Annotated in this window: 68 protein-coding genes, 1 tRNA gene and 6 pseudogenes (1 of these 75 cut by a window edge); 37 read left to right on the top strand and 38 right to left on the bottom strand. The window is 62.8% G+C overall.

Annotation, left to right across the window (positions count from 1 at the left end; all coding sequences use genetic code 11):
- From GNX96_RS28930 to GNX96_RS28870, 13 genes are all read left to right on the top strand, one after another.
- Positions 1-120, top strand: partial view of a hypothetical protein gene (locus GNX96_RS28930; protein WP_163571034.1) — the end only. It extends 399 nt beyond the left edge of the window; 120 of the gene's 519 nt are visible here — the last part of the coding sequence; its start codon lies beyond the left edge, outside the window; the stop codon is at positions 118-120.
- A 175-nt stretch (positions 121-295) separates the two neighbouring features.
- Positions 296-1,312 (top strand): phage tail tube protein, encoded by a 1,017-nt coding sequence (locus tag GNX96_RS28925; protein WP_279581747.1) that lies wholly within the window; start codon positions 296-298, stop codon positions 1,310-1,312.
- 49 nt (positions 1,313-1,361) lie between these two features.
- Positions 1,362-1,757 (top strand): hypothetical protein, encoded by a 396-nt coding sequence (locus GNX96_RS28920; RefSeq protein ID WP_163571030.1) that lies wholly within the window; start codon positions 1,362-1,364, stop codon positions 1,755-1,757.
- Positions 1,758-1,773: 16 nt separating this feature from the next.
- A complete protein-coding gene (locus tag GNX96_RS28915; protein WP_163571028.1) occupies positions 1,774-2,208 on the top strand; it encodes a hypothetical protein in 435 nt (144 codons plus the stop codon).
- A gap of 173 nt (positions 2,209-2,381) precedes the next feature.
- A complete protein-coding gene (locus GNX96_RS28910) occupies positions 2,382-4,598 on the top strand; it encodes a phage tail protein (protein ID WP_163571026.1) in 2,217 nt (738 codons plus the stop codon).
- Complete coding sequence (locus GNX96_RS28905) at positions 4,595-6,613, top strand: LamG domain-containing protein (protein WP_163571024.1); 2,019 nt, start codon at positions 4,595-4,597, stop codon at positions 6,611-6,613. The genes GNX96_RS28910 and GNX96_RS28905 overlap by 4 nt, the downstream gene beginning before the upstream one ends.
- A 136-nt stretch (positions 6,614-6,749) precedes the next feature.
- Positions 6,750-7,286 carry a hypothetical protein gene (locus GNX96_RS28900; protein WP_163571022.1) on the top strand — a complete coding sequence of 179 codons (537 nt, stop codon included), beginning with the start codon at positions 6,750-6,752 and terminating at the stop codon, positions 7,284-7,286.
- A 161-nt stretch (positions 7,287-7,447) separates the two neighbouring features.
- Complete coding sequence (locus GNX96_RS55950) at positions 7,448-7,882, top strand: hypothetical protein (RefSeq protein ID WP_279581746.1); 435 nt, start codon at positions 7,448-7,450, stop codon at positions 7,880-7,882.
- A complete protein-coding gene (locus tag GNX96_RS28890; RefSeq protein ID WP_279581745.1) occupies positions 7,882-8,451 on the top strand; it encodes a hypothetical protein in 570 nt (189 codons plus the stop codon). The genes GNX96_RS55950 and GNX96_RS28890 overlap by 1 nt, the downstream gene beginning before the upstream one ends.
- A gap of 128 nt (positions 8,452-8,579) precedes the next feature.
- Complete coding sequence (locus GNX96_RS28885; protein ID WP_163571017.1) at positions 8,580-9,524, top strand: glycoside hydrolase family 25 protein; 945 nt, start codon at positions 8,580-8,582, stop codon at positions 9,522-9,524.
- A 668-nt stretch (positions 9,525-10,192) separates the two neighbouring features.
- Positions 10,193-10,762: a deoxynucleotide monophosphate kinase family protein gene (locus tag GNX96_RS28880; protein WP_163571015.1), complete on the top strand. Its 570-nt coding sequence runs from the start codon at positions 10,193-10,195 to the stop codon at positions 10,760-10,762.
- Complete coding sequence (locus GNX96_RS28875) at positions 10,762-11,037, top strand: hypothetical protein (protein WP_163571013.1); 276 nt, start codon at positions 10,762-10,764, stop codon at positions 11,035-11,037. The genes GNX96_RS28880 and GNX96_RS28875 overlap by 1 nt, the downstream gene beginning before the upstream one ends.
- Positions 11,034-11,534 (top strand): hypothetical protein, encoded by a 501-nt coding sequence (locus tag GNX96_RS28870; RefSeq protein WP_163571012.1) that lies wholly within the window; start codon positions 11,034-11,036, stop codon positions 11,532-11,534. Before GNX96_RS28875 ends, GNX96_RS28870 begins: the two co-directional genes overlap by 4 nt.
- Before the next feature lie 49 nt (positions 11,535-11,583).
- Here GNX96_RS28870 and GNX96_RS28865 read toward each other — a convergent pair whose 3' ends face one another.
- Complete coding sequence (locus GNX96_RS28865; protein ID WP_163571010.1) at positions 11,584-11,790, bottom strand: hypothetical protein; 207 nt, start codon at positions 11,788-11,790, stop codon at positions 11,584-11,586.
- Between the two features lie 26 nt (positions 11,791-11,816).
- Positions 11,817-11,999 (bottom strand): hypothetical protein, encoded by a 183-nt coding sequence (locus tag GNX96_RS28860; RefSeq protein WP_163571009.1) that lies wholly within the window; start codon positions 11,997-11,999, stop codon positions 11,817-11,819.
- Positions 12,000-12,118: 119 nt separating this feature from the next.
- On the opposite strand from GNX96_RS28860, the gene GNX96_RS28855 reads away from it, so the two are divergent.
- Positions 12,119-12,304, top strand: coding sequence for a helix-turn-helix domain-containing protein (locus GNX96_RS28855; RefSeq protein WP_163571008.1), 186 nt, complete (start codon positions 12,119-12,121; stop codon positions 12,302-12,304).
- Between the two features lie 1,179 nt (positions 12,305-13,483).
- Here the strand turns inward: GNX96_RS28855 and GNX96_RS28850 are convergent.
- Positions 13,484-13,621, bottom strand: coding sequence for a hypothetical protein (locus GNX96_RS28850; protein WP_163571007.1), 138 nt, complete (start codon positions 13,619-13,621; stop codon positions 13,484-13,486).
- 174 nt (positions 13,622-13,795) lie between these two features.
- On the opposite strand from GNX96_RS28850, the gene GNX96_RS28845 reads away from it, so the two are divergent.
- From GNX96_RS28845 to GNX96_RS28835, 3 genes are all read left to right on the top strand, one after another.
- Positions 13,796-14,086 carry a DUF6197 family protein gene (locus GNX96_RS28845; RefSeq protein ID WP_163571006.1) on the top strand — a complete coding sequence of 97 codons (291 nt, stop codon included), beginning with the start codon at positions 13,796-13,798 and terminating at the stop codon, positions 14,084-14,086.
- Between the two features lie 593 nt (positions 14,087-14,679).
- Entirely contained in the window at positions 14,680-14,925 is a 246-nt protein-coding gene (locus GNX96_RS28840; RefSeq protein ID WP_163571005.1) for a hypothetical protein, read from the top strand.
- A complete protein-coding gene (locus GNX96_RS28835) occupies positions 14,925-16,139 on the top strand; it encodes a hypothetical protein (protein ID WP_163571004.1) in 1,215 nt (404 codons plus the stop codon). Before GNX96_RS28840 ends, GNX96_RS28835 begins: the two co-directional genes overlap by 1 nt.
- 50 nt (positions 16,140-16,189) lie before the next feature.
- On the opposite strand, the gene GNX96_RS28830 is transcribed toward GNX96_RS28835, so the two are convergent.
- From GNX96_RS28830 to GNX96_RS28815, 4 genes and pseudogenes are all read right to left on the bottom strand, one after another.
- Positions 16,190-16,390: a hypothetical protein gene (locus GNX96_RS28830; protein ID WP_279581744.1), complete on the bottom strand. Its 201-nt coding sequence runs from the start codon at positions 16,388-16,390 to the stop codon at positions 16,190-16,192.
- A gap of 303 nt (positions 16,391-16,693) precedes the next feature.
- Positions 16,694-16,906 carry a hypothetical protein gene (locus tag GNX96_RS28825; RefSeq protein ID WP_163571002.1) on the bottom strand — a complete coding sequence of 71 codons (213 nt, stop codon included), beginning with the start codon at positions 16,904-16,906 and terminating at the stop codon, positions 16,694-16,696.
- Positions 16,907-17,000: 94 nt separating this feature from the next.
- Positions 17,001-17,942, bottom strand: a complete 942-nt coding sequence (locus GNX96_RS28820; RefSeq protein WP_163571000.1) for a tyrosine-type recombinase/integrase — start codon at positions 17,940-17,942, stop codon at positions 17,001-17,003.
- A gap of 457 nt (positions 17,943-18,399) precedes the next feature.
- Positions 18,400-19,936, bottom strand: a pseudogene (locus GNX96_RS28815) (ATP-dependent DNA ligase).
- A 171-nt stretch (positions 19,937-20,107) separates the two neighbouring features.
- On the opposite strand from GNX96_RS28815, the gene GNX96_RS55945 reads away from it, so the two are divergent.
- From GNX96_RS55945 to GNX96_RS28800, 4 genes are all read left to right on the top strand, one after another.
- Entirely contained in the window at positions 20,108-20,584 is a 477-nt protein-coding gene (locus GNX96_RS55945; protein WP_390624169.1) for an alcohol dehydrogenase catalytic domain-containing protein, read from the top strand.
- Positions 20,585-20,600: 16 nt separating this feature from the next.
- Complete coding sequence (locus tag GNX96_RS55940; RefSeq protein ID WP_279581770.1) at positions 20,601-21,032, top strand: zinc-binding dehydrogenase; 432 nt, start codon at positions 20,601-20,603, stop codon at positions 21,030-21,032.
- A gap of 193 nt (positions 21,033-21,225) precedes the next feature.
- A complete protein-coding gene (locus tag GNX96_RS28805) occupies positions 21,226-21,456 on the top strand; it encodes a type II toxin-antitoxin system Phd/YefM family antitoxin (protein WP_163570998.1) in 231 nt (76 codons plus the stop codon).
- 118 nt (positions 21,457-21,574) lie between these two features.
- On the top strand, positions 21,575-21,853 hold the full coding sequence (locus tag GNX96_RS28800; protein ID WP_163571147.1) for a type II toxin-antitoxin system VapC family toxin: 279 nt from the start codon (positions 21,575-21,577) through the stop codon (positions 21,851-21,853).
- Between the two features lie 4 nt (positions 21,854-21,857).
- On the opposite strand, the pseudogene GNX96_RS28795 reads toward GNX96_RS28800, so the two are convergent.
- The 3 genes and pseudogenes from GNX96_RS28795 to GNX96_RS28785 all read right to left on the bottom strand — a co-directional run bounded on the left by GNX96_RS28795 (position 21,858) and on the right by GNX96_RS28785 (position 24,006).
- A pseudogene (locus GNX96_RS28795) lies at positions 21,858-23,193 on the bottom strand (M20/M25/M40 family metallo-hydrolase).
- Positions 23,194-23,269: 76 nt separating this feature from the next.
- Complete coding sequence (gene ssb / locus GNX96_RS28790; protein ID WP_163570996.1) at positions 23,270-23,707, bottom strand: single-stranded DNA-binding protein; 438 nt, start codon at positions 23,705-23,707, stop codon at positions 23,270-23,272.
- A gap of 11 nt (positions 23,708-23,718) precedes the next feature.
- Positions 23,719-24,006, bottom strand: coding sequence for a hypothetical protein (locus tag GNX96_RS28785; protein WP_163570994.1), 288 nt, complete (start codon positions 24,004-24,006; stop codon positions 23,719-23,721).
- 4 nt (positions 24,007-24,010) lie between these two features.
- On the opposite strand from GNX96_RS28785, the gene GNX96_RS28780 reads away from it, so the two are divergent.
- The 6 genes and pseudogenes from GNX96_RS28780 to GNX96_RS28760 all read left to right on the top strand — a co-directional run bounded on the left by GNX96_RS28780 (position 24,011) and on the right by GNX96_RS28760 (position 26,319).
- Positions 24,011-24,331, top strand: coding sequence for a DUF3592 domain-containing protein (locus tag GNX96_RS28780; protein ID WP_163570993.1), 321 nt, complete (start codon positions 24,011-24,013; stop codon positions 24,329-24,331).
- A 67-nt stretch (positions 24,332-24,398) separates the two neighbouring features.
- Complete coding sequence (locus GNX96_RS28775) at positions 24,399-24,854, top strand: hypothetical protein (RefSeq protein ID WP_279581742.1); 456 nt, start codon at positions 24,399-24,401, stop codon at positions 24,852-24,854.
- A 29-nt stretch (positions 24,855-24,883) separates the two neighbouring features.
- A complete protein-coding gene (locus GNX96_RS28770) occupies positions 24,884-25,030 on the top strand; it encodes a hypothetical protein (RefSeq protein ID WP_163570991.1) in 147 nt (48 codons plus the stop codon).
- Between the two features lie 16 nt (positions 25,031-25,046).
- Positions 25,047-25,142, top strand: a pseudogene (locus tag GNX96_RS55935) (hypothetical protein); the annotation flags it as partial.
- Between the two features lie 417 nt (positions 25,143-25,559).
- Positions 25,560-26,165, top strand: a complete 606-nt coding sequence (locus tag GNX96_RS55930) for a response regulator transcription factor (RefSeq protein ID WP_279581769.1) — start codon at positions 25,560-25,562, stop codon at positions 26,163-26,165.
- A 78-nt stretch (positions 26,166-26,243) separates the two neighbouring features.
- Positions 26,244-26,319: transfer RNA gene (locus GNX96_RS28760), tRNA-Arg, on the top strand.
- 212 nt (positions 26,320-26,531) lie between these two features.
- Here the strand turns inward: GNX96_RS28760 and GNX96_RS55925 are convergent.
- From GNX96_RS55925 to GNX96_RS28715, 12 genes and pseudogenes are all read right to left on the bottom strand, one after another.
- Complete coding sequence (locus GNX96_RS55925) at positions 26,532-26,900, bottom strand: DUF6444 domain-containing protein (protein WP_390624168.1); 369 nt, start codon at positions 26,898-26,900, stop codon at positions 26,532-26,534.
- A gap of 185 nt (positions 26,901-27,085) precedes the next feature.
- Positions 27,086-27,517, bottom strand: a complete 432-nt coding sequence (locus tag GNX96_RS28755) for a hypothetical protein (protein WP_163570988.1) — start codon at positions 27,515-27,517, stop codon at positions 27,086-27,088.
- 261 nt (positions 27,518-27,778) lie between these two features.
- Complete coding sequence (locus tag GNX96_RS28750) at positions 27,779-28,240, bottom strand: group II intron maturase-specific domain-containing protein (RefSeq protein WP_279581741.1); 462 nt, start codon at positions 28,238-28,240, stop codon at positions 27,779-27,781.
- Between the two features lie 46 nt (positions 28,241-28,286).
- Complete coding sequence (locus GNX96_RS55920; protein WP_279581768.1) at positions 28,287-29,519, bottom strand: IS256 family transposase; 1,233 nt, start codon at positions 29,517-29,519, stop codon at positions 28,287-28,289.
- Positions 29,520-29,651: 132 nt separating this feature from the next.
- A pseudogene (gene ltrA / locus GNX96_RS55915) lies at positions 29,652-30,524 on the bottom strand (group II intron reverse transcriptase/maturase); the annotation flags it as partial.
- A 699-nt stretch (positions 30,525-31,223) separates the two neighbouring features.
- The gene (locus GNX96_RS28740) at positions 31,224-31,709 is read right to left on the bottom strand and encodes a hypothetical protein (protein WP_279581740.1); all 486 of its coding nucleotides are present in this window, start codon (positions 31,707-31,709) and stop codon (positions 31,224-31,226) included.
- A gap of 67 nt (positions 31,710-31,776) precedes the next feature.
- A complete protein-coding gene (locus tag GNX96_RS28735; protein WP_279581739.1) occupies positions 31,777-32,010 on the bottom strand; it encodes a DUF397 domain-containing protein in 234 nt (77 codons plus the stop codon).
- Positions 32,000-32,203, bottom strand: coding sequence for a Scr1 family TA system antitoxin-like transcriptional regulator (locus GNX96_RS65075; RefSeq protein ID WP_390624167.1), 204 nt, complete (start codon positions 32,201-32,203; stop codon positions 32,000-32,002). The genes GNX96_RS28735 and GNX96_RS65075 overlap by 11 nt, the downstream gene beginning before the upstream one ends.
- A 43-nt stretch (positions 32,204-32,246) precedes the next feature.
- A complete protein-coding gene (locus GNX96_RS28730) occupies positions 32,247-32,855 on the bottom strand; it encodes a response regulator (protein ID WP_163570981.1) in 609 nt (202 codons plus the stop codon).
- Complete coding sequence (locus GNX96_RS28725; protein ID WP_163570978.1) at positions 32,852-33,136, bottom strand: sensor histidine kinase; 285 nt, start codon at positions 33,134-33,136, stop codon at positions 32,852-32,854. Before GNX96_RS28725 ends, GNX96_RS28730 begins: the two co-directional genes overlap by 4 nt.
- The gene (locus GNX96_RS28720; protein ID WP_279581738.1) at positions 33,133-33,759 is read right to left on the bottom strand and encodes a histidine kinase; all 627 of its coding nucleotides are present in this window, start codon (positions 33,757-33,759) and stop codon (positions 33,133-33,135) included. Before GNX96_RS28720 ends, GNX96_RS28725 begins: the two co-directional genes overlap by 4 nt.
- A gap of 418 nt (positions 33,760-34,177) precedes the next feature.
- Positions 34,178-34,810, bottom strand: coding sequence for a hypothetical protein (locus GNX96_RS28715; RefSeq protein WP_163570973.1), 633 nt, complete (start codon positions 34,808-34,810; stop codon positions 34,178-34,180).
- Positions 34,811-35,042: 232 nt separating this feature from the next.
- On the opposite strand from GNX96_RS28715, the gene GNX96_RS28710 reads away from it, so the two are divergent.
- The 4 genes from GNX96_RS28710 to GNX96_RS28695 all read left to right on the top strand — a co-directional run bounded on the left by GNX96_RS28710 (position 35,043) and on the right by GNX96_RS28695 (position 37,002).
- Positions 35,043-35,438, top strand: a complete 396-nt coding sequence (locus GNX96_RS28710) for a DoxX family protein (RefSeq protein ID WP_163571144.1) — start codon at positions 35,043-35,045, stop codon at positions 35,436-35,438.
- A 53-nt stretch (positions 35,439-35,491) separates the two neighbouring features.
- Positions 35,492-36,106: a dihydrofolate reductase family protein gene (locus tag GNX96_RS28705; RefSeq protein ID WP_163570970.1), complete on the top strand. Its 615-nt coding sequence runs from the start codon at positions 35,492-35,494 to the stop codon at positions 36,104-36,106.
- The gene (locus GNX96_RS28700) at positions 36,103-36,471 is read left to right on the top strand and encodes a pyridoxamine 5'-phosphate oxidase family protein (protein ID WP_279581737.1); all 369 of its coding nucleotides are present in this window, start codon (positions 36,103-36,105) and stop codon (positions 36,469-36,471) included. The genes GNX96_RS28705 and GNX96_RS28700 overlap by 4 nt, the downstream gene beginning before the upstream one ends.
- A 150-nt stretch (positions 36,472-36,621) precedes the next feature.
- Positions 36,622-37,002 carry a hypothetical protein gene (locus GNX96_RS28695; RefSeq protein WP_163570967.1) on the top strand — a complete coding sequence of 127 codons (381 nt, stop codon included), beginning with the start codon at positions 36,622-36,624 and terminating at the stop codon, positions 37,000-37,002.
- Between the two features lie 82 nt (positions 37,003-37,084).
- Here GNX96_RS28695 and GNX96_RS55910 read toward each other — a convergent pair whose 3' ends face one another.
- Entirely contained in the window at positions 37,085-37,222 is a 138-nt protein-coding gene (locus tag GNX96_RS55910; protein WP_279581736.1) for a hypothetical protein, read from the bottom strand.
- A gap of 803 nt (positions 37,223-38,025) precedes the next feature.
- Between GNX96_RS55910 and GNX96_RS55905 the strand changes: the two genes are divergently transcribed.
- Complete coding sequence (locus GNX96_RS55905) at positions 38,026-38,187, top strand: hypothetical protein (RefSeq protein WP_279581735.1); 162 nt, start codon at positions 38,026-38,028, stop codon at positions 38,185-38,187.
- Between the two features lie 4 nt (positions 38,188-38,191).
- On the opposite strand, the gene GNX96_RS28690 is transcribed toward GNX96_RS55905, so the two are convergent.
- Positions 38,192-38,761, bottom strand: a complete 570-nt coding sequence (locus GNX96_RS28690) for a CGNR zinc finger domain-containing protein (protein ID WP_163570965.1) — start codon at positions 38,759-38,761, stop codon at positions 38,192-38,194.
- Between the two features lie 103 nt (positions 38,762-38,864).
- On the opposite strand from GNX96_RS28690, the gene GNX96_RS28685 reads away from it, so the two are divergent.
- On the top strand, positions 38,865-40,037 hold the full coding sequence (locus GNX96_RS28685; protein ID WP_163570962.1) for an epoxide hydrolase family protein: 1,173 nt from the start codon (positions 38,865-38,867) through the stop codon (positions 40,035-40,037).
- A 42-nt stretch (positions 40,038-40,079) separates the two neighbouring features.
- Here GNX96_RS28685 and GNX96_RS28680 read toward each other — a convergent pair whose 3' ends face one another.
- Positions 40,080-40,277 carry a Rossmann-fold NAD(P)-binding domain-containing protein gene (locus GNX96_RS28680; RefSeq protein ID WP_163570959.1) on the bottom strand — a complete coding sequence of 66 codons (198 nt, stop codon included), beginning with the start codon at positions 40,275-40,277 and terminating at the stop codon, positions 40,080-40,082.
- A gap of 78 nt (positions 40,278-40,355) precedes the next feature.
- The gene (locus tag GNX96_RS28675) at positions 40,356-41,657 is read right to left on the bottom strand and encodes a carboxymuconolactone decarboxylase family protein (protein ID WP_163570957.1); all 1,302 of its coding nucleotides are present in this window, start codon (positions 41,655-41,657) and stop codon (positions 40,356-40,358) included.
- A 118-nt stretch (positions 41,658-41,775) separates the two neighbouring features.
- On the opposite strand from GNX96_RS28675, the gene GNX96_RS28670 reads away from it, so the two are divergent.
- On the top strand, positions 41,776-42,753 hold the full coding sequence (locus GNX96_RS28670) for a helix-turn-helix domain-containing protein (protein ID WP_163570954.1): 978 nt from the start codon (positions 41,776-41,778) through the stop codon (positions 42,751-42,753).
- A 112-nt stretch (positions 42,754-42,865) separates the two neighbouring features.
- Here the strand turns inward: GNX96_RS28670 and GNX96_RS28665 are convergent, their stop codons facing one another.
- Both GNX96_RS28665 and GNX96_RS28660 read right to left on the bottom strand, forming a co-directional pair.
- On the bottom strand, positions 42,866-43,282 hold the full coding sequence (locus GNX96_RS28665) for a nitroreductase/quinone reductase family protein (RefSeq protein ID WP_279581734.1): 417 nt from the start codon (positions 43,280-43,282) through the stop codon (positions 42,866-42,868).
- Positions 43,283-43,669: 387 nt separating this feature from the next.
- Positions 43,670-44,600, bottom strand: a pseudogene (locus GNX96_RS28660) (SAM-dependent methyltransferase).
- Here GNX96_RS28660 and GNX96_RS28655 point away from each other — a divergent pair.
- Positions 44,530-45,192, top strand: coding sequence for a transposase (locus tag GNX96_RS28655; RefSeq protein ID WP_279581733.1), 663 nt, complete (start codon positions 44,530-44,532; stop codon positions 45,190-45,192). The pseudogene GNX96_RS28660 and the gene GNX96_RS28655 sit on opposite strands and share 71 nt — an antisense overlap.
- 515 nt (positions 45,193-45,707) lie before the next feature.
- Here the strand turns inward: GNX96_RS28655 and GNX96_RS28650 are convergent.
- The 4 genes and pseudogenes from GNX96_RS28650 to GNX96_RS28640 form a co-directional block, all read right to left on the bottom strand.
- Positions 45,708-47,048, bottom strand: coding sequence for a serine hydrolase domain-containing protein (locus GNX96_RS28650; RefSeq protein ID WP_279581767.1), 1,341 nt, complete (start codon positions 47,046-47,048; stop codon positions 45,708-45,710).
- 335 nt (positions 47,049-47,383) lie between these two features.
- The gene (locus GNX96_RS55900) at positions 47,384-48,052 is read right to left on the bottom strand and encodes an amidohydrolase family protein (protein WP_279581775.1); all 669 of its coding nucleotides are present in this window, start codon (positions 48,050-48,052) and stop codon (positions 47,384-47,386) included.
- Between the two features lie 47 nt (positions 48,053-48,099).
- A pseudogene (locus GNX96_RS55895) lies at positions 48,100-48,561 on the bottom strand (amidohydrolase family protein); the annotation flags it as partial.
- A 105-nt stretch (positions 48,562-48,666) separates the two neighbouring features.
- Entirely contained in the window at positions 48,667-48,879 is a 213-nt protein-coding gene (locus GNX96_RS28640; protein ID WP_163570945.1) for a hypothetical protein, read from the bottom strand.
- A gap of 164 nt (positions 48,880-49,043) precedes the next feature.
- Between GNX96_RS28640 and GNX96_RS28635 the strand changes: the two genes are divergently transcribed.
- Positions 49,044-49,580, top strand: coding sequence for a TetR/AcrR family transcriptional regulator (locus tag GNX96_RS28635; protein ID WP_163571140.1), 537 nt, complete (start codon positions 49,044-49,046; stop codon positions 49,578-49,580).
- 233 nt (positions 49,581-49,813) lie between these two features.
- Here the strand turns inward: GNX96_RS28635 and GNX96_RS28630 are convergent, their stop codons facing one another.
- From GNX96_RS28630 to GNX96_RS28605, 6 genes are read right to left on the bottom strand one after another with little or no spacing between them, the layout of a single operon-like run.
- Positions 49,814-50,011, bottom strand: coding sequence for a hypothetical protein (locus tag GNX96_RS28630; protein WP_163570944.1), 198 nt, complete (start codon positions 50,009-50,011; stop codon positions 49,814-49,816).
- A complete protein-coding gene (locus GNX96_RS28625) occupies positions 50,011-50,640 on the bottom strand; it encodes a Gfo/Idh/MocA family protein (RefSeq protein WP_163570942.1) in 630 nt (209 codons plus the stop codon). The genes GNX96_RS28630 and GNX96_RS28625 overlap by 1 nt, the downstream gene beginning before the upstream one ends.
- A complete protein-coding gene (locus tag GNX96_RS28620; RefSeq protein ID WP_279581732.1) occupies positions 50,641-51,447 on the bottom strand; it encodes a carbohydrate ABC transporter permease in 807 nt (268 codons plus the stop codon).
- On the bottom strand, positions 51,444-52,379 hold the full coding sequence (locus tag GNX96_RS28615) for a carbohydrate ABC transporter permease (protein ID WP_163570940.1): 936 nt from the start codon (positions 52,377-52,379) through the stop codon (positions 51,444-51,446). The genes GNX96_RS28620 and GNX96_RS28615 overlap by 4 nt, the downstream gene beginning before the upstream one ends.
- 4 nt (positions 52,380-52,383) lie before the next feature.
- Positions 52,384-52,533, bottom strand: coding sequence for a hypothetical protein (locus tag GNX96_RS28610; protein ID WP_163570938.1), 150 nt, complete (start codon positions 52,531-52,533; stop codon positions 52,384-52,386).
- Entirely contained in the window at positions 52,533-53,651 is a 1,119-nt protein-coding gene (locus tag GNX96_RS28605; protein ID WP_163570936.1) for an ABC transporter substrate-binding protein, read from the bottom strand. The genes GNX96_RS28610 and GNX96_RS28605 overlap by 1 nt, the downstream gene beginning before the upstream one ends.
- Positions 53,652-53,911: 260 nt before the next feature.
- Here GNX96_RS28605 and GNX96_RS28600 point away from each other — a divergent pair, with 260 nt between their 5' ends.
- A complete protein-coding gene (locus GNX96_RS28600) occupies positions 53,912-54,454 on the top strand; it encodes an NAD-dependent epimerase/dehydratase family protein (RefSeq protein WP_279581731.1) in 543 nt (180 codons plus the stop codon).
- Positions 54,455-54,553: the final 99 nt, after the last annotated feature.

Below are 54,553 nucleotides of genomic sequence, written 5' to 3'. Positions count from 1 at the left end.
GACGTAGTTGTCTGGCAGCAGCAAAGCAACCAGGGCACGTCACACTTTTCCATCACTTCACTATCAAAGTCCGGGCTCGCGCGTAAGGGAACAAATGCGATTCATCAACCATACCGGTAACGAGCTCGTCTTTCCGTCTCTGCGTCTACGAGTCGATCCCGGAGCCGAATTCGAAGTGACCGACGAGAACGCCGCGGCGTCTCTCGCAGACCAGGGCTTTCCGGTTGCCGGCGAGCAGTCCACTAGCTCGGAAAGCGAGTAACTATGCCGATCGGTTCTGGGCTAAGCGCTCAAATTGGCGTCGCACAAGAAGTCACCCCCGGCACGCCAACCACCTCAGGTATGCGTTTTTTTCGAGTTCAACTCAGAGACGCACGAGCTGAAAAAGACCGTGGTCGAGGGCAAAGGCCTTCACGCGGGTGGCCAGTATGATCGGGCGGCACGACGCGCATACGTTAAGCGCGACGTGAATGGCGGCTTCGACCTTAACGTGGCTAACAAGGGGTTCGGGCTGCTCCTGCAAAACATGCTGGGGTCCTTCTCGGCTACGGCCGTCCAGATCGGCGTAACCGGCGCGTACAAGCAAGTGCACGCCCCGGGCTCGCTACAGGGCAAAACGATGACGGTCCAAAAGGGTGTCCCCCAGACCAACGGAACCGTCATCCCCATCACATACACGGGAGTCAAGTTCTCCGACTGGGAGATTTCGTGTAAAGAAGGGGAGATCGCCACCCTCAAGCTGACCGTGGACGCGTGGGACGAGCTCAATCCCAACACGTCGCCGGCTGGTCCGGCGCTGGCAACCGCGTCGTACCCGGTGGCTAGCGAGTTCCATTTTGCGCAAGCAAACCTACTGCTCGGCGGCACCGCCACCACCACGTCGGGAGTCACGTCCGTCGCCAGCGGCGTGAACATCGCCAGTGTCACCAACTGCAGCATCAAGCAGAGTAACCCGTTCAAGGCAGACCGCTATTTCTACGGCTCGAACGGGCGCAAGGCCGAGCAGATCGAAAACGCCACTCACGCGCTGACTGGCCAGCTGGATGTCGAGTTTGTTACGCAGGCTGCGGTATACGACCTGTTCACGTCCGACGCTGCCGTGGCCCTCGAAGTGTCATTCGTCGGTCCGTCGATCGGCGCCAGCAACTACACGTTGGACATCATCATCCCGAACATCCACTTCGATGGCGAAACCCCGAAGATCGGTGGTCCGGACGTTCTCAGCAGCATGACGATGCCGTTCACGGGTCTGGACGACCAGGTCAACAACCCGATCCAGATCACGTATATCTCCACCGACACCGCGGTCTAATATGGCGGCTCCGCGAACTGTCATCCACGGCTCGCTGTCCGCTCAGGTCGTGGATCTGCGCAACTTAGCCAGGGACCTTAAAACGGCTGTCGGCTCGTCTCCAAAGGAACTAGCTAAAGGTCTTCGCAGCGCCGGTCAGATCGTGGCCGCCGCCGCGGCATCTAACGCGTCTTGGTCGACTCGAATTCCCCAGTCGATAAAGGTCAGCGGAGGTGCGCAGTCCGTCACCGTCCGGGCCGGGGGCGACGCTGCCCCACACGCGGCCGCCTTCGAGGGCACCAAAGGCGCCGTGTTCAGGCACCCGGTGTACGGACAATCTGAGGTCTGGGTTGACCAAGCGGCGAAACCATATCTGGCCAAAGCCGCTAACGACAATGCGGATGCGGTTGCTGAAGAAGTCGCCAAAGTCATCGACGCAGTCATGCGCAACGCAGGATTCAAGTAGATCAAGGGAGAGCGCTTTGCCGCAATACAAGGTTGACTGGGAAGGCAAAACGTACGACTTCGACCCGGAAGATATTGACGTCAAGCAGGGCATCGCGATTCAGTACGGCACGGGGATGACCTTGAAGGCGTTCAACGACGGTATTCAAGAGGTCGACGTGCACGCGTGGCAAGCACTCATGTGGCTGATGAAGAATCAGAACGGCGAGCAATGCAACATTCAAGACCTCAACTTCAAAGTAAACGCGTTCAGTAACGCTATCAACGCCGCGGAACGTCAATATACGGCGGAGCTTATCGAACGCTGCCGACTGTGCGACGACGACGGCCTGATTGGCGATGCGGCGTGTTCCCATGACCCAAAAGGCCAACCCGACCTGAACGCTTCATCGTCCACAAGCGCGCGGACAAAAGCCTCCGAGACCTCCGAGCCGAGTACTTCTTCGGACTAACGCACGTCTGTCACGTACAGCCTGATGCGGTCGACAAGTTGCGGATTATCGATTTCTTTCACCTTCTAGACGGCATAGACGCATACGTCGAAGCGAATAAGCCCATAAGCTAGGGAGCTTGCGTTATGCCTTCTGTTCTGTCGCGAACTGTGCAGGTTAAAGTCGTTGGCGACATGTCCAACGGCACCAAGGCCGTGGAGGGGCTAGGTACATCATCCTCCAACACCGCCGGCAAAATCGGCAAGGCGTTTAGCGGCTTAAGCAAAACGCTAGGCTCGTCGTTCGGCGGAGCCCTAGGTCCCATAGCTGAGAGCCTTAATATTCTAGGCGAGGGCTTTGATCACCTCGCGGAACATGGCCGCTCGGCGGGCACAGTAATAACGGCAGTAGGCGGTGCCGTCACTGCGGCTGGGGCGTTGATGGTGACATCAAGTGCCGCCGACGTCCAGGCTCAGGCGCAGCTCAAAACCTCCATAGAAAACATGGGCGGTTCTTGGGAAGAACTAGAACCCAAGATCGAAAGTGCAATCACGACTCAAGCCAAATTCGGCAACGACGCTGCCCAAACTCAAGGCGCCTTGAGCAGCTTGACACTCGCCATGCACAATCCTGAAAAGGCTTTGAATGCGCTCTCTATTGCGTCTGATATAGCGGCCAAAAAGCACATCAGCCTAGTGGCTGCCGCGGATCTTGTGGGTAAGGCGTACAACGGCAATACCAAGATCCTCAAAGAGTTCGGTATCCAGGTGGCTTCCACCGCTAACGCAGGCAAGCTGCTGGCGTCCGCGACCAAGGCACATGCCGCGGCGATTACGTCGGTCAGTACCGCACAGCAAAAAACTTCCGACCTGGAAGCGGTAGATGCCGGCAAAAAGAAAATCTCAATAGCAAACCAAATCGCGCTGCGCAACGCTCACGAAGCGGTTTCGGCGGCTCAGACGAAGGTGGCTACAACCGCCAAGGCCGTATCCATCGCTCAAGCGGGAGTCACTGCGGCAGCCAGCAAGGGTACCGATGCCCTTAATAAGCTGGGCAACGCTGCACAAGGACAGGCCTCAGCGTCGGTTGTCGGTCTCGCTGGACAGTTCAAAGTGTTCAGGACCCAGGTGGAAAACACCTTCAACCAGGTTGGTGCCAGGTGGGGCCCCGCGTTAACGGCCGCAGGTCCGCCGGTCCTGATTGCGGGGCAGATTATCTCGTCCGGAATCGTGGGAAAGATTGGCTCTGGCGTAGATAAGGCCGCAACCAAGATTGGCAAGCTCGGCGGAACAATCGGCCGATTCGCCGCGCGGCTGCCTGCCAATATGGGTTCTGGATTCGTAACGATGGGCTCCAACATTGCCTCTGCGGCCAGCGCCGTTGCATCGTTGACCGTAACGGTCGCTGAGAACTCGCTGGCGTGGGTGAAGAACACCGCGATGATGGTGGCCTCGAAAGTCGCGATAGCGGCTCAGGTGGTGTGGCAGGGCGTCGTGAAGGCCGCCACCGCCACGTGGGCGGCTATCCAATGGGTGCTTGACGCGGCCATGGACGCTAACCCCATCGGCCTCGTCATTATTGCTATCGCCGCCCTGGTAGCGATCATCGTGCTTATAGCCACCAAAACCCACTGGTTCCAAGACGTGTGGGCGGCTGTTTGGCCGGTAATCTCGGGCACTTTCCAAGCGTTCTGGAAAGACATCCAGGTTATTGGTGCCGCCATCGGTTCGTTCTTCACCGTGACTTTGCCTGGTTGGATCAAGATCGGCATGGCGTTTTTCTGGGCGCCAATTCAGTTAGCATGGAATTTGTTCCAAGGATTCAGTAGGGGCGTCGCGTCCATCATCCTGGATGTGATCCGGTTCTTTACGGTGACTTTGCCGACCGGTATCCGGCAGGCTGTCAGCTTTGTTGTCAGCGCTATCGTAAACCTGCCGAACAACATCCTAGCCATATTCAACCGAATAGTGTCCGGCGTAGGGAATATCGGCCGCAACATAGTCATCGGACTGTGGAACGGCATCGCCGGCATGGGCGGTTGGCTGTGGAACCAAGTAAGCAGCTTCGCCAGCAACATCATTAACAGCATGACCAGCGCTCTAGGTATCCATTCTCCGTCTACCGAAGCCGCGGACAAAGTCGGTAAATGGCTGCCGGCTGGAATCGCCAAGGGCGTCGACGACAACATGCACCTCATCGTGGGCGCAGCCTCTCGGATGGCCGATGCCGCGCTGCCGGCAAGTGCCTCTGGCGCTGGCGGTCTGGCTGGCGGGTTCGGCGTGGCGGGCGCTTCCTCTAACGGCGAGGTCGTGACTATCCCGGTTAACTTCAATCTCGATAGCCAAGTATTGGTGCGCGCGTTGGTTAAGTACAACCGTCGCACAGGGCAGGCCACTGGAGGTCTAGCGTGAGCCTGGGTCCTAAGCTTGAGATCAACGCCTCAACCACCTATTCAGCCGCCCCGACCAGCGGCTGGATAGACATCTCTGCTTATGTGGCGTGGGACCAGCAGTGCACGGTCACCCGCGGCCGTGCTGACGAACAGAGCGCGGTAACGCCGTCTACGTTTGCGTGTGTTCTGGATAACGTCGATGGTCGGTTCACGCCGGGGAACAGTGGATCACCGTATTACCCGAACATCAAGATTCCGCTGTGGATCAGGTTCACGATAGTAGACGCTGGGGCAGGCATCAGCTCGCCGCGGTTCACCGGACTGGTAGATTCGTGGACGGTTGACGTTTCAGGTCCCAATTCGTACAAGACGGTAGCGGCAACCGCGACAGATGTGCTGCATCGAATGCAGCGATTCCGGCAGATTAGATCGTTTCTGCACGAGGAGATTTTGCAGGATGGTCCGCTAGCGTACTACCCGATGGACGACGGCAAAGACGCAACGGGGTTCGCGGACCAATCCGGAAACCTGCAGCCTCCCCTGCAAGTGTATTCGATCGGGCCGAGCGGTGGATTAGACCCAGGCGGAACGACAGGGCCGCCCGCCGCAGGCGAGAGTGCTCCGAACTTTACCCCTGACTACTCGCAAGGATACGCAAACCCGTTCGGGAAGTATCTTCAGACTAACCTAACCTCGCCGTTGACTATCGGCAACGGTCACTCATACACCCTCGAATGGTGGATGAAGATCAACGTAGACGGAAACTACGGCGAGACGTATCCAAACTACGACGGGGCGAGCCTGTTCTATACCGGCGCGATGATGGTGGACGGCCAGAACCTAATCGGAGGATTCTACCAGGGACCCAACGGTCCTTCGCCATTCGTGTCAGGCGGCCCATACACCAACTACGGAACCGCTCAGACATATCTGGCATGCGGCGACAGAACGTCCACCACACAGGCCCGCGGCCTAGGTGGCCATCTGACACCCGGCATTTGGTATCACTTCGCGGTAGTCAGCGACGGAGGTACGACGGCCGCGTCGGCAGCCTTCTATCAAAACGGGCACATGATGGGATGCGTCGGCAGCTTCGTCCCCCTCTCTCAGCCCCCCGCCACCGTAAAGACACTATCTCAGCTGCAGATAGCGGGGCTGCCGGCGTTTGGTGGCGCTCTATTGGACGGATCGGTTGCCCACGTCGCGCTTTATCAGACCAATCTGAGCCAGACGCGTTTGATGCAACATCATTTAGCCGGCCGCAATGGCTTTTACGGCGAGTCCCTGCGCAACCGAGCTGTTCGAATCATTAAGTACGCGGGATTTGGGGACCAGTCCGCAAGCTCGGCAATGGAAGCCAGCGGCACGCCGGTGGTTAACCAATCAGCGGATACGGCGCTAAACCTGATTCACGCGTTGGAAACGACAGAACAGGGTCTATTCTTTATCGACCCCTCAGGACTGCCCACGTTCTACTCCCGCGGACATCGCTACACGTCACCCGTCTTGACGCTGGACGCCTCGCCAGGGTCCGGCAACGTAGGTGTCGGTGACGTGGTACCTATTCTCGACGACTCGCGTTTGATTAATGACGTCACGACCACCACCGGTACGGGCTCGTCTTCGCGAGCAGTTAACAACGCTTCGGTAGCGGCTAATGGGACCTATCAGGCCTCGGTAACTACCGTAAGTGCCTCCCCGACCAACGGCGATGAAACCTCTCGGTGGATCATCAATGGGCAGTCCAACCCGCTGATTCGCATTCCACAGATCACTGTGGATCTGTTAACCCAGCCGTCAATTCGGGCCGCGGTACTTGCGGCAAAACTGCTGGACCAAACGCAGTTCACGAATCTTACGACAGGCTATGTTTTCGGGATCATGGCTGTCGAAGGTATTTCCGAAACGTGGTCCATAGATAAACAAGTCGTTCTGTTCACCGTGGTGCCTAATGTCCCGCAGACAACGGTGTACACAGTCGGCGTTGCGGGATCGGACGAACTAGATACCTCGTCGGCTAGATTGGGATTCTGATGACGGTAGGTTCTCCTGTCACGTGGGCAACAAACGACAAAATCACGGCGACCAAATGGAACGCCGAGACCAGAGACCAAAGCAACGGGCTTCTCGGGCGTCCTAGGGCTATGTTGGTGAAAAAACTAAGGTCACCATGTGGAACGACGCTAATTTCTCCAACATCCGCCCCTCGCCCGTCACGCTATGCAACGTCATTTTCGATGCCGTCGCATACGATTATGCGTTCGACGGTTCGCAGATGGCGTACGGATCTAGCCTGATGTGCAACATTCCAGGGGTGTATCGGCTGCGGGCCGCCCATTTCTGGGATGTCACTAATATTTTCCCAGGCAACGCAACGCCGTTCGTGGGGACAAGAAACGTCGCTTATGGCATCAACCATTCAGGGCAGTTTTTGTCTGACCGACAGAGTGGTCCGCCTACCGATGTTCAGTTCCCAGGGTGGGACCAGGATGCGCCCTTGACTACCTCCGGTACCGCTATAGTCCAGCCGGTGCGGGCCCGTGCCGTGTTTGTGCGCCTCATCCAGGGCGATCAAATAGAGCTGTTCGCCGGACAGGATAGCGGTAATCGGCTGTTGGATTACGTCGTCAACCAGAACAGCTCAGCCGCGGCTACGTTGGCATCAGGGTTCACGACGTTCTTAGCGGCAGAGTGGGTGCGGTCATGACAAGCCCTATAACTCCCGGGACGTACCTACCGAACGATCAGCTGACGGCAGTCAAAAACAACACCGACGTCCGGACCGCGCTACGGGCCGGATTCCAGCCACCGCGCGCTAAATTTACCCGCACCACGACCAACACTATCGCGTCGTCGACACAGCCGCAGGTGCTGGCGTGGAACACGCCAGCGGTCTACGACGATGCGTACGACGGATCGACGATGGCCGACCCGTCCGGGTCCGGATTCACAATCCAAATATCGGGCACATACCGGATCCGGGCCCGCATGTCATGGGCGTACCTGGCGGCCGCTTCATCGGGGTTTCGGTATCTCGGCATATACCAAGCATTCGGTACGTTCATTACAGGCGGCAGCTCGATAGGGTCAGCCATCACTGGAATCTACGGCGACCCGCAGGCTATGGTTTGGGATTTCTGCCGCTGGAACAATGGCGCACCGTGCACCGCATACGTGGATTTCACGACGCCGCTGATTGCAGGAACTACGCTGCAGACCGGCATAGCGCAGAACTCATCAAACACGCTGACTTATTTATTCGGAACTCCCTACATTTGGTTCGCTATCAAGAAGGTGTCCTAATGACGGTAGGAACGCCTGTCACGTGGACATCAGCACAGGCGCTGACTGCCGCAGTGTTAAACGCGGAGCTGCGTGACCAATATTTGGCCCTGTACGGAATTCCGGCGGCTCGGCTAGACAACGCTATTATCGGCGCTCCGAGTACATCGCAAGCTGTTGGAACGCTGCACACAACTGTCTCAACTGTTCAAACGTTCGACACGCTGACCTACGCGTCAACCTACACAGGGTCAATGACGACTGGTTCCGCTCCGTACGATCGGCTTATCGCGCCTGTTGCGGGAACCTACGAGGTATGTGCAGGCGGCGACTGGGACGGCTCGGTGAGTGTGGCCGGTTACAGGTGCATTCTGGTTCGCCAAAACGGCACGACGCTGGTGGATTACGACATGGAACAGTCCGCTACCACAACCAACATGCAGTTTGCTATAGCGTGTTCGGAACGATGTTCCACGGATATCAAGATGGCCGCGAACGACTACGTACAACTCTTCCCGACACAATCATCGGGTTCGACAATAGACATGCCCCACAACGCGTTCATTGAGATTGTTCGTATAGGCAACTAACTCGCCACGAGAGGCGCCCGTGACTCAGCCCGATCTCCCCGTACTTCCGGACGCCAGCCAGCTGCAGCCGCTGACTCCACCGCCGGAAGACACCGTGAAGCCGCTCACAAACGTACGGAGGTGTCCGCGTGACCGCTCAAGGCCGCGATATCTCTTCGTACGATAGCGGAGTCAACTACGGCGCCTACGATTTTCTGATCGGTAAGTACACCGAAGGCGCTAGCTATGTCTCGCCTGGCGCTACCGCTCGCGCCAACGCGACACGCGCTGCGGGTAAGGTGTTCGGCGCGTATCACTTCGCCCAGCCTGGCGACGGCGCACAGCAGGCCGACAACTTCCTGTCAGTCGGCGCTCCGCTCAAGGGCGACCTGCCCGGCTTCCTGGATTACGAGGTTGACGGACTCGGCATCGGCTTCCTGAATGCGTTCTGTCAGCGCTACCACGCGCGCACCGGCTACTGGCCGGGCGTGTATGTCGACCTGTCCCGCTATCAGGGCGAGCTGCAATCTGGCCGCGGCTGGCGCCAAGCCGGACAACGGCTGTGGATCGCCAGGTACAGCGCTAGCGGTCCCGGCGTAAGTTGTGACATCTGGCAGCACCAAGGTGACCCCGACCTTGATATTGCCTACACGCCGCTGTCAGAGATGACCATCGGTGGATCCGGGCCGCTGCCGAGCTCGCCTTGGCGCGCGGTGGACAACGTCGACAATACGGTCTGGGTCCAGGGTCGTGCCCCCGTACTGGCTCTGGAGAAGCGTCCGTACCCGAGCTCAACTCAGCCAACCACCGCAGACATGCGCCGGGTACCCGCAGACCACTGCGCAAACGACAAGACCGGAATCACCCGCGACTGGGCGAACTACATTTACGATCTCTTCAACGCGATTCCGTGGGACTCAACCGGTACGTGGGCTAACGAGTTTGGGATCGTCGCGGGCGACACATACGGCCGTGCGCATTTCAACGCGCTGTCCGCTTGGGGAGCTCGTCACGGCGGCGTGCGGCCTGGCGGCGACTCAGGGGACTGGGCGAATCTGTGGGCGACACTGCAGGGGCAGGTACACGTGTCGTGAGTCTTCCTAATGGCTACGTCCGGTTTCAAAGAACTGTACGAGATGCTGGTTTTACTCGACCAGAAACTAGACACTCTCGTTAGCACGCAAACCGATCACGAAGCGCGCCTTAAGCATTTGGAAGCCACAGCCGGTCGCCGGTGGCAGATCTGGTTAGCTGTTGTCGGTGGCTGTCTCGGGCTTCTCGCGGGTACCGTAGGTGGCCTGATTGGTTTACTGCGGTAGCTGTTTGTGTTGGCCTGATTACGCGGCTGTCGAACTGTCGAGTTGCATGAAGCTACTGACTCGATTCGATACCCTACGTTTTTTCTAAACCAACCTGGGATCATGTCGATTTTCGACAGGTTGACAGGGTGCGCGGTGGCCGTCGCCACAAATATCCAAAGTCAATACGCGAGTCGGTGACGGCCGACATATTTCAACCGCACAACCCTGTCGGAATGTCGATCTACTACTACTTTCTAGGTTGTTCCTAGAGGAAAAAATCCCCAACAGTCTATAGAGAAACGCGTTTTTGTTTCGACATATTGACAGCGATGTGCCGCCCGCCACTTTAGGTAGCCGGCAGCTGCCGCGACGAGTAGACTGGTGCACAGAAGGGCTCCCTGCTGCATATTGCCGGGGAGCCTTTTCCTTGCCTCCTGCTTCCTGCCTTTGGAGAGTCTCGCATGTTGCCCAACATTGCCTTGCTCGGCCGCAGCAGAAGCGGTAAGGATACGGTCGCTGATTTCCTGGTCCAAGAATTCGGCTACCAACGATTCCAGCTGAATGAGCCGGTGCGCGAGTTAGCTAAATTACTCAACCCGATGGTAGGCGTGATAGACGGGCTGGAAGCGCGTTACTGCGATGCGCTGGACGCATTCGGTTATGAGAGCGCCAAGGACGAAGTTCCGGAAGTCCGGCATTTCTTAAACGCAGTCGGCGACTCGCTTCGCGGCGTGTTTGGAGCCGACGTGTGGGCACAACATGCGGCCGCTCGTCTCGACGCGATGTCCGGCGGCCCGGTTATCGTGACGGATTGCCGTTTCCTGCCCGAAGCGTCGACGCTGGACGCCCGCGGGTTCGCGTTCTGGCGCATGTACCGCGATGCGGAGCGCAAGGACAACCCTGCTGACTGCGAGGCCGACGCATTAACGGAGCGGTTCAGCGCCGTCCCGACGTACAACAACGGCACTCCGATAGACCTGATCACCGGGATCCGTTCCCGGCTAGTTGCCCTGCCCGTGGAGGCGCTCTGATGTCCAACCCGACCGACCCGAAGGTTCTCGTAGCCGCCGCTACCGGCGGAATCGTTGCGCCTGTCGCTGCCGTGCTTGTGTACGCGCTCGACTCCATTCCGCTCGTTGCCGCGTGGCCCGCGACCATCCAGGGCGACCTGTCCGCCGTTGTACTGGCGGGCGTCACCTATGCCGCAGTGTTCGCTGCAGGCTGGTTCACTAAGCACGCTCCCGTGCCGGTGGTAGATGCCGTGGAGAAGCTGGCTGAGCCGGTGGCCGTTCCGCCGGTCGCGTGACCACTCCAAAGCCCGGCACCATCGGGCTATCGATCATACGAGGCCGTGTCGGCCTTTTGATCCGCATCGGTGAGTTCCTGAATGGAAACGGCTGGACATATACGCATACCTGGATTCTGGCGGAAGACGATCAGGTGTTTGCCGCCTATCCCGGTGGCGCGTCGTACCAGTCGCTCGCATCAGAGATCGCGATGCGTGGTCCGATCGCGTACGTCGACATTCCGGTGACGGACAACGAACGTGCCGCGGTGCTGGCAGAGCTGCCAGGCCTTGCAGGCACGCCGTACAGCTACCTGGAGTACCTCGCGTTGGCAGCCCGGCGGCTCGGTGTCCGAAGTAAACGACTGGACGCGTACATCGCCTCGGCGGGCCATATGATCTGTTCGCAGTTAGCTGCGGAGGCATACCGCCGCGCCGGCGTGATCATCTTCAAGGATGGCCGACTCCCGCAAGACGTGACACCAGGCGATTTCGCCTCGCTGCCGCTCTACAAATGAACACACGAAAGCCCCGCTTCCCTTGATTGGGTTGCGGGGCTTTTGTCGTTTAACGCGAGCCGCGGAGGTACTCGTCAGTGAGCCGGCAGATCTCGTCCGTGTGTCGAGCGGCCCGATCCGTCAGCAGGCTGGCGGCTTCCGCGTGTCCGGCGGCGCGTAGAACGTCGCAGCACGCGTAGACCTCGTCGCGTCGTCGCTCCAACTCCGCCGCCTCATGCAGCGCGGCGTGCGCTGGATCGTACGCGGTGTCCGGCATCTCGGCTCCCTGTGTCGGATCGGGTATCAGAAGGCCGCGAGAAAGTTAACCAGCGGGAGGACATCGGCACCGCAGTCGACGCACGTTGTGGCGGTCACGTCACACCACGGGAGGTTGAAATCGTACGACACGGCGCCACAGAAGATTTCGCCGGCCGCGTTGATGTGGTGATCGACTGACGGCTGTTCGACCGATTCGATGTCTCGCATTTGAACCACTCCTTAGACGGTCAACCTGCGTGCTTGCTGCTGTCCGACATTACCTCGTCTTGCCGGACCTGGCAAGACCTAATCTTGCCGCATCTGGCAGCACGTCGTACGCTTACCCCATGCCCGCAACCGACGATTCTGAGCTGCCGGACATGGTCACGGTCACCGAGGCCGCGGCCCTGCTCGGCAAGCCCGATCGTACGGTCCGCTGGATGATCAACAACGGGCTTTTACCGGCCCGCCAGGTGGGTAGCGCTGGCTGGGTGATCCGCCGCGCGGTTGTCGACGAGCTGAGGGAGCGATAACGATGTCTGACACGGGCGGCACAATGGAGGTTGCGAGAGAGTACTGGGGCGTTCGGATGGCGAGGCGCGGATACGACGCCAATAAAGACCTGAACGACCCGGACGGGTGGGGACGCTGGTATCAGGGGCAGCTGCAGAAAACCGCTGAGGCCCGCGGCCTGCATTGGGAGGTGGCAGCCAGCAAGGTCTACGACGTGCCGCGCGGGATGACGTGGCCGAACGTACAGAAACAACTGGATAGAGATCATTGCCGCCACGCCGCTACAGCCGGACATGGGTCGCGTAGCCGAGTACACGCGCTATCTGAAAGAAAAATACAACGACGGCAACCACGGCCTGCCGATGTCTGACCGACGTTGGCCCGGTTATGACCCCGGCCTCTGAGCACCCCTCCGACTCAGAGACCGGGATGACCGTAGGCCAGCCACACGCAGAACGCCAGAAACACAAGCGTCATAGCCACGTAAATTAGATCGATCCAGTCACCCACGCGAGTCGCCGCGCATCTTGTCGAGCTCGGAAGCCACGTCCCGATTCGACTCCCGCAACGCGCACAGGCGACAGAGGCCGGTCGTGGAGCTTCCGGGACGCTTGAAGCAGTCAACGCATAGCGCTACTTGAGCGGGCAGCGGCAGGGTCATCGTGACTCCCTTACAGGCTCGTGCACGTGCCGATGCACGTGCATATGCACGGCAGGTTAGCACGTGCACGCGCCGAGTTACACCTCCCGAAGCTCGACAACGCATGCATGCCTGAATGTCGCGTACAATCTCGCGCGCTGTCTGCGTTGCGTTGGGTTGCAGGGACAAGCGGGTCCACGTACCCGTAGCACATGTGACAGTCACGGCCTCGCCGTCGAAGGCGATTCGATACGCGTTACCCGAACCGTCGTAGACGCGCCCGGACACGTCGCCTCGGGGTCGAGCCAATCCCGGCAGATGTTTGTGGCTGTGCCACGGTAGAGCGTCGATAGAGCGCGCTCTAGAGGGGGCTTCTAAGGCGTTGTAGCACTGATCGCAAAGCTTACGGTACACGGTGTCCGGCCCGCTGGTCGCTAGCGGGTCGGCACATCGTTCACCCTCGGCCTGCAAGCACAGCTCGCAGATAGCCGCATCGTTCAGCATAGTTCACCCTATCGCTGGCGCCCCGCCATATTACGGGAGCGCCTGATTGGCCGGATCAACATTCGATGTCCTGCCCGCAAGACACGCAGTAGGTCTTGCCATCTTCCAGCACCGGCAGGTCGCGGATCTCGGTCCGGCTGGTGACCTCGCAGCGGACCTCTTCGTCGGTCGCGGTGTGCTGTGTGGCGGTCATTTTTACTCCCTGTGTCGTCCTGCGCTGCGTCCTGAGATCAGAATACCCGTTCTCGGATCATTGTCAACCCTTGACGGATCAAAAATGATCCGGTAGAGTCCTTCTCATGGCCGGCCAGCTGCGGTGACAGCTTCCCGCAGCTGGCTGGTATCCACTTGAGAGACAGGACCCGACATGACCCCCAGCGAGGTACTTGTAAAAGCCGCCGACCTGATCGACAAGCACGGATGGTGGGACGGGCAGGGTGACTTGCCGTCGCCCGGCGGAAGCCTCTGTGCCGCGCTGGCTATCCGGTGGATCGCTCCAAACAGCGACAGCTGGCCAATCCAGCGGGCCGCCTTCGCACGCCTGGCGGATTTTGCCGGAATTCCGCTCAACGACGGCAGTCTTGCTATAGCTGACTGGAACGACGCCCACACGCACGTCGAAGTCGTGACCGCGATGCGCGCAGCGGCTGCGGAGTGACCGCGCTGGTTCCCGTGCTTTGCAAGCACGCCGCAAAGGGAAAGCCACCCATCAAAACTGGCTACGCACTACCGCCCGGTTCGTCGATCTGCACTCCCGATTTCAAATGTCCGGACGGTCGCGTCCGCACCCATCACACGTAGGGAAGGTGCGCCATGATCTTTTCCGCAATCCTCGTGGTATTTGCCGGCCTCATGACGCTATCGCTGATTCTCCGCCTATGGGCTGCGATTCAGGCACGGCGCCCTCTGGTCGTCACGTACCAGGTTCCGGCTGACGTGGCGGAGCACTTCCAGGCGTGGGAGCGGGAGTTAGTGCCGTGACCGAAATCTACGTGTGGTTCTGGGACCATACACCGGCATGGACGTTCGAGATATTCCAATCAAGCCGCACGGTTTTCGTTCTGTTCGCGTGCATCTTGATGTACGTCCTGGTTCAGGTGGCGACTCAGCGCGAGCTATCCGATTCCGCCGCATGCTACGCGAAGACGAAGCCCGCGACACCCTGGCGCCACTCGCTGACCGACTCGCCACCCTGGGACACATCCGAGATAGCCGGGCGGCGGATCACACTCACGATACGCGGAGAGCGGCATGACCATCACCGATTTGATTGACGAGCTGTGCGAGCTGGACGCGACGCTAAGGGACAAGGCCGACGCGAGTCTGATCCTGTCTCGCGAAGCGGGAGCCGGCAACGATGGTTCGCGTCTCTTCGGCAAAGTCGAGGCATACCGCCACGCAGCGGACTTGGTCAGCGCCCTGAAATTCCGTGTGAGACAAGAGGAAGCGGCGGCACGAGGGCTGACGGTATTCGCCGTGGCCGAAGGCAGTTTTTGATGACTGGAGACGGCAGTATGACGAGCTACGAGGTCGGGACCACGGCGCTGTATCGGGGCAAGTACCGCGAACGTCAGACCGACGGACGGTGGTACGACCGCGAGGGCAGCTGGATGGGAGCAGACGCTTCTGTCGGTTGGGGCTACACAGACATCACCCCGCCGGGTCCGCCGTTGCCGGCCGGCACGGTGCTGGACCCGAGTAAGCGGTACGTCCGACGTGACTCATGGCCGGAGTCTACCTGGGTGCAGATCGTGAGTTTCGTTGACGGCGCCTGGCAGGGCCAAGACGTGGACTTCATTGTCTGGCGAACCACTAACGATGAAGACCGCACCTACGTTGTTGAGACGTGCGTATATCGCGAAATCCGGGAGCCCCGAAGCGCACGGCCCGAAACCGAAGCCCGCCCGGAGTGGGCCGTTGTCAAAGGCCCGGCCAGCTGGGCCGCCTACACCGCCGACCGCGACGATGGCGGCAAAGTCCTTGAAGAGTTGCGCCTTCGGCGACGTGAGCTGGTGGCCGCCATGGTCGATGTCGAACGTCTAAGGGCTGACAAGACGGCGGCTCAGGTCATGTGGGATGCGTATCGGGATGAGGCACGGGACGCCGAAAAAGGACGCGCGCTGGCCGAAGCCGAAGCCGACGAAGCCCGTGCGGAATGCACGCGATTGTTCGATCTGGTTATAACGGTCGCTGACGAGAAGTTCGCCGCACGTGACGAACGTGACGAACTCGGACGCAAGCTGGACGAAATACAAGACTTGTGCCAGCAGTACGCAGCTGCTTGTGTCGGCAATCCGGTGGAGTCCGTCCGCCAGGCGCTCGTCAATCTGGACGAGTTCCGCAATGAGGCGCACGTTTTTCGGAGCCGTATCGCCGTCTCGGAGGCACGGCGCAAAGTGAATTTCGCCGATCTGACCCATGTACGCGAAGATCATGACGCGCTGCAGGCTCAGATCACCGAGCACGAGCGCGTGCGCGCTGCTCAGCAGGACCAGATTCGCGCGCTGGAGGCGAAACACGCAGTCGCCGAAACCGCGCTGAAAGATGCGCGGCGGGTCATTAATCGCGGGCTGTCCAAGAAGAAGGCCGCTGCCGACGCACCTGGGTTCTTGACATCGGTCGGTTATTGGTCCGACGAGGCTGCAGCATGGTTCAACGCGAACGTCCAACAGCAAGAGGATTCCCCGTCTGTAGGAAGTTTCACAGACTAGACAGCACAAAGCCCCGACCCAATCAAGCGGCCGGGGCTTCGCGCTAACCGCTAGAACGTGCTGTCACACTGAAATGCGGTGGTGAATCCAGCACCGCCAACGTACTTGTCCTGGCTGACCCAGTCCACGGTGACCGTCTGGCCGGCCGCGACGCTCTCCGATGCTCCCTGCATAGAGGCGACTGGGTTGCCGGCTTTCAGAACCGTGAGCGTGAAGGTGGCGGACATCGTTCCGCCGTTGTCGTTACGCACCCTCGCGGTGCCCCCGAAATCGCCGGTACCGTCGTCCTTGAGGCTCAGAGACAGGATCGTCCAGCCTTTGTCTGTGCGGCTGTCCGTGGCCTTCGTGGACGCCGCTGTGGGCGCAGGACTCGCGCTCGGGGAGCCGGCGCCACACGCCACTACGACGACCAGGCGCCAAGAGACACGCCTAGGCCGGCTAGTATTTTGCCGCGGCGAGTCATCGAGCACCGACGAGAAGCGCATTGAATGTGAGCAGGAACGCGTTCAAGCGTCCGATTGCGCGGTGCTTTCCGCGGTAGACTAGGCGGGTACTCACAGGCGTGCGCCTTTCTGGTCGGACAACATTCGGATAAGGGCAAATCGACGCTCAGCTTCGGCGGCGTCAGCAGGGCACGGAGCGCTGATGAGCTGAATGGCTTCGTCGATCGTTTCGCAACCAGCCTTTTTCAGCGCAACCAGCACTACATGCCGCTGATGCGCAATGCGGTAGGCGTCGTCGATTCGTTGCCTAGGAACAAACATCACGCGGTATCCTCTCGTAACTCGAAATCTCGTGGACGCGTCATGCCGAGTGGTTGCGGCTGTGCGAGCAGCATGGCTGCACGTACTTCGGTCTGAGCTATCTGCGTGTATATCTGGGAGGTGCGCACGCTTTCGTGGCCGGCGCGGCTTCGCTGATCGTGAAGGCGTCCGCGCCACCCTGGCGAAGCGTGGTACAGAACGAATGACGCAATCCGTGCAGCCGCTGGCTGACACCCTGATCCCGGAAGAAGGCACCACATTGTTTGCTGATGTAGTTCCGCCCGATCGAGCCGTACGGCGAAACGCGGCTACGGATCAGCGGTCCGCGCGTACGATGCTCGATAGGTAGCGTGTTCAGGTACCGTTCTATCTCGTCCAGCAGCCACGGCGTCAGCGGCACGTGCCGGGTCTTGGACTTCCCGCGGAGTATCGCAGTCGGGTTCTCGGCTTCCCGTTCTAGGTCTTCTATGCGGCATCGAGCGATGTCGTCCGCTCGCGCCCCGCATCCGCGAGCCATGGCGATGCAGATCCGGATCCGTGGCGGGGCTGCTTCCAGCGCGCGCATGATGGACGGCTCGGGCATCGGGTGCGGGACGGCCTTCGGAACCTTGGGCATGACGATGTCGTCAAAGGGGTTGTCGTCCCGGAGATGCCGGCGCTGCAGCCATCGGTAGTAGCGAACGCCGATACCCAGATGCCAGAACGCCGAACTAGGCTCGCAGTCAGCTAGGCCGAGTTCTCCGCGGGTTTCCTGATAGCATTCGATTTGCTCGGTCGTCAGGGCGTCTAGCGTCGTGCCTACCGATTCAGCGAATTTGCTCAATTTCCGCAAACCCTGACGGTAGCCATAAATCGTGTTGGTAGACAGACGCTGCATCCGCAAGGCGCGGAAATAATCATTCGCCGCCGAGCCCGCTAGATCGTTTTTCCGACGCTGCCACGTAGCGGCCTCTGTGTTTTCGCGCTCCATCGCGCTTACCTCCTGTGCCTTGACCGGCTCAGACGCACAAGCAGCGTCTGAGTAGATGATGATCCTCATCACAGCTTTTTCGATTGAGTCTTTTGGTGGTTGTTGGCTGTCCTAACGGTCATCGTCCGTACGGCTACTACTAGTGAGTATCGCTATCGGCTCATGCTTCCGACTGCCTGCCGCCTTGTCGGCACGCAAATTGATAACTTCACAGCTCTTCGGACCCCGTTGGTCACTCAACGGGCCGCGCGATGGCCTACGACGAGGGTTGTGTTTGCGCAGGTCAGCAAGCCTGAGGTGAGGGTGGAAGCTAGCGGGTTGGTCACTCAACGGCGCAGAACTGTCGTACCCCCTTGTATAAATTGGCCCCCACCCAGATCGGGTGGGGGGTGGGTTTGAGGACGCGCGTAGACGAAAATTTTGCGACTCGTGAGGTTTCTGGGGCTGGTCGGTTGTCGCCGCCAGATCGATCTCAAGAACCCTTCACTTCATACTCGATAGCCAGTGGAGTTGAGACAGACCTCATTTACGAGCGACCCTCGTAAATTTCTCTTACAAGTTGCAGGGTGTCGGCTTCGGAGGCTTTCTTGTCTTCGCGATAACGCAGCACGCGAGCGAATCGAAGGGCCATCCCGCCCGGATAGCGGGTGCTGCCCTGCACGCCGTCGAAGGCGATTTCTACGACCAGCTCGGGGCGTACGTGCACCACCCAGTCGTTCTCGTCGACCGCCAGCTCGCGGAGTCTTTCGGTCTGCCAGGCCAGCATTTCGTCGGTCATGCCTTTGAAGGTCTTGCCAAGCATGACCAGCTCGCCGGTCTCCTCGTCGCGGGCGCCAAGGTGCAGGTTGGACAACCAGCCACGGCGCCGGCCATGACCCCACTCCACCGCGAGCACCACCAGGTCGAGGGTGTGCCGCGGCTTGACCTTCAGCCAGCCGCGGCCGCGGCGGCCGTTTTGGTACGGCACATCGAGGGCCTTGACCACCACGCCTTCATGGCCAGCATCCAGCGCCTGGGCGTAAACCTCACCGGCGGCCTCCGCGTTGTCCACGACCTGACGACTGATCCGAGCCGGCGGCGGGACGACCGAAACCAGCGCCTCCCAGCGCCGCGAACCCGGCTCGTCCAACAAGTCGACGCCGTCCAGGTGCAGGATGTCGAAAAAAGCGGCGGTCAGTGGCATTTCCTTACGCAGGCGCTCCGGGTCACCGCGCTGGCCGGTCCGGCTGGCGGTCACCTGGAACTTGCGCGGTCGGCCGGCTTCGTCGAGTGCGATGACCTCGCCGTCCAACACAACAGTCTGGACCGGCATCGCTCGTACGCAATCGACGACCTCCGGCAGCCGAGCCGTCACGTCATCGAGGCTGCGGGTGAAAAGCCACACCCGCTCACCGTCGCGGTGCGCCTGGATGCGGATGCCGTCCAGCTTGTGTTCCACCGCCGCCGGGCAGACCTTCTCGATCGCGGCGTCGATGTCCGGTGCCGTCCCCGCGAGCATCGGCTCCAGCGCCCGCCCGACCTGGAGCGCGAACGCCTCCAGAGCCGATGCGCCACCGCCCAGCCCGGCCCGGCCGCCGCGACAGCCCGCAGGTCCCCGGACAGCAGGGCCGCCCGTCGTACGAGCCCGATGTCCAACCCGGCCGCCTTGGCTATCGCGTCCACCATCAGCCCAGCCAACGCGCGCCCTGCCGCAGCTCCCCGGTCAGCAACCGCCGCAAATACTCCTGCTCGACCTCGGTCGCCCTGCCGAAAAGAGCGCCGAGCAACTCCCGCCGACGAGCCTGCGAACCAGCACCGGAAGTCTCGCCGATGTCGGCACACGCGGCATCGAGCTCAGCGACCGTCAAGCTGGGCTCAGCGGCCGGCGAGGGCACGTCCTGAATGCTTCGCCACCCCACGCCAATCTGGCGTTGCCGCAGCTCACCGGACAGATAGGCGACCGCGGGCAGCCGCTCGTGCGGTGCCAGCTCGCGCAACACCGCAGCCAGCAGCTCCGCCTTCGCCAACCGGCTGCGGGTGGCGCCCACCGCGGCTGAGGTCTCCACCAGCCTGATCAGCAGCATCCAACGACTCCGACCGTCGAACGAGCCGGCGCGGGCCCGTACGCCAGAAGGTAATGCCAGGTCATGGTCGGTACGGTAGCGCGCAGGTCCGACAGTCGTCGCCAGTCGCGAGAAGGAGTTGCCATGCGTGCCGCCGTCTGCCTGCGAGCCGGTGACCCGGAGGTCATCGAAGTGCGCCATATCCCCCGCCCGGCCATCAAGGACGGCTGGAGTGTGATCGAGGTGAAAGGCTTCGGACTGAACAGGTCCGAGCTGATGACCCGCCAGGGCCACTCCCCCAACGTGGTTTTCCCACGCGTACTGGGGATCGAGTGTGTCGGCGTCATCGCCGAGTCCGCGACTTTGCCGGTAGGCGCCAAGGTCGCCGCGATCATGGGCGAGATGGGTCGCGAGTTCGACGGCGGGTACGCCGAGTACGCGCTGCTGCCCGACTCGCTGTTGATGCCGGTCCGCACCGACCTGGACTGGGAGACTTTCGCCGCGCTGCCGGAGACGTACCTGACCACGCAGGGGTCCCTTGACGTGCTCGGCATCGCCGCCGGGGGACGCTTGCTCGTACGCGGCGGCACCTCGTCCGTCGGGGGATGGCCGCGCTGTCGATGGCTAAGGGCCACGGGGTCGAGACCCGGCCGCCACCACCCGCCGTGAGGACAAGTCGAAGGCGCTGCGGGCCGGCGGCGCCGACCACGTCGTCCTCGACCACGGCGACGATCTTGCCGAGCAGGTCAGGGGAATCTGGCCGGACGGACCGGACTACATCCTGGACCTGGTCGGTGCCCCGACCACCGTCGACTCGCTCCATCTCGTACGTGCGGGTGGCACCGTCTGCGTGAGCGGGATGCTCAGCGGCAGCTGGGCGATCCCGAGCTTCGAACCAGTGGCGATGATCCCGTCCGGCACCAAGCTGACCGCCTATCACAGCGACGATTTCAAGGGCGCCGCCGGCGCGTCGGCACTCCAGCGAATCCTCGACGAGGTCGCCGCGGGGACGTACCAGCCGAACATCGACCGCGTCTTCCGTCTCGACGACATCGTCGAAGCACACCGCTACATGGAGGCCAACCAGGCCACCGGCAAGGTCATCGCCGTCCCCTGACGGGACGCCGCCGGCCAGTAGGCGTCCTTGTGGATAACGCTGGCGGCATCCGATGCCCGCTGTGGACGACGACAGCGGTCAGCAGGCCCGTTCGACTAGCGTTGCGGAGGTCAAGGAAGAAAACCAGCTCAGGGTTATGTACATATACTGATAGTGTATGTACATGATCGCGGGCGCACCGAAAGAGACGACCATGGCCATCTCCGAGCTGTCACGTAACGTCGCCCAAGCCGTCCGGCGGGCCGAGGAAGGCGAGATGATCACGGTGACTCGCGACGGTCTCCCGGTCGCCATGCTCCGCCCGTACGAACGGTCCAACCGCGAGGCGCTCATCGCCCTCTACGCCGACCGCCAGCCCGACCCGGCCTTCGCGACCGCCATCGAAGAGGCGCACGCGGCCATGTGGGGAGAGCCGCCGCGGTGACCAAGGTGCTGTTGGACACCAACATCCTGATCGCCCTGGAGCGCGGAAAGCTAACCCTCGAAGCCGCGACTCAGCCGCAGGACATCGACGTGGCCGTGTCCGTCAGACGCTCGGTGAGCTGGGATACGGGGTCGAGCGCGCCGACGACGCCCATCGGGAGCAGCGTCGTCGGTTCCTCATGCGCGCAATCGAGACGTTCGAGGTCGTCGACTACACCATCCCGGTGGCCCTGGTGCACGCTCGCCTCGCCGCCGCGACCGCTGCTCGTGGGCTGACGCGCAGTCGCCCTGACCTGATGATCGCCGCGGCCGCCGTCCACACCGGCCGCGTTCTCATCACCGCGGACCGGGACTTCGAGCCCATCGCCGACCTCAAACTTCGCCCAGTCCTGCTATAGAAAGTCAGAGCTGGGAGAGTTTGTGCAGGAGAAGGGTCTCGGCGAGGCAGACCTTCTCGAATTCGCCGAGATGCAGGCTTTCGTTGGGGCCGTGGGCACCGGAGGCGGGGTCTTCCACGCCGGTGACCAACAGGGCCGCGCCGGGGAAGGCGTCGGCGAATTCGGCGAGGAAAGGCACCGACCCACCGATGCCCATGTTGACGGGTTCCACGCCCCACACCTCGGCGAAGGCCTCCCGAGCCGCGTCGTAGCGTGGGCCGGTGGCATCGATCGCGTAAGGCTGGCCGATCTCACCCGGGTCGACGGTGACCTGCACATTCCACGGCGCGTTGTCGAGAAGGTGCTTCTCCAGCGCCGCGAAGGCGTCCTTCGCGTCGGTGCCAGGCGGCACCCGCAGGCTGACCTTGGCACGCGCGGAAGGCTGCAGCGTGTTCGACGCCTTGGCGGTGGCCGGCGAGTCGATGGCTAGCACGGTGACCGACGGCTGGGTCCAGACCCGGCTGGTCAGCGAACCGCTGCCGATCAGGTCGACACCGTCGAGCATGCCTGCCTCCTCGCGCATCCGGTCCTCGGGGATGTCCAGGTCACTGTCCGGTGCCGCCGCGAACCCCGGGATCGCGACGTTGCCCTCGTCGTCGTGCAGGGTCGCCATCAGCCGGCACATCGCGGTCAGCGCGTCCGGCACGGCGCCGCCGAACATGCCGCTGTGCACGCCCTTCTCCAGCGTCCTCACGTTCACGTAGCAGTCGACCAACCCACGCAGGCTGACCGTCAGCGCCGGCTGGCCGATGGCCCAGTTGCTGGAGTCGGCAAGCACCATCAGGTCACTGGACAGCTGCTCCTTGTACGCGGCGAGGAACTTGCCAAGCGTCGGCGAACCGATCTCCTCCTCACCCTCGACGAAGATGGTCACGCCGACCGGCGGCTTGCCGTCGTACGCCCGCAGCGCCGCGAGGTGCGCGGCGATCCCGGCCTTGTCGTCGGCGGCACCACGCGCGTACAGCCGGCCATCGCGTTCGGTCGGCTCGAACGGCGAGGTCTCCCACAGCTCTTCCGCCCCCGGCGGCTGCACGTCATGGTGTGCGTAGAGCAGCGCTGTCGGCGCGCCTTCGGGCGCCGGGAACTTCGCCACCACGGCCGGAGCACCGTCGGGCACCGACAGGATCTGCACGTCGGCGGCCCCGACCCTCACGGAACAGCTCTGCGACCGCCTCGGCCGACTGGCGCACAAACGCCTGGTCGAAGTCGGCGACGCTGACACTGGGGATGCGGACCAGCCGCTCCAGGTCGGCTCGTACGGACGGAAGCACCCGCTCGACAGCGGCACGCAGCTCGGACACCTGGGAATCGTTGTCAGTCACGAACCCAAATCCTAGTGGTCTTCCGCCGGCGGCCACCTCGCCTGTCGCGAACTCGTTATGCGGCCAATGGCGTCTCCTGCATTTCGGCCATGACCTCCGCCTCGCGCAGCGGCTGGGCCGGCGCCGGGGCCGTCGAGATCCTGGTGAACACGGCCTGGCCGAACTCCAGGTTCGGTCCGACGCTGAACGCGGAGATCTCGTTGGACACCCGTTGTTGGCCATCTTTTTCATACCGCCGGATGGAAAACTTGCCGTGCACCACGATCGGATCCCCCTTGGTGATGCTGGCCGCGACATTCTTGGCCATCTGCTGCCAGCAGGTGATCCGCAGGAACAGGGTCTCCTCGTCCCGCCAGGCCTGGATCTCCCGGTCATACCGCCGCGGGGTGGAGGCAAGGGTGAAATTGCACACCACCTGCCCGTTACGGACTTCCTTGATCACGGGCACGGTGGCCAACCATCCGGTCATCGTCACCAGTGGCTCGCTTGTCATGTCAGCTCCTCTCAGCGGTGGCCTACCCGCACCACGATGCCGCGCCGAAACCGGCCGCCAGCCTGGCCAGCGCGAATCTGTGGACAACGACCGGGGCTGGGGAAAACCTCGAACAGCGGCGCCGACGTGCTAGGCCACACCACTAGGCTTCGTACGTGGACAGCCATTTCGGACTGATCGTGCTGGTCGCGGTGGGCGCGCTGCTGGTCCTGGTCGGGCTCGTCTACGTGGGCGGTGGGCTGGCCGAGCTGCGCCGGCACGCGATGCTGCGGCGGCAGGGCAGGGCCGCGCGGGGGCACCCTGGTGAGCCTGCGGCGCTCCGGCGGCTGGGGCTCGCGGGCGGTGGTCCGGTTCCGGGCGGCCGCCGACCGGATCGTCACCACCTCCTCCACCGCGTCCCGCTCGACCCGCCGATTGGCTTCCTCCAAGACAATCCGGCCCGGCCGGCAACTGACCGTGCGGTATCTGCCGGACGATCCGGGGAATGTTCTGGTCGACGGCTTCGACACCCGTACGCAGCCGTGGACCTATTTGATCTGCGGGGCCGCCGCCATCGTCGCCGGCCTGCTGCTCGCGGCCGTGTCGCTGCCTTCGCTCGGCTGGGATTTCCTGCATCTGGGCTGAAAACCGGGACATTTGTCACGGCGAGCGCAGGATCAGCGGCCCTTCGCTCCTATCGCCGAGTGCGTTCTTGGGTAACGTACGCGCTGATGGCGACAGCTTCGGTGGACAGCACGTGACCTTCTTCTGGCCGGAAACCGCCGGCCGACGTAGGTACGGCTTCCGTACGTTCGTGCCACTCGCCTGGCTGCTGGCACTGGTCGGCCCGGCCGCGGACGTACTGACCGGCCGGATCGCGTACCCACTGCTGGCCGGCGCCGGTCTGCTGGTTTTTTTCGTGGCGCTGCTGGCGGCGGTGGCCTACTCCGTGCTGGGCCGCTGGCAGTGGCTGGGCCGCTGGCGGGCCGCCATGCTGGCGCCGTCGACTGTCCTCGCACTGGTCCTGACCTGGGCGTACGGGGACAGCTGGGGGTTGACGTTCCTGTTTCTCGCGGCCGGCTGCGCGCTGGCCTTCACCTCGCCGCGGCAGGCCGCGGCCGCCGTCGCGGGGGCACCGTCGTACTGGCGGCGTCAGCCACCTGGCTGAGCGGGCACCCCGGTGCGGTCGTCAGCTCGGTGGTGACGGTGGCGCTGGCCGGACTGGTGGTCCTCGCCTTCCGTGGCATGGGCACCGCGATCATGGAGTTGCGGGCGGCCCGCGAGGAGTTGGCCCGGCTCGCGGTCGACCAGGAGCGCGCGCGTTTTCGCCCGCGACCTGCATGACCTGCTCGGCCACACGATGTCGTTGGTCGTGATCAAGGCGGAGGTCGTCCGCCGGCTGGTCCACACCGATCCGGACCAGGCGGCGCTCCAGGCCGCCGACATCGAGACGGTCGGCCGGCAGGCACTCACCGAGATCCGCGAGGCGGTGACCGGTTACCGCCCACGAGACCTGGACGCCGAGCTCACCCACGCCCGGTCCGCGCTGGCTGATGCCGGCATCGAGATGTCCATAAGTGAGTCGGCCGAAGAGCTGCCTGAGGCGGCCCGAAGCCTGCTCGGCTGGTGCGTACGAGAGGCGGTCACCAACGTGATCCGGCACAGTCACGCCCGGAAGTGCACGATCAGCCTGCGCGTACGAGACGGAATCGCCGAGCTCCAGGTGCGAGACGACGGCGCTGGTGGGGCAGTCGGGAGCGCTGGTACGGGCCTTCGCGGTCTCGCCGAACGACTGTCGGCCGCGGGTGGCCGGGTGGACGCCGGCCCCGTACCAGATGGCTTCACCCTGACCGCCACACACACCGGTGCGACCGTGATCCGGCTGCTGCTGGCCGAGGACCAGCAAATGATGCGAGGCGCTCTCGCGCTGCTGCTGAACCTGGAGCCCGACCTGGAAGTCGTCGCGCAGGTCTCCTCCGGCGACGAAGTGCTGGCAGCGGCTCGTACGTCCCGCCCCGACGTGGCCCTGCTGGACATCGAGATGCCCGGCCGTACGGGCATCGACGCGACCGCCGATCTGCTCGCTGAGCTGCCCGAATGCCGCGTATTGATCCTGACCACCTTCGGCCGCCCTGGCTACCTGCGGCGGGCGATGGAGGCTGGTGCCAGCGGCTTCCTGGTCAAGGACGCCCCGGTGGAAAACCTCGCCACCGCCATCCGCCGTGTCGTCGCCGGCGAGCGCGTCGTCGACGCCGACCTCGCCGCCAGCGCGCTGTCCGCCGGCGCCAACCCGCTCTCCGGCCGTGAGCAGGACGTACTCCGCGCCGGCGTGGACGGCTCCACTATCACCGACATCGCTGTCGCGCTGCGACTGTCCGAGAGCACCGTGCGCAATTACTTGTCCGCCGCCATCGGGAAAACCGGAACTCGCAACCGTACCGAAGCGGCGAGGGTGGCTCAGCAGAACGGCTGGCTGTGAACCCAAGCTGTGAGCCGCTACCCTGTTGTCGCGCGGCGTACGGGGACCGGGCTCACGCTCCCCTGTGCTGCCGGTCCCGCCCCCGTAGCTCAGCGGATAGAGCAGGTGCCTTCTAAGCACTTGGTCGCAGGTTCGATTCCTGCCGGGGGCACCATAGAGTCGGTATTAGAAACTTCGTCATCGTGCGCACATCCAAGCAACATCGGTACGGTCACGGTTCCACCAGTGGTGGAACCGTTTGACTTGGGCACCAAGGAAGCAAGCTCTCTGGCCGGCGGTGTGAGCTTGTAATCACTCACGACGGCACGATGATCACCGTCCACGGACAGCAACAGCCGCTCGAACAGACCTTGGTTGAGCAAACGTTTACCTTGATCGTTCAAGGCGCGACACAGAGCACACCACACGACGTTCTACACCAGCCTGCACAGCATCAACCAGATCCCCACCGCAACCACCACACGCCGCGAGTTCATGGCGAATCACCTCGTCTGGATCGCCCACCTGCTCCAATGTCTGACCATGATGCCCGCGCTGCCCATCCGGTTTGCGACCAGACTTGCCCCGCAACGACCTCGGCGCCGGCTTGCCCAATCCATCCGATGACGGCGGACGAGACGAATTACGAGAATTCTGATCCAACCGCCGCTCCAACTCCGCGACACGCTCACGAAGCGCCACATTCTCAGCCTTCAACAACGCGATCTGCTCAGCCTGCTCAGCAACCAACTCCACAAGCTGGTCATACGTCGACCTCGCCACAAACCAATTATCCAACCATAAAACACGAAACCCCGGAGACACGCAGGAAATCGCCTGACCAGTTACGATGTGTATATATAGTTATTATTGCCTACTACATAGTCACATCAATTCTCTCATTTGTCAACAAACGTTTATAGTGCACGTTATCATCGATGCTAATTCACGTTGAGAAGCTGCTGGATAGTATGACCTGTCGGAGATTGCCCCAGTAACACCATCGCCTCATACGCCACTTCACCAGCAGCTTTGGCCGGATCGACATCAAGGGCAAGGTAGGCAGCCTTGTACCCGGTCATCTGTCGTGTCAGTCGTCTGGCTTCCACCTGGTCGTGGTCAAGTTCGTCAGCTTCATAACTAGCGGCGGCCACAGCATCGGCAGTCTGTTGGAGCCAAGTACGCAACTCGCTATCACCGAAGGCGCCGGCGGCCAAGGCAGTTTCAACTTGCTCGCGGCCAGAGGTGACGGGGGCTTCGTCCATCACCATGTGGATCAAGGTTGCGACCACATGCCGTTGGATGGTTTCGCTACTGGCATGCAACCGCTGCCAGAGGTCAACATCAAGAGTGCGCAGGCGGCTGGCAGTCATATGCTCGGGCCTTTCGGTGGTTTCGGTGGATCAGTGGGCTCCAGGGGTTCAACCCTGGCGGCGGTGGTCCCTGACGCTTGTTGGCTTCACGTTGCCGTTTGGTCATGGTGCTTGGTCTGACACCGTGCGCCGAACAGAGGTCGGTAGGGTCGGCACAGGGCGCGGTGCCGATGTGGCCACCGGTCCGTTTCCCTGCGCCGCCCTCCGAACCCGACGTGCCGGTCTCCCGGCATCGGGCTCTCCGCGTGTCTTGGCCACTGGTTAGCCGTTGGTGGCTGCTGGTTTGGGGGACCATGGGGTTGCGATGGTGTTGCCGCGGTAGCGGTAACGTGTGATGGCGACGCTGGATGCGCCGCTGAAGATGGTCCCGTTGTGGGCGAATCGCCATCCTCTGTCGCAGAACCGGCGGCGGAGTTCGGTCATTCCGAGCTGGTGTTTGCCTGCGTACTTGGCACGTATCCAGCGCATGATCCGCTTCCATGTGAAGCTGTCGATCGCGTTGAATACAGCCGCAGACACGCCGTGTCGGAAATAGTTCGCCCATCCCTTCAATGTCCGGTTGAGACTGACGAGCAGTTCATCCAGGTCCATGTGCCGGGTTGACCTGTACGTCTTGGCCTTTACCTTGCCCTTGATCGACGCGATGGCCTTCTTGGACGGGATGGTGTAGACGTACTGCTTCTGCGTTCCTGGTTTGCGCATCCGACGGATGGAGCCTGTCACGATTTCTGTGTAAGCCGGAGGTGATTGGCTTACTTGTCTTATTATATCAGAATGTTAGGCGGCCGGGGAATAGTTGGGTGAGGGTGTTGAGTGCTATTTTCCAGCCCCAGGTGCCTGTTCCTGAGGCTCCGCCGCGTTGGGTGGAGATGTTGCGTAGTCCGAGGTAGATGAGTTTCATGGCTGCGTCTTTGTCGGGGAAGTGTCCGCGGTTTTTGGTGATTTTGCGGAGTTGGAAGTTGATGGATTCGATTTGGTTGGTGGTGTAGACAATTTTCCGGAGTTCTGCGGGGTAGTCCAGGAAGGGGGTGAAGTCGTTCCAGGCGTTGTTCCACACGTCGACGGCTCCGGGGTATTGTTTGCCGTGGGTCTTGGCGAACGCGTCGCGGGCGAGCTCGGCGGCCTCCAGGGTGGGCGCGGTATAGATCTCGCGCATCGACGCGGCCAGTGGTTTGCGGTCCTTGTAGGACACGAACCGCATGGCGTTGCGGATGACGTGCACGACGCAGGTTTGCACTACGGTGTCAGGGAAGATTGAGCGGATCGCGTCCGGGAGCCCGGTCAGCCCGTCGCAGCACGCGATGAGGATGTCCCGCACGCCGCGGTTGCGCAAGTCCGTCAGGACCTTGGCCCAGAACTTGGCTCCCTCGGTGTCCTGGATCCAGCATCCGAGGGAGTGTTTGCGGCCGTCCACGTCCACTCCGATGGCCAGGTACGCGACCTTGGTGGTGACCACGCCGTTGTCCTTGATTCGGACCCGGATCCCGTCGATGTAGAGGATCGGGTAGACCTCGTCCAGCGGCCGTGACTGCCACAGCTTGATCTCGTCGACGACCACGTCGGTGATGTTCGAGATCAACTCCCGGGACGCGTTTACTCCATATATTTCAAGTAAATGCGCCTCGATGTCACGAGTTGTCATTCCTCGCGAGTACAAAGACAGGATCATGTCATCGATATTCCCCAAACGACGGGCACGTTTGGGTACGATCGTGGGCTCGAACGTCCCGTTCCGGTCCCGCGGCACCTCGATCTGGACCGGGCCGCTGAGCGTGGACACGGTCTTGCGGGTTAGCCCGTTCCGGGAGTTGCCGGACCCGCGTCCCTCCGGCGCGCCGTGCTCATAGCCCAGGTGGTCGCTCATCTCGACCTGCAACGTCCGATCCAGCACCGCCTTGGTCATCTGGTTCAGCAGACCGTTCGCCCCGTCTACCGGCGTCCCAGTGGCCTTCGCGTCCGCTAGTAGAGCATCGATCGTCGCGGTCGAGAGCGCCCCCGTCAGCCGCGCAGCCGCCGTCTCATCATCACACGACGAGACGAAATGTTCCGAGTCATACGGTGTCCCTTCCGACCAACCAACAGGCCAGTCGATCTTGGTACACCTCCGGCTTACACACTTGGCATGACACGCCCGACGGATGTGGAAGCCGAGGAAGTCGAAGCCCTCATCGATATGGACAACACGGGTTTTCTCCGGTGCCAGCTGTAACCCCAGAAGGTCGAGTACAGCTGCCACCTCCTCCCGCAGTGTCTCGGCGTGGTGGCGCTGCCCGTCCACCATGAGGACAAAATCGTCCGCATAGCGAATGAGTCTCCACACGCCGAGGCCATTACGTCTGCGTTTGCTCCGCTGGTATGCGGTTCCCATCTCCCGGTGCCATTGCTGGGCAAAGTGCTCGTCCAGCGCGGACAAGGCGATGTTCGCCAGCAGCGGAGAGAGGATTCCGCCCTGCGGGGTCCCGGTCACTGTTTCTTCCCGATCGCCGGACGTCGTCATGACCCCGGACTTCAGGAAGGCCTTCACCAGCGCGCAGACTCTCTTGTCCTTGATTCTCGCCCGTAGGCGACACATCAAAGCCGTATGCGATATTTCATCGAAACAGGCTTTGATGTCCGCCTCCAATATCCAGTGGTAATTCCTGGGGTTGGTGGCGAAAAGATGAATCTCGGCAACAGCGTCGTGTGCGCGCCGGTTCGGGCGAAAGCCATACGAGCACGGTTGGAAATCCGCCTCGAAGATGGGCTCCAGCACCGCTTTGAGGCTTGCCTGGACTACGCGATCGGCGACAGTGGGAATCCCGAGTTTCCGGACTTTCCCGGTCGTCCCCTTGGGGATCATGACCTGTCGTACTTCGATCGGCCGGAACTCACCGGATTTCAGCGAGTCACGGATATAGCCCAAGAACTCCCCGACCCCGACCCGAGTCTCGATCCAGGCCACGGTGGCCTTGTCGACACCCGGAGTCCTCGCCCCAGCGTTGTTGGACACGCGTTCCCACGCGTACATAAGAAACGCTGGAGCGTAGACGAGGTTGAGGTTGACAGGTCACCAAACCGGCGAGAGGAAACGTTCTCCCGCCCAATGGTGCAGTTTGGTCTGCATCCTCCGTACCGTGCCGCGAGCCGAATCGGGATCCGGCCACAACACAGCGCCGGTATTCACCGACACGTCTTCGGACATTGCATTCCCTCCCTAACTGACACGCTGCCGCCCTTCCCCATGCGCCAGGCTTTCCCCGGCTCGGAGTACTACGGCGGCTCCGCCCCATCCGCGCCTTCGGTCGGCATCGGACCTATCCGCACCCCGACCCTCTGGTCGAAGGCTTGGCGCGGAGCGGTCACGGACGGTTCCCACGTTCACTGCTGTTCGGTTGACGGGTTAGGCACCCGGCTTTGCCCCTGCGGCATCGCCACGGCTACGCCGTAGACAATTCACCATGGCCTCCCGCCCAGACTGCGAAGACCCAGACAAGGAGTTCCCCACCCGCAAAAGGTGGGTGCGCGCCGCGTTCCAGCCCGTATCCACCGGATTTGAGCTGGCGCCATGTTAAGAGGCGTAACAACACCGGTTCCTCGCGTATACCTTCCCGTCTTGCTCACCACGCCCGGCCCATCCGGCAGTACCGAGCCGACGCGACTTTGTCGAGGCTGCTCCCACCCTCACCGACGACCCTCGGCTCAGGCTGCCTCCAGCTTCACTCCGCCACTACGATGACGAAGAGATGGATGGTCTCTCACCCCCATCCGATACAGCAGCGCCTCGTGGCGCGCACTCACAGTCGTAGCAGACATCAAAACCGGCGCTAATCGACTGGAGCTTCAGGCCGTTGAGATCCACCCACCGGACACCGCGGGCTTCGGCATGTAGTCGCTCGTTGTCAAGCGGCACAGTCTGGAAGCCGTAAGCCTCGACGATGTCCACCAGCTCGTCAGGGATACGGCCGTAGTCACCAGAGGCCGTGATCAGGCGCTGTTCGTTGTCGCCAGCCTGGTCGGTACAGATGAGAGCGCTCATGCAGAACGGCTGTATCCATTGCTGTTGTCGAGGTGACCACACCGACCGAACGCCACGTTGCAGGTCACTCGCAGTGCGGTTCGTCCAGTCGTTGCGTTCCTGGCCAAGGACCATGCCCTTATAGCGGTTCTGGATACGCTGAAGTTTGGCCATGGACTCTTCCCATGACTCCGGCATAGCTGGCAGTCTGCCAGTAAGTATGCCAACTGTCAGCAGATCGTCACAATATGTAACAGCGCCCTGGTCAGGTTCGACCAGGGCGCTTCGTTGCGTCGTGAGGTTGGCTAGTCGTCGGTCGACAGAGTGCCGTCACAGAGGCCACGGGTGAAGGTCTTCCAGGTGTCGGCCGAGACGGTGAGCATGCCACCCGCTCGATTTTGCTGTCACGGACATCGACGTGAGTGCTGGCATTGCGTACCTCGACACACTGCCCGTTGTTGCCCGACCGGCTGGATGTAATCCAGACGTTAGGTTCCACTTGCGTGCTCCTTTATCAACTTCACCGACTCTGCCGGTGACATCGACAGTGTACGAAGATGGTCGTATACAGCGTTGAGGCGATCGATCTCAGCTGGCGACTCCAGGAACAGTTCGCCGGCGGATGCCGAGCCGAGTCCGGAGCCCAATATGGAAGCACCCACCGCGCTGGTCGAACGCGCGATCAACGGCATCGAACTGCCCAACTACGCAGCGGCTAGGGACTCCAAGGCTCTCCTATAGCCACTGGTTCTCGGTGGCGATCTTGATGGCGTGGATGCGGTTGCGGGCGCCGAGTTTGTCGGACGCGGAGGCCAGGTAGTTCCTGACTGTTCCGTACGACAGGTAGAGCTGAGAGGCGATTTCACGTGGATCGAGCCCCTCGGAGTGCAGCCGCAACACGTCCGTTTCGCGGTCGGTCAGGGGACTGGGCCGAGCTTGGAGGGTGGCCAGCGCGAGGGCCGGATCGATGACGCGGCCGTCGGCGGCGACGATGCGGATCGCGTGGATCAGTTCGGCGGCGGGGGTGTCTTTGGCGAGGAAGAAGGCGGCGACGTGAGCCTCCAGGGCGATACGCAGGTTGGCGGGCACGGCAAGCGCGGTCAGGATCAGTACGCGGCATTCGGGCAGCTGGTCGTGCAGGACCGCCGCGGCAGTCAGGCCGTCGACTCCGGGCAGGTCGATGTCCAGGAGCGCCACATCGGGTTTGTACTGGCGGGCGGCTGTGACAATGCGATCGCCGGTGGCGACCTCGGCCGTGACCTCCATGTCGTCTTGGAGGTTGAGGACCGCTGCGAGGGTGTCGCGCAGTATCGCGGTGTCCTCGGCGAGCAGGATGCGGATCATGCGCCGACCGCTGCCGGTGCCGACGGGGAGTAACTCGTCGCGAGTTGGGGAACAACGGCTGTCACCGTGAATTCACCGTCTTTCGCGTACGTACGGACTGCGCCGCCGAGCGCCTCGATTCGCTGCGTCATGTTGGTCAATCCCTGTCCTGACGCTCGGAGATCGCCGCTCCCGTCATTGGTGATGGCGAGGGTACGGCCGCCGTTGCCGGCGGTCAGCGTGATCGTGCACGTCGTGGCCTGGCTGTGCCGCAGCACGTTGGTGACCGCTTCGCGTGTCACCGCGGCGAAGGCAGCGCAAGCCGGCGGAGCCAGTGTGCAGTTCTGCCGGTCGATAGTGGTGGTGATGCCTGCCGCGCGCAGTGTGTGTGCACGGCGCCGTCGAGTTCGCGTTCAAGGTTGAGGTGGATCTGTCCGGTCGTGACGGCGAGCGCGTCCCGTCTGACACCGCCTGCGACGTACATCAGCTGCGCTATCTCGTGGCGTGCCCGAGCGGGGTCGCGATCCAGCAGAGCCGCCGCGAGATCGGTCTTCAACGCAACGGTGGACAGCCCGAGCCCGAGAGTGTCGTGGGTGTCGCGGGCGAGCCGCAGGTGCTCGCCGGCAGCCGCACCGTCGGCGAGCTCGCGTCGTACGTCCTCAAGGAGTGCCGAGGCGCGAGTGAACTGCGCGAGTCCGTAAATGAGGAGGCAGGCGCTGGCCTCGGTGGCGGCGGCATAAATCGACCAGCTCACGATGTGTCCCCACGACAGCAGATCGGCGGGGTTGAGCAGGGTCAGGATGGGTACGCCGACGACGATGGCGGCGAAGCCCAGCCACCGGGTCCAGTGCCTGATCAAGAGAAGACCACTGGCGCAGGGGAAGGCGAGCAGGCCGATGCTGCCGGCACCCGCGGCCGGATACATACAGCACCAGGCACAGAGCCGCCTGGGCTGCGAGCGTCCACGGCCAGCCCAGCGGTCGAGGCAGCGGTTGGGCCGCGACGACGCTGAACCAGACGTGTCTCCACTGGAGCGCGATCACGGCCGCCGCGACCACGACCGCCATGGCCACGACACCCCAGCTGTGGTGCGGCACCTCACCGGGAAACACGACGTTGAGCAGGAAGGTGCCGGCGAAGCAGACCGTGACGGCCGTGTTCACGGCGCGGGTGAGGGCCGGTGAGACACCGGCCGACACTGTGGACCGTTCGGGGATGCTGCCTGCGTCTCGGGCAACGCCACGACGAGGCGTCTGGCGTCCGCGCTTGCCTGCCGAGCGACGTGGCCGGCAGCCGCGAGATGATGCCGCGCGTCGTCGGCTGAACCAGCCCGCACTGCCTTCTCAGCCAGCACGGTGAGTTCGTTCAGCCGTTGCACGATCACCGTACTGACGCGCTCCGTCGCCGCCAGCCGCAACCGCGTCACGGTAGCTTCGGCCAAGGCGGTCCGGGTCGCGTCGAGGCGATCGACGAGATCGGCCAACCGGGTCAGGCTGTACAGGGTCAGGCCGTGGAAGGTGAAGCTGATCAACAACCACCCCGACCGCGTTGACAGCCGGCTCGTACGGCAGTCCGACCAACAGCCAGCAGGAGATGTCGAGCGCGGCCAGACCCGCGAAGAACAGCCATCCGCGCCCTCCCGGGACAACCAGGAGCACCAGGCCGCCGAGTAGGGCCGACGCACCACCGACCCAGTTGTGACCGAAAATCGCGAACGGCAGGCAGGTCACTACCGCCTGGAGCAGCAGCAGGCCCCACGCGTACCTGGTCCAGACCTCCCGGCGCCGGCCACTGGCGTACCAGAACGGCAACAGGTAGAGCACGAGCACAAACGGCACGTACGCGTAGGACGGGTGCGGGTTGGCGTCGGCGACCTGAGCGACAGCACCGCAGCCAAGCACCACCATGACGATCGAACGGGCTCGCAGGCCGGTCGGACGTACGTCTGATCCCGGGTTGTGCTCGCCGCTTCGCACGGGACCGTCCATTGGCCCAGGATGACACGGCGCGACCGTCTCCCAGGGGACAAAGCGGCGCACTCGCACCAACATCGGGCGACTTGTGCAATCTGCACGTCACCCTCATGCAGTTTGTCCAGATGGTCGATGCCGAGGAGCACTGCCGATGGCCACGTCGGTCGAGCGACAGTGGCGGCGCACGGGCGAACCCCGCCCGTGCCAGGTCAGATCGAAGCGGATGGAGAACACTATGAAAATCGCGGTATGGATCGCCTCGGCTCTCTTGGCGATCGCATTTCTCTTCGCAGGCGGAGGCAAGTTGTTGACACCAGCAAGCGACTTCCAGCTGATGGCTCCGGGCGTACCCGTCGTTTTGATGAAACTCGCCGGCGCTGCTGAGGTACCGGACGCGATCGGCCTGATCCTGCCGGCAGCAACGCGGATCATGCCGGTTTTGACCCCCATCGCCGCCGCCGGACTGGTGCTGACCATGGTCGGTGCAACGATCACCGACATCGCCATCGGCCAGCCCGCGAGCGCCGTTCTTCCGGTCGTTCTCGGTATCTTCGCGGCCCTGGTGGCCTTCGCCCGTTTCGGGCCGTACGCCGTCGAACCCCGCGGCGCCATCCGTAGCGCGACAGTCTGAGGAGAATCCGATGGGCACTGTAGTCATGAGCGCGACAGTCTGAGGAGAATCCGATGGGCACTGTAGTCATGCACAACGTGGTGTCGGTGGACGGCTTCATCGCTGATGAGAAGGAGGACGATGTCGGTCCCCTCCACGAGTGGTATTTCAGCGGCGACACCCCTGTCACCGCGGCCGACGGTGAGGGTTTCGATCATTCCGGGGCGGGAAGCGGTTTCAGGGTGTCCAAAGCATCGGCGCCGTACGTCAGGTCGGTGTGGGACTCACTCGGTACGATCGTCATGGGCCGCAGACTTTTCGACCTGGTCAACGGTTGGGAAGGCGACCCACCCGCTGGCGACCACGTGGTCGTCGTGTCCCATCGCCCCAAACCGCAGGGTTGGCACCCCGAGGCGTCCTACCACTTCGTCGACGATGTGGCGGCGGCGATCGCCAAAGCCCAGGAACTGGCCGGGGAGCGAACCATCGCCGTGAATGCCGGTGACGTGGGCGCCCAGATCCTCGCGGCCGGCCTTGTCGACGAAGTGGCCATGGACGTGGTGCCGGTGGTGTTCGGGTCGGGCAGGCGCTTTTTTTTTTCGCAGCATCGACCGGCAACACCTACTCGAGGATCCCGTGTCATCCAGGGCGAGCGTGTGCTTCACCTGCGATTCAAGGTACGGCGGTGAAGCGAGTCGAGGCGGCAGCCGGAAAAATCGACCCTTCCGCGATCGACCGTGTTCTCGCCGCGAACCGGTACCTCGTGCTCGGCACCGCGGACGAGAACGGGGTTCCGTGGGTTACCCCGGTCTTCTTCGCGCCGCTCGACCCGAACCACGTGCTCTGGGTGACCGCGAATCAGGTCGTACTGATCGACCGGGACGAGTCACAGGTCGACATCCCAGACCTCGATCTCGTACTGCCCCATAACGCCGCGGGCCTCGACGACGGCGCGTACGACATGGCTGTGCAAGCATCGGCCGCGTGGGGAGCCGCGGTCTACTGGGACAATGAATACGCAGTCGAGCGGCTCGCCGTGATTCGAGCGGTCTGAGGACACGTCGAAGGAGTAGAACCGTTGGCGATCAAGTGTAGCCGGCGGGTTTGGTGTCGTTCACCGAAGGCGAATTGGAAGTAAACCGTGGACCGCGATGGCCTCAGTGCCTACCATGATCGAGTCACGTAGCGGAAGGAGGTAGAGACGGTGGCGCACGGGAGTCCGCAGGAAAAGAAGGCGCTCAGCTATGCGAAGGATAGGCGCAACGACTACGGCGAAAACGACAAGAGTTCGCGTAAACACATTCGACAGAACAAACGGACACCGAACCGCGCAGACCGGCACCGGCAGCGTCAGGTCATGGCGTCCGCGACCGGACGCATGGTCGACCTGGATGCCGCCGAGCGAGCTGAGGTCAGGCTTTATCTCAAGAAGTCAATGTGGTTCACGAAGCGATGGCGAAAATGGCCTGACGCTCCCCTAGGGGACATGGTTATCTTGCAACTGCGGCGCCGGGCCGCACGGGGAATGGTCAACGCGGCGGACAGCCAGGCGTGTATCGAACGCATCCGTGGCCGAATCAGGTAACTTCCCTCTTTGCGTCAAGACAACAAATACATGAACAACTGATCCGCGGTCGACCCGCGTGAAGGCGGCCTCGCGTCCGGCATCAGCAGCACACATGCGGCAAATCGGCGCGGTCCTTGGCGTGGCGGTTCTCGGTACGACCGTACGCACTCTGGAACCCGGTGGCGCGTCCTTCACGACCGGCCTCGCCACTGGGTTCCTCGTCGCAGGGCGTCGTCACTCGCTCAGCGCCACGTTCATCGGCCTGTTGCTCAACGCACCAGTACCTCGTCAGCCGCGCATGGGTTTACCCAATCGCTGGATGTCCAGCCGGCGGCTGCACCTCATCAGTAGGTAGGCGGCAACGCATAGGCCTAAACGCAAGCGATGGGGCTCGGCCAGCATCGAGTTCTGGAAGCGATTGTCGGCCCGTATGCAGGCAGGTTTCGACACATGGAAAGAATTCCGCGCCGAGGAATCGGTGGGGTCCTAGCCAAGGCCGAACGGGATACCGAGTGCCTTGATCGCGTTCTTAACGAACTCTTGTGCGCCTTCGCTGGTCCCGGCGACTATGCCGGTGGCGACCGGCGCGCGAGAGCCTTTGAGTGCAGCGAGCGCACGCCTAATTCGGCTGCGATCCGGCCCTGGCTTGGTGACCTCGGCTAGGACATCGCGGGCCGCCTCTTCGGCTCCTGCTGCTCTTGAGGATCAAGCTCTGCAGTTGGGAGTCGTTTTAGTATCACTGTGACAGCTTCGGTGAGCGCTTCTAACCCTCGCGCGACCTGCCGAGTCTGGTTCCGTACGACGCTCTGGTTATTCCAGGCTAGCTGTGCGCTATCGCCGGAGAGATTTGGAAAACCGGTCAGTGGTAGACAGCGCTCTCGCTCGGTGCCGGCGAGACGGCGGTGACTTGACGGATGGCCGCGTGCGCAAGCAGTACGTCGTCGATTCGGCTGTTCTGCTTCGGTCAGGACCTGTTCGGGGGCGAAAAAGCGACCGGAAACGTGTTGGGTTTCGACCCGGAAGTCGGTACGCGTACGGTCCGTGGCCGGTCGGTCGACAACGGGGGCGCGCTGGCTGTTGGAGGACCCGGACGTGAATGGCGCGTACGGCCTCGCCACCCGCTGGCAGGACGAACACCGCGTGCTGGAGCACGACCACTTGCGGGCGAGACGACCAATCAACCGGAACATGGCGGCCAGTTGATCGATTACTTTGCTGATGTGGACTGGTTGGCATGGAATCGCGCCTTCTTCTGACGATTCCCGCACGTGTTCATGTCACACCATTTGCGAGTGCGACTTTGGCTGGTGTCAAAGAAAGCGGCCTGGCAGGTTGGTGATGCACACAAGGCCAATTTTCCGTCTCGTTCGCCTGCGAGGATGCTGATCGCGTCGGCGGCGATCACGCTCAGGGCATCTTCTACGCAGGAGGCCGAACTGAGCAGCCATCGGCGCTCTCCATCGGACGTCAGGACAGCCGCGGCCCGCCCCTGAGAGCTGCGGTCATTGATGACTTGGACAGCTGTCGCCGGAAGCGGGTCTTGGATCGCGGCCGCTGTCGCCGCGGCGGCGTGAATTGACTCCCTCAGTTCCCGAGCGAGGGCGAGCTGGGCGGTAGTGCTGGAGTCCACGGCAAGGCCGTTCACTGCCAGCCAGTCGACGAGCCGGTGCGGCGTGGGAATGCGCTCCACCGCGTTGCCGTGACGCTCCGAAAGAGTCCCCGTGAAGCTGGTCGCCAGCACGTTACCGAGGCGGAAGTCAGGGAACCGAGCACGCATGGAACCACCTTAGCTGGTTGCGCGCTGCCGTGAAGACGTGTTAGAACCGTCTTAGCCGGTTCACGATAGGCCGTAACCGGCTCCGCGATGGCCTGGAGGTCTCATGCCCCGCCCAACCAGCGACGTCCAAGCGTGTGAAGCCCACGTACCTGACGCTGACCTCGACGAGCTGCGCGCCCGATTGGCCGCGGTGCGGCTGCCCGAAGCAGAGACGGTCCATCGCGCCGGGCCGGACCCTCGACGATGGGAACAGGGCGTTCCTCTCGCCGACCTTGTCGATGTCGTGAACTACTGGCGCACCGGGTACGACTGGCGGGCCTTCGAAGCTCGCCTCAACCGGATCGGCCAGTTCCGTACGACCATTGATGACCTGGGAATCCACTTCCTGCACCGCCGGTCCGCGCGCGCGGATGCCACTCCGGTGATCTTGACCCACGGCTGGCCGGGCAGCATCGCCGAGTTCGTCGATGTCGTCGACGAACTGGCCGATCCGAAAGATGCGGACGCACCGGCGTTCCACGTCGTGGTCCCGTCGCTACCCGGCTTTGGGTTCAGCGACAAGCCGGCCACCACCGGGTGGGGAACCGAAAAGATCGCGGCCGCCTGGGTGGAACTGATGGAAAGGCTCGGCTACCGCAGGTTCGCGGCCCACGGCGGCGACTGGGGAGGAGTGATCACCACGGTCCTGGGCGGCAGGTTTGCGTCACACGTTCTCGGCATCCACACAACACTCGCGCAGGCACCACCCGGGTTGACCACGGACGGGCTGACGGCGGCCGAGCGCAAGTGGACCGAGGAAACCCGCGACTTCTGGCACCATCACGCGGCGTACGCGAAGCAGCAGGCGACCCGACCTCAGACCATCGGCTACTCGCTCGTCGACTCGCCAGTCGGGCTTCTTGCCTGGATCCTTGACAAGTTCGCCGAATGGACAGACACCGAAGACAGCCCGTTCGAGACTGTTTCCAGAGACCGCGTTCTTGACGACGTCACCCTGTACTGGCTGACTCGCACCGGCGCATCGGCAGCGCGCATTTACTACGAAAGCCACGACTCGCTCGACCCCGAACTTCGGGTCGACGTCCCGTCAGCAATCACCGTGTATCCCCGCGACATCGAGAAGTGTCCGCGCCCCTGGGCACAGCAGCGGTACCGACAGATCGTCCGATGGAGGTCGCCCGACACCGGCGGGCACTTCCCGTCGCTGGAGGTTCCCGAGTATTTCGTCAAGGACCTGCAAGAAGGCCTCGCGGCAGTGCTGGCCGCCAGTGGGTGAACCCCGCCGCGCAATCGTACGGGCATTGCCGTGTCGATCGGATCAGGTCGGGTGCAGGCCACCGTCCATGAGCAGGACCTGCCCCGCGAGGTAGCCGTTGGACAGGACCGCCATCGCGAGATCGGCCACTTCGGCGGCCCGGCCGTACCGGCCGACCGGAACGCGAGGCACCCCATCAGGCAGGTTTTCAGTCATGTCCGTACCGTCGATCAAAGCGGGAGCGATGGCGTTTGCGGTCACCCCGCAGCCAACGGCCGGAGGCGCCGGTCAGCAAAGTCACCTGGTCGGTCAGGCGTGGCGAAGCGGCTGGACTGGCGGTCATGAGAAGGCCACCGGCCGCAGCTGCCAGCCATCGCCTCGCGGGACGAGTTTTCCCAGCCCAGGCCAGCTGAAGTGGTACGCATGGACCAGCCATCCGTTTGTCGCGGCCTGGTGCAGCAACGTCCGGCGGGATTGGCGGGACTGCTGGTTGTCGGCGTCGACGACAACGTACGAATCGGGCTCGGCGAGCTGGATGACCTCGTGATGCGCGAACTCGCCGCCAATCAACAGCGTCTCGCCGCCGTCGTCGAGCCGCAGCGCGGTGTGCCCGCAGGTGTGTCCCGGTGCCGCGACGGCCGTCAGCCCAGGTACGACTTCCTTCCCGTCGACGAGCCAGCTCACCCGGTCCGCGATGGCCGCGGTCAGCTCGCGCCCGACCGCGCGGGCCGCCTCGGCAACGTCATCGGGCACCTGCGCTTTTCCGAAATCACCGACGTCACGCCAATGCAGGTACTCGGCCTCGGAGATTCCCACCTGCGCATGGGGAAACGCCAGGCTGCCGTCCGCGGTCAGCAGCCCACCCCAGTGGTCCTGGTGTCCGTGCTGGACAAGCACGAGGTCCACGTCGGCCGGATCGAAGCCGGCGGCGAGGAAATGGGTCAGGAACCGCCCCTGTGTGGGTTGGGCGAGACCGTGCGCGTACGCGCTCTCGGGTGGGCCCGATCCCGGGTCGACCACGATCAGGCGATCGTCGTGCTCGAGCACCAACCCATTCAGCGAAATTCGTACGCGATCAGTCGGCAAGCCACGTCCTCGCAGGAGCTCGGCCACCTGCTGCTCACCAATTCCGCCTCCGAACATCGCCGCCGGCAGATACGCGTGCCCGTCGGACACGACGGTCACTCTGGTCGTACCTACGTGAAAGGTGTGGTGACCATCGGCTGTCGGGCCGGGGTGGGCAGCAAAAACCTCCTTCGCGGCAAGCAAACCGTTGACCGCGGCGGGCCATCCCGCGTAGACCGCCATCTGCATGAGCACTTCGACGATCTGCGTACGGTCAATGCCCGCGGCGAGCGCTGACTTGATGTGCCCGGCCAGTTGCCGGTCCCGCCCCATGGCACACAGTGCGGCCACCGTGACCAGTTCTCGCTGCGCAAGGTCAAGGCCGGGCCTCGCCCAGAAGTCGCCGTACGCCACCTCGACGGTGAGGTCGGCGAAGTCCGGGGCCATGTCGGCCAGCAGCGTACGCAGCGCGGCACGATCGCCGCTCTGGTCCAGTTTTTCCAGCACTGCCAATCCCGCGGCGCGCCGGTCCTGCTGGCTGGTGGGTCGGGTGGTCTCGTGGTTGTTGTTGTCCATGCGGCCGAGTTTCGACCGGGCACGGCTACCCCACCAGCGCCGAGAACATGCTGGTCCGCGCCTGACTAGTACAAACAGGGCCACCCAGCGACGCCTGCCACGCGTTTAGGCTGGTGGGGTGAACGTTAAGGCCGACAACCACCGCGAGGCCGGACTGTTTTTACGGTCCCGCCGCGATCGCCTCAGCCCCGACGAGATCGGCGTCCCGCTCACGAACACCCGGCGGGTGTCCGGGCTGCGACGCGACGAAACGGCGAGGCTCGCCGGCATCAGCGTCGAGTACTACACGCGGCTCGAGCAGGGCCGCGCCGGGACGCCGTCTGACAGTGTGCTCAACACGGTCTCCCGGGCGCTCCAGCTGGAGGAAACTGGGCTGAGTTACCTTCGCGACCTTTACGAGCGTACGCCGGTCAAAAAGCCGCGTGCCGCAAAACCCGAACGGGTCCGGCCAACTTTGCGACGGTTGCTCGACGCGGTCACGACTCCAGCACTGATTTTCGGCCGCTGCACCGACGTACTCGCCTGGAACAGTGGTGCAGCGGCCCTGCTCGGTGATTTCGGAGCCAGACCAGCCGACCAGCGCAACCTGGCTCGCCTCGTCCTGCTCGACGATGGGTACGCCAGCCTCATGGCGGATTGGGAAAACGTCCCCCGCGAAACTGTCGGAATCCTGCGAATGGCAGCCGGTCGCCACCCCGACGATCCGAAACTCGCGGCGTTGGTCGGCGAGCTCACCCTCAAGAGCAAGGACTTCAGCCGTTGGTGGAACACCCATGACGTACGCCAAAAAGCCCATGGAACCAAACGGCTTGACCATCCAGTCGTCGGCAGCATCAAAATCTCGTACGAAACTCTTCACCTGCCCAACGAGCCGGACCAAACCCTGGTCACCTATTTCGCATCGGAACCCGACAGCCCGGCGGACACCGCCCTCACACTGCTGATGAACTGGACCGCACCCGACCCGGTAGCACCCGGCGACTACGACATCCCGCAGAACGTGATCGAGTGCGCGAGCGAGCTGTTGGATTACCCGCGGCACGCTTTTACCGGTGCAGCGTACGTTCGACACGATCCCGATCCGACAATTTCATGAAACAGGTCTATGAAATCGAGGCAAAGGTGTAAAGACCAACAGATCTACCTACACTAGGCAGACGTTGACCCTATTTGCATAGGCACTTTGTGATTGTGGCCCGTGAATACAGTCAGAGCAGGCGCTGGGCGAGCACCATCGGGATGGTGCGCTCGGTTCTGCCTTGGTGCGTGTCGGTTCCCGCCAGCTGTGACGTGAGCAGTTCGTAAAGGCGATCATATTCCGCGCCGCCGACGAATGTGGTCGCATTCACCGTGAACTTCTCGCCGCGCAGCTCGATGGTCGCCTCGGGATAGGCGACCAGGTTGACATACCAGGCCGGATGCTTCGCTGCGCCGATATTGGAGGCGAAAAGGACGATCCGGTCGTCGTCGCCGTCGGGCACCCAGCCCAGCGGGACTGTGTGTGGCCGGCCGGACTTCGCGCCGGTCGTGGTGAGCAGTACGAGGGTGCTGTTCTCGAACCGCCCACCCAGTTTGCCTTTGTTGGCGCGAAATTCGGCGATAAGATCTCGATTGAAAGCCTTCATGTCCATGTCGGGAAACCTTTCAAAAAAATCTATGTCGCAATGCAGGGTCGAGATTGCGACGAGGCAAACCTGGATGATAGCTCATCGCCCGCGCAACCGACTGCCCACGTGGTCACAATTTTCGGCATGGCGCACCCTCGTGATTCGACGATACGAGGAAACCGAGATGCGCACTCGAGGGTGCGGTGTCGATTCTTGTTTGTGCGGCATTCACGGCTTCTTCGCGGCTACGCCACAACACCACGCCCGGTCGTCGTCGTCTTTGGCCAGATATAGCAACGAGACAGCAAGTAAATCAATGCCGAAGAGCCGACACCATCGCCGCGCGCCGGGCAACCAACTGGGCTTGGGCACCCTCATGTTTGCTGAAGCAGACCAGTTCGATGGTCATTGTTTCGTGGGTTTGTTGAAGATGCCGCTGACGTAGCACAGGTCGCTCATCCGCAGGTCGTCGTTCACCAGGGACGGGAGGTCGTTGGCAGCCAGCAGGTCTCGGGTGCTGACTGCGTTGAGAATCCAACCGTGGTTGGCCAGGTAGGCAGCAGCTTCGTTGCGCTCACCGAAATACCGCAGCCTCCCCATGTCGGGGTCGAACCCGTACATACGCCATTTCTCGGAAATGCGGTCCAGGTGCTCCCTTGTCCTGTCCTCATCACCCGACTGCGGGTTGGCCCTACTTTCGGTGGCCACCCGACTGCCCGGCGCGCTGAGTTCGGTGATGGTGTCCAGCAGGCGGTCCTGCGCCTTCGGCGGCAGGTAGCCCAGCAGACCTTCCTTCCGCGCTCCACGCACTCGGCATGGCCGGGTCGAACCCAGCGGCCCGCAGTGCGGCTGGCCAATCCTCGCGCAGATCGGCGGCGGCCACCCTCCGATCGGCGATGGCCTGCGCGCCCAGTGCCGCGAGGGTGCGGGTCTTGAACTCGATGACCGGTGGCTGGTCGACCTCGTACACCACGGTCCCGGCCGGCCATGGCAGGCGGTACGCGCGCGAGTCCAACCCCGAGGCCAGGATGACCACCTGCGTGATCCCCGCGTTCACGGCGTCGAGGAAGTACTCGTCGTAGAACTTGGTACGCACCGTGGCTCCGTCGATCGCCACCGGGTCGACCAGGTCACCGGCAGGTAGTGCACCGGTCGCCAACCGGGTGAGCAGGTCGATGCCGACCGCCCGCACCAGCCGTTCGGCGAACGGATCGTTGATGAGCCGGCGAACCGAGCGACTCGCTATCGCCCTCGTCATCGCGGCCATGGTGGCGGTCGCACCGACACTGGAACCCCCAGGGTCCCAGCTGCCTCCGTCGTACCTGGTCAAAGTCACGTTCTGGGTACCCCTTTCCTCTGCTGGTAAAACCGTAACCGGACAGCGCGGTCCACCGACTAATCTGAGAGCAATGACCGATCGTTTGCCTCGCCGCCCGCGTTCGGACGCCCGCCACACCCGCTATCGCATCCTGGACGCGGCCCTCACGGCGTTCGTCACCGACGGGCTGGACGTGCCCATCCGGGTGATTGCCCGGCGCGCCGAAGTCGGACCCGCGACTGCTTATCGGCATTTCCCAACCAAGGAAACGCTGCTGACCGAGGTGTTTACCGTACAGACGCTCGCATGGCGATCAGTCTTGAACGAAGGGCTCGCCGACCCAGATCCCTGGCATGGCTTCTGCCGCACCATCGAGAAGCTCTGTGAGTTGCAAGCCCGCGACCACGGCTTCACTTCGGCTTTCAAGTCCGCGGGCGAAGAAGCATCTGCGGCGGGCGATCCTGGACGCGATCTTCTACCTGTCGGCGGTGGGATCGCCTGGCGTCAACTGCCCAGCGACTTCCCACCTGCCATGACCGTGTACAGCCCCTTCCACAGCTGGGCGAAAATCGGTGTCTGGCAACGGATACACGACGCGCTTCGTGATTGACCAGCTCGAATCTGGCGGATGTGGGCTGGGTGGCGGTGCGTACCAACGGTCTGATGGTGGGCGGTTGGGAACTTTCGGGAGGGTGCCACAGGTCTGGCCCGGGAGGTCGCGGTGAAGGACTACGGCGTAGCCGCGACGATGCCGCAGGGATAAAGCCGGGCGCCTCACCCATCGACCGAACAACAGTGAACACGGGAACCGCTTGCTGATCGTTCCCTCGGCCGCTGCCCGCCGACGATTACTCCCCTACCGTTCCCTAGATTTTTCCTGACCATTGGTAGCTGCCAATGTGCCGCGCGTGTTCCTACGACAGATAAAAGAGCCAAATCGGTGATTCCGCCGCTGCCGCAGCAAGGAATCGCGTCTCGCCTTTCGATTTCGGTTTCGGAGTGGCGCCGCCAACCAACACCGCCGATGTGAACACCGGCTACACGGTAGCCGGCTTCTGCGACGGACGCGAGTCAGGGCCCGACGTCAATCGCTCCGACGGCCAACAAGGTTGAGGTACAGCTTCTCTATGTATCTCGGCGGGCGAGCGCTAGCGCTCTACCTACATGAGATGGATGGCCGTCGGGTGTCGTCCCGTGGAATGAGACCAGGTTCATGCGGCCGAATGGCCCAGTGAATGACTCCGCAGGACGATCGGCAGGGGCAAAGATCCCGTTGCTAACGGGGGCTAACTTTGTCGGTTGCGGGCCACCGGCGTACGCGCCCAGGCGCGCATGATCACTGTCCATGGGCTCAAAGGTGACGGAATGTTCCAGGTGACCCTCGACTGTCCGTACGTCGTGGCGGTATTGCAAAGTTCGGTACGTCCCTGCATAGCCCGCCAATTTCGCAGCGTCGTCAACTGACGTCGCCGCGTCGAAGGTGACCGTGACTGGCACCTCGAGGCCGAGGTAGTCGCGCAGTAGCCACAGGGTATGGCGCTCATGCCGTAGAGGCGCACCTGGGCCGCTGCCGAAGGCGGCAAATGCGAAGTCATAATCAGGCAGCACAATCAGGTGTGAGGTACAGCCCGGCGTACCACCGATATGCCACATGGCAACGGTGGAGCCAAATTGCAGCAGCCACCATCCATATCCGATCGGAGGGATGTTGGGAGTTTGCATGTCGTGGGTGACCGTACGCATCAATGCACTAAATTCGGCCGACAGTACGCGCCGGCCGGAAGGGGACCGACCGTTGGCGAGGTGAGTTCGGGCGAATGCCAGCAGATCGGCGATGGTGACGACAGCAGTGGAGCCGGCAGCCGCCCCGGACGGAGGCAATGCGAACAGGTCGACTGGGCGGATTGTGCCTGTGCGGCGATCGAGGGTGTGACCGACTGCCGTGCGTCGCATGATCGCTTGCTCCGCCGAAGTCGCCGAGTCGGCCATGCCCACCGGTTCGTACAGTTCGCGCTCGAGCAGTTCGGTGAACGGTATACCGGTCACCACTTCCAAGATCCGGCCAGCAATACTGAAGCCCGGATTCGAATAGGACACGAATTGTTCCACCGGGAAGAGAGTGCCGCAGCCAGCCAGGGCGTCAACGTACGATTTCACGGCGTCCCGCCCGCGTACAGCTGAGGGCATCAGACCAGTGCCATCGATGCCGTGGGTGTGATTCAGCAGATGACGCACGCGCAGGGTATCGACGTGGCCAGGTGTTTGCAGGGTCAGGTCGGGCAAATATGCAGTGACGGCACCATCGAGGTCAATCTCGCCCCGCTCGACATAGCGCATGACCAGAGTAGTGGTCATTGCTTTCGTAATCGATCCCAGCGGGAAACCCGTGTCCTGCGTCATGTCGATACGGGCAGCGGTATTTGCATACCCAGCGCAGATCACACGCTGTTGGCCGGCGTGGTAAATCCCCCCGCGAGGTAGCCGCCGACGCCAGGCATTCCAGTGGCCCCGGCCAACTCTGACGCCTGCTGTAGCTGTCGCTCGAGGCCGGTAACCGCCTCGGCAATCCCCTTCATCATTTCTCCTGATTGGTTCAAAGTCCGCAGAATCGTGACGCTAACGAGGTGACGCGCGCAGCGGACGTCCCGGAAAGGCATCGGGCACGATAGTGCCGTCGCATACGACGGGCGTTCCTGCGACGAACAGGTGACGCACGCCTACTGACGGCTGGGTCGGGTCTTGGTATGTTGCCGCGTCACAGATCCGATCGGGATCCAGTACAACGATGTCCGCGTCAGCGCCTAGATGTCCCTTGTTCCGTGCTGCCGCAACAAAATCGAGCAGACGAGCAGGCAGGAGCGAGCAGCGCCGGAAGACCTCGGGCCAGGTCCAGGTACCTGTTTCGCGAACCATTCGCCTGATCGTCTTCGCAAACGTTCCGGCCGTCCGGGGATGTGTATGCGCTCCGGCCGGAGCGGCCACAAGCGACTGTCGGTCGCGCCACCTGGCCACAGCAGTGGTGTCGCGTCGCTAGCCACGATAGCATCCGGGTAGATCATTGATGACCAGAGCAGCGCCTCGTCGGCGGCGTCCTGCTCGTCGAGGAAGTCCACGATGCACAGAGTGCCTGGTTCGGTGGTCCTGATCTCACGCAGACGATTCACGTCGGCGACACGTTCTCCTGAGGGCAGCAGCACGATGTCGGACGGTTGCAGGCCCCAGGCGGACAACCGTTCTGGGGCAAGGAAGAACGCACCCACCCCGGAGCTCCCGGCGCCGTAAGGGTAGGCCTCGACGGTGACCTTGGAACCGGCGGAGCGAGCCTCGGCCAACGTCGTCAATACCCGGTCGATATGTCGCCGCGATGTGGAATTGACGTGGCAGTGATGCATGCGGGCACCGGTTTCCGCGGCGGCTCGCACAATCTCCGCGGACCCGTCGATCGGTGTGTTCGGGTCGGCCTCTGCCATTCCCGCACATGGGTATAGGTCGGTACGCCCGCGGCAGCGGCGAGTTGCGCTACTGCCAGAAACTCCGCCGGGTCACTGCTGGGCGCGTACCCCACCAGTACGCCGATACCCAGAGCACCCGCAGCCAATTCGTTAGCCAGCAATGCCAGGACTGCTTCCAGCTCCTGTGGACGTGACGGGCGTTGCCATTGTGGGTCGCCAAGCATGGTCAGAATCCGGAATATGTTCGCGTCCGTATCGGCGCCGGTCATCACCTGACCGCGAGCCGCCGCCCAACTGGCGGAGAACCCGTAATGCAGTGGCCGCCCCTGCTCAGCAGCGCGACGATAGCCCACGTCGACTGGCAGCAAACCAGCCTCCAGATCCAGTGCCATGGTGACGCCGTCGAGCGCTTGTAAGCGATGGCCAGCGATGCTGTGAACATGACTGTGTAGATCAATAAAACCTGGCCCGACGATCAGGCCGGTAACGTCGACCACAGTGTCAGCATTCTGAGCGGACAGATCCATCCATCCCGATCGCGGCGACGCGTCCGTCGTGGACCAGCAGATCAGCGACGCCATCCTGACCTGACGCGGGATCGACGACGCGACCTCCCCGCAACAGAAACGAGCTCATGGGGAGATGGCCCTGTCGCTGTGACTGCCGATAAGCCCATCGGCATTGGACCGGGCGATCTTGCGGCGGTCCCGTTGATTGACCGCGGTGGCATCGAACCAGCTCGATGCCTTGGGAGTGACGTACTGCGGAATATCTCCAACGAAGTCCGCTGTGAGGAAGTGTTCCTCCCAGGCGGTTTTTGCGGATGTCGCGCCGAAGCCCTCCACTTCGACACCTCCCGTCAAAGCCGGTCAAGCGGCTTGTGCTACGCTAGCGTAGCACAAGCTTGAAAGGCCGGTGCCCGCTTGCCAGCGCGATCAGCACGTACGGACCCTCGGATAGCACGTTCGCGTCGGGTCATTATTGAGGCGACGCTTGAGTTGTTGGCAGAATGCAGCTTCAGGCGATAAGCATCGAGGCCGTTGCCGCCCGATCTGGCTCCGCGAAGACCACAATTTACCGCCACTGGCCAACCAAGCAGGATCTGTTGATCGATGTTGTCGATGAAGCCCTTCCAGTCGCAGAAGCGCCCGATACCGGCCGCGTCGCCGACGACCTACGACATTTTGCCCATGACCTTGCGCGGATCCTGAAGACGGAGCTGATGTCCTCGCTTATCACCGGCGTCGTCGACGCCTCTGAGCGTGAACCGGGAATGGCAAAACTACTCGCAGATTTCACCGTTCGGCGGCGGAGACCTATCCACGGCAGCGTGAAACGCGCGATAGCGCGCGGTGAACTCGACGCCGCCGCCGATCCCGATCTGATCGCGAGCCTACTCCTTGGCCCCCTATTCTACCGACGGCTGATCTCCCACCAGCCCATTAATAACGCATTCCTCAGCCAGCTCGTCAGCGCGGTCCTTGCCGCGGCTGGAGCGACGCCAGTTCAGGGCGGTGAGCGGTCAGTCCGCAGCCTCTTGGACTGATTAAACCACCGAGGAATAGGTTTGCCGAGGTTTGCGCCGATATTGCGATCCAGAACGAGGCATTCTTTCACGAGAGCCTAACGGTGATATGCCTCCATACAGAGTTGCTTTGTTTGTCTCATCCCAGCCAAAGCCGTTTGATCGTCGCGGCGGCCGAGTCCGCAAGAGGCGGCGACGTCGACGGGTGCAGCCCGAGAAGCGTCATGCTCCTTGGCACGTTGAGTAGCGGATGGTTAGCCTTGCCCGTACGAGCTGCCGTCGAGCAGTGAATGGACGGCGGCGAGGAACTGCACTGGCCGCAGCAGAAGTTCGTAAGGCACTGGCGGCTGTCCGGTGCGCACCATCTCGACGAAAACGCTCAGCCCGCGGTGGAAATAATCCGCGCCGAGCCGCAGCTCGGCCGCCGACACCGTGGCCTGCGTTGTCACCATCAGATGAAAAGGTACGGGTTTTTCGTTCGACCGCACCAGGTGGTGGCGACCGCCGTGTCGCCGACCGTCGCGGTGGCGACGATCGCGCCGGGCACTTGTCGTACGCGTACGTCCCGGATCGGGCCTGGCGCCAAGGCGAGCGCCAGCTCCACCGGGTGGATCCCATAGAAAAAGATGCCGGCGTACGGGCTGGCCGGGTCTACCGGACCGGTCGCGACCACTGAGACCGGGCGAACCGCTGGAAGAGCGAGGAAGTCCGGATGCCAGCGCAGTGCCGAAAACGACGTCAACGGCGTGCCGGAGTCAACGGCCGTACGGATAATCGCCTCGGCGTCTTCGACGTTCGCGGCAAGCGGTTTGTCAACGAACGTCGGGATGCCGGCGCGCAGGAAAGGAATGGCTTGGGCGGCATGCCGGCGCCCGTCCCGGTCCGCGACGATCACGGCGTCGACCAACCCCAGCAGATCCTCCGCCCGCTCGACGACACGCGCCACGCCGACGTCACGGTTGGCCTGCGCGATGGCGACGACGCGAGCGTCGTCGGCGTTCCGCTCGACATTGAAATAGCGGACCATGTGGTCGACGTGTGAGCTTTCGGTGCCGATGATGCCGATCCGCGGGCCGTCCATCTACTTCATCCCACTCATGGTCACGCCCTGGACGAAATACCGCTGCAGCAGCAGATAGACCAGCAGGATCGGGATGAACGTGACGACCGCGGCGGCCATCGTGACCGCGAGTGAGACGTCTTTCGCCTGTAGGCTGTAAAGTCCGAGGGTGAGGACGTAGTTGTTCGGCGACCGCGTCGCGACCAGCGGCCACAGGAAGTCGTTCCAGTGCCACAGGAACACGAAGACGCCGAGGGTCGCGAGGATCGGTTTGCACTGTGGCAACACGATCTGGAAGAAGACCCGCAACTCCCCCGCCCCGTCGATCTTCGCCGCCTCGATCAGCTCGTCCGGGATGCCGATAATGAACTGGCGCATCAGAAAAAGCGCCTGCGCGTTGGCCAGCGTCGGCACGATCAGACCGGGCAACGTGTCCAACAAACCCATTCGCGAAATGAGCAGGAACTGCGGGATCAGGGTCAGGTGATAAGGCACCATCAACATGGCGATGAAGGTCCAGAACATCGCTTTGCTGCCGAAGAAGCGTTTCTTCGCGAAGGCATAGGCGGCGATTGACGCGAACACCAGCACCAGCACGACCGAGATCAGCGAGTACGCGAGTGTGTTGCCGATCCAACGCGCCACGTCGCTGCCGGCCAACGCCTGCGCGTACGCCTGGAAATTGACGTGGATCGGCAGCAGCGATCCTGGCAACGAGAGTGGCTTGCCTTCCTGGACCGACAGAACAACCATGACATAGAACGGAAAAACCGTGGCGATCGCGACGAGCGCGAGCGGCAGGTGGGCCAGCATGCGCCGCCGCTTCACGAGTCCTCCCGGAACAGTCGGCGTTGCCACAGCGAGACCAGCAAGGTGATGACGAAGAGCACGACGCCCGCCGCGCTCGCGTACCCGAAGTCGAAGTAGTGAAATCCTTGGTCGTACAGGAAAAACACCAGTGAGTAGCTCGAGCGGACCGGTCCGCCGCCGGTCATCACATAGATGACGTCGAAAACCTGGAACGACTGGATGAGCTCCAGGACCACCACGAAAAACAGCGCCGGCTTGAGCTGCGGCAGCGTCACATGCCAGAACCGTGCCCACGCCGACGCGCCGTCGACCAGCGCGGCTTCCTGGTATTCCTTGGGAATCGCCAGCAGGCCGGCGAGCAGGATCAGCATGTCATAGCCGAACCGGGTCCAGACGCTCATCAGCGACAGCGAAGGCAGGACCATCGCGCCCGACGAGAGCCACGACACCGGTCCGACACCTATCGCGCTGAAAAGCCAGTTCAGCGGCCCGTTTCCGGAATAGATCCACTGCCAGATCACGCCACTGGTGATCAGGCTGGTGATCACCGGGAGGAAATACAGCGCGCGGTAGACCTTGATGCCGCGGATCGACCGCGCGCACAGCTGGGCCATCGCGAGCGACACGACGACGGTCAGCGGCACGGCGATCAGCGTGTAGGTCAAGGTGACCTGCAGCGCGTTCCAGAACAGCGAGTCGGTGAACAGGCGCTGGAAATTGTTCACGCCCTGCCACTGAATCGTCCCGGTGATCCGGTATCGCACCAGCGACAACAGCATTCCAGCGAGCGCCGGGCCGAGCCGGAAAATCACGAACAGCAGCACGTACGGCAACACGAACAGCAGCGCGATCGCCGAGCCGTCCCGGCGCATCCGCTGCCAGCGCGATGGCGCCCTCTTCCGGCTGACAGAAGAGCGCGTCGTCCGCTTGGTGAGCAGGTCAGTCGCCATCCGCTCAGCCGCGTGCCAACAGCGCGTTCACTTCGGACGCGGCCGCGTCCAACGCCTGCTGCGGCTGTGCCTTGCCGAGCAACACGGCCTGCAGATGCGGTTTGATCAGGTCCATCAACGCACGCCCCTGCGGGCTCAGCACGCCGGGTCGCATCAGGTCGAGGTATTTCTCCTCGCCACCGACCAGCGGGTCGCTGGCAAACAGCGAGCCAACCGACTTGCGCGGCGCGAAGAAGTTCCGCGACTTGTCGTACGGCCCCATCTGGCTGGCCAACGTGACCCACTGGACCCATGCCTTCGCGGCCGCGGTGTTTTTTGGCTCGACTGCAGGACGGACAGGCCGCCGACAGTGCCGTAGCCGACCGACTTCACGTCCGTCAGTGGCGGACCGACCTGGTAGTTGGCCTTGGGCAGTTTGTACGTCGACAGGTCAGCGGACGGCGTCGAGATCGTCATGCCCACCTTGGCCTGCGCGAACGGGCTGGTTTCAGCCTGCAATGCGGTGGTCAGCGCGTCCTTGGGCGTGTAGCCGCTGTCGACGAGCTTCTTCACGAACTGCAGCGCCCTGACTCCGGCTGCCGAGTTGATCGTGCATTTCTTTCCGTCGGCGGACAGCACATCGCCGCCGGCCTGCCACAGCAGCGGATAGAACGTCTGGTTCAGGGTTTGCGTCGGATCACCCGCATATGTAGTCGCGTAATAACCCTTTGCCTTGATTTTCGCCGCATCGGCGAGAAACTGGTCCCAGGTCTGCGGAATGGACGTGACGCCCGCGGCCTGCATGACGTTCTTGTTCACCATCGTCGTGGTGACCGACATCAGCAGCGGCACGCCATAGAGCTTTCCGTCGTACGTCATGGCCTGCAGCGCGTTGTCCCGGAAGTCCGAGCGGTCCTTCGTGATCACGTCCGACACGTCGGCGAGCGCGCCGGTGTCGGCGTACTGCGAAAGCTGGTCCGGAATCAGATAGACCACGTCCGGCCCTTTGTTGCCGGCGATGGCGGTGGTCAGCTGCTCATCCCGGTTGGCCCACGGCTGCACGACCACGTCGACGGAGACCTGCGGGAACTTCTTCCGAAACTCAGCCACCTTGGGCTGCCACCAGGTCTTCTCCAGGTCGGCGCTGATCGGGTAGATCCACATCGTCACCTTGCCGGCCACCTGGTTCGGGTCGGACGGCACGCCGCCGCTGGAACCGCAGCCGCTCATCACCAGGCCAAGCACGCCTGCCGCGACCAGCGCGGCAACACGGCGGATCCGGTCCATACGCATGACAGTCTCTCCTCGCCCCGCCTTGGGCCAATTACGGTCGTAGCCGAATTGGGCATGACCATATCCAGGCTCTAATTCTTGGTCAATAGGCAGCCAGGATCCGAGCCACTTCCGCTTGCTAGTGACGCAGGCGGTTCCATCGGCTATTTTCGGCGTGACCGTTATTGCTCGAAGGGGGTGGCAGATGTCGCTGGAGCAGATCGCCCGGCGGGTGTACGAACCGGACGACCGGCTGGTCGACCAGCTCGCGAAGACCGATGGTGACCTGGTTGTTCTCGGCGCCGCCGGCAAAATGGGAGTCAGCCTGTCGCGGATGGGCGGCCGAGGCCTTCCAACGACTGCCCGGCGACCGACGCGTCCATGCCGTGTCCCGGTTCAGCGACCAAAGCGCGCGCTCCGAGCTGGACAACGCGGGCGTACGTACGGTCGCCGCCGACCTCACCGACGAGGCCGCGTTGACAGCGCTTCCCGACGCTCCCAACGTCCTCTACATGGTGGGCCGCAAGTTCGGTACGTCCGACGACGCCGCGACGACCTGGGGCCTCAACACCTATCTGCCCGGCCGGGTCGCGCAACGCTACGCCGGCGCACGGATTGCCGCGTTCTCCAGCGGAAACGTCTATCCGCCGCAGCCTGTGACGTCCGGGGGCGCGGACGAGAACCAGCCACCCGACCCGGTCGGCGAGTACGCCCAGTCGTGCCTCGGCCGCGAGCGCGTACTGGCCTACCACACGCGGCTGACCGGCAGCCCGCTACGCGATCTCAGGTCAAACTATGCGATCGACTGCGTTATGCGTGATTGACCGACCTCGACCCTGGGCGATCCAGGCCGGCTACCGGTTGGACGGGCTGGGCAACGGCATGGTCAACGTTGTCTGCAAGGCTACGCCAACCGCTATGCG

It is taken from the genome of Fodinicola feengrottensis (assembly GCF_010993775.1).
Lineage (GTDB): Bacteria > Actinomycetota > Actinomycetes > Mycobacteriales > HKI-0501 > Fodinicola > Fodinicola feengrottensis.
Note: the sequence above shows the minus strand (reverse complement) of the source record. Positions and strands in the feature narration are given on the sequence as shown.

Coding starts and splice junctions, on each gene's coding strand:
- GNX96_RS28690 (WP_163570965.1), bottom strand. CDS start 38,761: ATGCGTGCTCGGTTCCCTGACTTCCGCCTCGGTAACGTGCTGGCGACC.
- GNX96_RS28635 (WP_163571140.1), top strand. CDS start 49,044: ATGCAGCTTCAGGCGATAAGCATCGAGGCCGTTGCCGCCCGATCTGGC.
- GNX96_RS28615 (WP_163570940.1), bottom strand. CDS start 52,379: ATGGCGACTGACCTGCTCACCAAGCGGACGACGCGCTCTTCTGTCAGC.
- GNX96_RS28710 (WP_163571144.1), top strand. CDS start 35,043: ATGAAAATCGCGGTATGGATCGCCTCGGCTCTCTTGGCGATCGCATTT.
- GNX96_RS28685 (WP_163570962.1), top strand. CDS start 38,865: ATGCCCCGCCCAACCAGCGACGTCCAAGCGTGTGAAGCCCACGTACCT.
- GNX96_RS28855 (WP_163571008.1), top strand. CDS start 12,119: ATGCCCGCAACCGACGATTCTGAGCTGCCGGACATGGTCACGGTCACC.
- GNX96_RS28665 (WP_279581734.1), bottom strand. CDS start 43,282: ATGAAGGCTTTCAATCGAGATCTTATCGCCGAATTTCGCGCCAACAAA.
- ssb (WP_163570996.1), bottom strand. CDS start 23,707: ATGACAAGCGAGCCACTGGTGACGATGACCGGATGGTTGGCCACCGTG.
- GNX96_RS28625 (WP_163570942.1), bottom strand. CDS start 50,640: ATGGACGGCCCGCGGATCGGCATCATCGGCACCGAAAGCTCACACGTC.
- GNX96_RS28820 (WP_163571000.1), bottom strand. CDS start 17,942: ATGAGGATCATCATCTACTCAGACGCTGCTTGTGCGTCTGAGCCGGTC.
- GNX96_RS28850 (WP_163571007.1), bottom strand. CDS start 13,621: ATGACCGCCACACAGCACACCGCGACCGACGAAGAGGTCCGCTGCGAG.
- GNX96_RS28840 (WP_163571005.1), top strand. CDS start 14,680: ATGACCATCACCGATTTGATTGACGAGCTGTGCGAGCTGGACGCGACG.
- GNX96_RS28845 (WP_163571006.1), top strand. CDS start 13,796: ATGACCCCCAGCGAGGTACTTGTAAAAGCCGCCGACCTGATCGACAAG.
- GNX96_RS28730 (WP_163570981.1), bottom strand. CDS start 32,855: ATGATCCGCATCCTGCTCGCCGAGGACACCGCGATACTGCGCGACACC.
- GNX96_RS28630 (WP_163570944.1), bottom strand. CDS start 50,011: ATGGTGACAACGCAGGCCACGGTGTCGGCGGCCGAGCTGCGGCTCGGC.
- GNX96_RS65075 (WP_390624167.1), bottom strand. CDS start 32,203: ATGCCGTTGATCGCGCGTTCGACCAGCGCGGTGGGTGCTTCCATATTG.
- GNX96_RS28865 (WP_163571010.1), bottom strand. CDS start 11,790: ATGCCGGACACCGCGTACGATCCAGCGCACGCCGCGCTGCATGAGGCG.
- GNX96_RS28805 (WP_163570998.1), top strand. CDS start 21,226: ATGGCCATCTCCGAGCTGTCACGTAACGTCGCCCAAGCCGTCCGGCGG.
- GNX96_RS28610 (WP_163570938.1), bottom strand. CDS start 52,533: ATGCGACCCGGCGTGCTGAGCCCGCAGGGGCGTGCGTTGATGGACCTG.
- GNX96_RS28900 (WP_163571022.1), top strand. CDS start 6,750: ATGTGGAACGACGCTAATTTCTCCAACATCCGCCCCTCGCCCGTCACG.
- GNX96_RS28910 (WP_163571026.1), top strand. CDS start 2,382: ATGTCCAACGGCACCAAGGCCGTGGAGGGGCTAGGTACATCATCCTCC.
- GNX96_RS28880 (WP_163571015.1), top strand. CDS start 10,193: ATGTTGCCCAACATTGCCTTGCTCGGCCGCAGCAGAAGCGGTAAGGAT.
- GNX96_RS55900 (WP_279581775.1), bottom strand. CDS start 48,052: ATGGCAGAGGCCGACCCGAACACACCGATCGACGGGTCCGCGGAGATT.
- GNX96_RS28875 (WP_163571013.1), top strand. CDS start 10,762: ATGTCCAACCCGACCGACCCGAAGGTTCTCGTAGCCGCCGCTACCGGC.
- GNX96_RS28755 (WP_163570988.1), bottom strand. CDS start 27,517: ATGACTGCCAGCCGCCTGCGCACTCTTGATGTTGACCTCTGGCAGCGG.
- GNX96_RS28860 (WP_163571009.1), bottom strand. CDS start 11,999: ATGCGAGACATCGAATCGGTCGAACAGCCGTCAGTCGATCACCACATC.
- GNX96_RS28605 (WP_163570936.1), bottom strand. CDS start 53,651: ATGCGTATGGACCGGATCCGCCGTGTTGCCGCGCTGGTCGCGGCAGGC.
- GNX96_RS28705 (WP_163570970.1), top strand. CDS start 35,492: ATGGGCACTGTAGTCATGCACAACGTGGTGTCGGTGGACGGCTTCATC.
- GNX96_RS28890 (WP_279581745.1), top strand. CDS start 7,882: ATGACGGTAGGAACGCCTGTCACGTGGACATCAGCACAGGCGCTGACT.
- GNX96_RS28720 (WP_279581738.1), bottom strand. CDS start 33,759: ATGTATCCGGCCGCGGGTGCCGGCAGCATCGGCCTGCTCGCCTTCCCC.
- GNX96_RS28655 (WP_279581733.1), top strand. CDS start 44,530: ATGGTGGCGGTCGCACCGACACTGGAACCCCCAGGGTCCCAGCTGCCT.
- GNX96_RS28675 (WP_163570957.1), bottom strand. CDS start 41,657: ATGGACAACAACAACCACGAGACCACCCGACCCACCAGCCAGCAGGAC.
- GNX96_RS28835 (WP_163571004.1), top strand. CDS start 14,925: ATGACTGGAGACGGCAGTATGACGAGCTACGAGGTCGGGACCACGGCG.
- GNX96_RS28740 (WP_279581740.1), bottom strand. CDS start 31,709: ATGCCGGAGTCATGGGAAGAGTCCATGGCCAAACTTCAGCGTATCCAG.